General features: G+C 72.0%; 41 protein-coding genes (2 of these 41 cut by a window edge). 17 read left to right on the top strand and 24 right to left on the bottom strand.

Annotated features, from left to right (window positions below):
• Window positions 1-1,165 carry the 3' portion of a S1C family serine protease gene (locus N5079_RS24575; protein ID WP_261586387.1) on the top strand. Its footprint begins 170 nt before the window's first position, so only the last 1,165 of its 1,335 coding nucleotides appear in the window; the start codon falls outside the window, past its left edge; the stop codon is at window positions 1,163-1,165.
• A 165-nt stretch (window positions 1,166-1,330) separates the two neighbouring features.
• On the opposite strand, the gene cydC is transcribed toward N5079_RS24575, so the two are convergent.
• The 3 genes from cydC to N5079_RS24560 all read right to left on the bottom strand — a co-directional run bounded on the left by cydC (window position 1,331) and on the right by N5079_RS24560 (window position 6,081).
• The gene (gene cydC, locus N5079_RS24570; RefSeq protein ID WP_261586385.1) at window positions 1,331-3,022 is read right to left on the bottom strand and encodes a thiol reductant ABC exporter subunit CydC; all 1,692 of its coding nucleotides are present in this window, start codon (window positions 3,020-3,022) and stop codon (window positions 1,331-1,333) included.
• A complete protein-coding gene (gene cydD, locus N5079_RS24565; RefSeq protein ID WP_261586384.1) occupies window positions 3,019-4,734 on the bottom strand; it encodes a thiol reductant ABC exporter subunit CydD in 1,716 nt (571 codons plus the stop codon). The genes cydC and cydD overlap by 4 nt, the downstream gene beginning before the upstream one ends.
• Window positions 4,735-5,058: 324 nt before the next feature.
• Window positions 5,059-6,081, bottom strand: a complete 1,023-nt coding sequence (locus N5079_RS24560) for a helix-turn-helix transcriptional regulator (protein ID WP_261586382.1) — start codon at window positions 6,079-6,081, stop codon at window positions 5,059-5,061.
• Window positions 6,082-6,307: 226 nt separating this feature from the next.
• On the opposite strand from N5079_RS24560, the gene N5079_RS24555 reads away from it, so the two are divergent.
• The 7 genes from N5079_RS24555 (at window position 6,308) to N5079_RS24525 (ending at window position 14,458) form a co-directional block, all read left to right on the top strand.
• Window positions 6,308-6,733 carry a VOC family protein gene (locus tag N5079_RS24555; protein ID WP_261586381.1) on the top strand — a complete coding sequence of 142 codons (426 nt, stop codon included), beginning with the start codon at window positions 6,308-6,310 and terminating at the stop codon, window positions 6,731-6,733.
• A gap of 105 nt (window positions 6,734-6,838) precedes the next feature.
• On the top strand, window positions 6,839-7,237 hold the full coding sequence (locus tag N5079_RS24550; protein ID WP_261586380.1) for an ArsR/SmtB family transcription factor: 399 nt from the start codon (window positions 6,839-6,841) through the stop codon (window positions 7,235-7,237).
• On the top strand, window positions 7,230-7,670 hold the full coding sequence (locus N5079_RS24545) for an SRPBCC domain-containing protein (protein ID WP_261586379.1): 441 nt from the start codon (window positions 7,230-7,232) through the stop codon (window positions 7,668-7,670). The genes N5079_RS24550 and N5079_RS24545 overlap by 8 nt, the downstream gene beginning before the upstream one ends.
• 244 nt (window positions 7,671-7,914) lie before the next feature.
• Entirely contained in the window at window positions 7,915-8,385 is a 471-nt protein-coding gene (locus tag N5079_RS24540; RefSeq protein WP_261586378.1) for a universal stress protein, read from the top strand.
• A gap of 82 nt (window positions 8,386-8,467) precedes the next feature.
• Entirely contained in the window at window positions 8,468-9,295 is an 828-nt protein-coding gene (locus tag N5079_RS24535) for a universal stress protein (RefSeq protein ID WP_261586377.1), read from the top strand.
• A complete protein-coding gene (locus N5079_RS24530; protein ID WP_261586376.1) occupies window positions 9,292-11,877 on the top strand; it encodes a GNAT family N-acetyltransferase in 2,586 nt (861 codons plus the stop codon). The genes N5079_RS24535 and N5079_RS24530 overlap by 4 nt, the downstream gene beginning before the upstream one ends.
• A 79-nt stretch (window positions 11,878-11,956) precedes the next feature.
• Window positions 11,957-14,458, top strand: coding sequence for an ExeM/NucH family extracellular endonuclease (locus N5079_RS24525; protein WP_261586375.1), 2,502 nt, complete (start codon window positions 11,957-11,959; stop codon window positions 14,456-14,458).
• A gap of 26 nt (window positions 14,459-14,484) precedes the next feature.
• Here the strand turns inward: N5079_RS24525 and ctaD are convergent, their stop codons facing one another.
• The gene (ctaD, locus tag N5079_RS24520; RefSeq protein WP_261586374.1) at window positions 14,485-16,167 is read right to left on the bottom strand and encodes a cytochrome c oxidase subunit I; all 1,683 of its coding nucleotides are present in this window, start codon (window positions 16,165-16,167) and stop codon (window positions 14,485-14,487) included.
• A gap of 95 nt (window positions 16,168-16,262) precedes the next feature.
• Here ctaD and N5079_RS24515 point away from each other — a divergent pair, with 95 nt between their 5' ends.
• The gene (locus tag N5079_RS24515) at window positions 16,263-16,628 is read left to right on the top strand and encodes a thioredoxin family protein (protein ID WP_261586373.1); all 366 of its coding nucleotides are present in this window, start codon (window positions 16,263-16,265) and stop codon (window positions 16,626-16,628) included.
• Window positions 16,629-16,635: 7 nt separating this feature from the next.
• Here the strand turns inward: N5079_RS24515 and N5079_RS24510 are convergent, their stop codons facing one another.
• From N5079_RS24510 to N5079_RS24500, 3 genes are read right to left on the bottom strand one after another with little or no spacing between them, the layout of a single operon-like run.
• On the bottom strand, window positions 16,636-17,433 hold the full coding sequence (locus N5079_RS24510; protein ID WP_261586371.1) for an SAM-dependent methyltransferase: 798 nt from the start codon (window positions 17,431-17,433) through the stop codon (window positions 16,636-16,638).
• A 25-nt stretch (window positions 17,434-17,458) separates the two neighbouring features.
• The gene (locus N5079_RS24505) at window positions 17,459-18,793 is read right to left on the bottom strand and encodes a class II 3-deoxy-7-phosphoheptulonate synthase (protein WP_261586369.1); all 1,335 of its coding nucleotides are present in this window, start codon (window positions 18,791-18,793) and stop codon (window positions 17,459-17,461) included.
• A 50-nt stretch (window positions 18,794-18,843) separates the two neighbouring features.
• On the bottom strand, window positions 18,844-20,046 hold the full coding sequence (locus N5079_RS24500; RefSeq protein WP_261586368.1) for an FAD-dependent oxidoreductase: 1,203 nt from the start codon (window positions 20,044-20,046) through the stop codon (window positions 18,844-18,846).
• Between the two features lie 159 nt (window positions 20,047-20,205).
• Between N5079_RS24500 and N5079_RS24495 the strand changes: the two genes are divergently transcribed.
• Window positions 20,206-20,337: a hypothetical protein gene (locus N5079_RS24495; protein ID WP_261586367.1), complete on the top strand. Its 132-nt coding sequence runs from the start codon at window positions 20,206-20,208 to the stop codon at window positions 20,335-20,337.
• Here N5079_RS24495 and N5079_RS24490 read toward each other — a convergent pair.
• The 4 genes from N5079_RS24490 to N5079_RS24475 all read right to left on the bottom strand — a co-directional run bounded on the left by N5079_RS24490 (window position 20,327) and on the right by N5079_RS24475 (window position 24,659).
• A complete protein-coding gene (locus tag N5079_RS24490; RefSeq protein WP_261586366.1) occupies window positions 20,327-21,307 on the bottom strand; it encodes a phosphotransferase family protein in 981 nt (326 codons plus the stop codon). The genes N5079_RS24495 and N5079_RS24490 overlap by 11 nt on opposite strands.
• Entirely contained in the window at window positions 21,300-22,190 is an 891-nt protein-coding gene (locus tag N5079_RS24485; RefSeq protein WP_261586365.1) for an aldose 1-epimerase family protein, read from the bottom strand. Before N5079_RS24485 ends, N5079_RS24490 begins: the two co-directional genes overlap by 8 nt.
• A gap of 117 nt (window positions 22,191-22,307) precedes the next feature.
• Entirely contained in the window at window positions 22,308-23,780 is a 1,473-nt protein-coding gene (locus tag N5079_RS24480) for a sulfatase (protein ID WP_261586364.1), read from the bottom strand.
• Window positions 23,781-23,831: 51 nt separating this feature from the next.
• The gene (locus N5079_RS24475) at window positions 23,832-24,659 is read right to left on the bottom strand and encodes an aldo/keto reductase (protein ID WP_261586363.1); all 828 of its coding nucleotides are present in this window, start codon (window positions 24,657-24,659) and stop codon (window positions 23,832-23,834) included.
• Window positions 24,660-24,757: 98 nt separating this feature from the next.
• Between N5079_RS24475 and N5079_RS24470 the strand changes: the two genes are divergently transcribed.
• Window positions 24,758-25,735: a hypothetical protein gene (locus N5079_RS24470; protein ID WP_261586362.1), complete on the top strand. Its 978-nt coding sequence runs from the start codon at window positions 24,758-24,760 to the stop codon at window positions 25,733-25,735.
• 5 nt (window positions 25,736-25,740) lie between these two features.
• Complete coding sequence (locus N5079_RS24465; protein ID WP_261586421.1) at window positions 25,741-26,955, top strand: DUF6716 putative glycosyltransferase; 1,215 nt, start codon at window positions 25,741-25,743, stop codon at window positions 26,953-26,955.
• A gap of 21 nt (window positions 26,956-26,976) precedes the next feature.
• On the opposite strand, the gene N5079_RS24460 is transcribed toward N5079_RS24465, so the two are convergent.
• From N5079_RS24460 to N5079_RS24445, 4 genes are all read right to left on the bottom strand, one after another.
• Window positions 26,977-27,744, bottom strand: a complete 768-nt coding sequence (locus tag N5079_RS24460) for a pirin family protein (protein ID WP_261586361.1) — start codon at window positions 27,742-27,744, stop codon at window positions 26,977-26,979.
• Window positions 27,745-27,837: 93 nt separating this feature from the next.
• Window positions 27,838-29,154: an alpha-2,8-polysialyltransferase family protein gene (locus tag N5079_RS24455; RefSeq protein WP_261586360.1), complete on the bottom strand. Its 1,317-nt coding sequence runs from the start codon at window positions 29,152-29,154 to the stop codon at window positions 27,838-27,840.
• A complete protein-coding gene (locus N5079_RS24450; RefSeq protein ID WP_261586359.1) occupies window positions 29,147-30,103 on the bottom strand; it encodes a glycosyltransferase family 2 protein in 957 nt (318 codons plus the stop codon). Before N5079_RS24450 ends, N5079_RS24455 begins: the two co-directional genes overlap by 8 nt.
• 15 nt (window positions 30,104-30,118) lie before the next feature.
• Window positions 30,119-32,218, bottom strand: a complete 2,100-nt coding sequence (locus N5079_RS24445; RefSeq protein ID WP_261586358.1) for an N-acetylneuraminate synthase family protein — start codon at window positions 32,216-32,218, stop codon at window positions 30,119-30,121.
• Between the two features lie 174 nt (window positions 32,219-32,392).
• Between N5079_RS24445 and N5079_RS24440 the strand changes: the two genes are divergently transcribed.
• Entirely contained in the window at window positions 32,393-33,355 is a 963-nt protein-coding gene (locus tag N5079_RS24440; protein ID WP_261586357.1) for an alpha/beta hydrolase, read from the top strand.
• Between the two features lies 1 nt (window position 33,356).
• On the opposite strand, the gene N5079_RS24435 is transcribed toward N5079_RS24440, so the two are convergent.
• Genes N5079_RS24435 through N5079_RS24425 form a run of 3 tightly spaced genes read right to left on the bottom strand, consistent with a single transcriptional unit; the run spans window position 33,357 to window position 41,040 of the window.
• Window positions 33,357-34,910 (bottom strand): condensation domain-containing protein, encoded by a 1,554-nt coding sequence (locus N5079_RS24435; RefSeq protein ID WP_261586356.1) that lies wholly within the window; start codon window positions 34,908-34,910, stop codon window positions 33,357-33,359.
• Window positions 34,907-35,074, bottom strand: coding sequence for an MbtH family protein (locus tag N5079_RS24430; RefSeq protein WP_261586355.1), 168 nt, complete (start codon window positions 35,072-35,074; stop codon window positions 34,907-34,909). Before N5079_RS24430 ends, N5079_RS24435 begins: the two co-directional genes overlap by 4 nt.
• Window positions 35,071-41,040, bottom strand: a complete 5,970-nt coding sequence (locus N5079_RS24425; protein ID WP_261586354.1) for a non-ribosomal peptide synthetase — start codon at window positions 41,038-41,040, stop codon at window positions 35,071-35,073. Before N5079_RS24425 ends, N5079_RS24430 begins: the two co-directional genes overlap by 4 nt.
• 208 nt (window positions 41,041-41,248) lie before the next feature.
• Here N5079_RS24425 and N5079_RS24420 point away from each other — a divergent pair, with 208 nt between their 5' ends.
• On the top strand, window positions 41,249-46,474 hold the full coding sequence (locus N5079_RS24420; RefSeq protein WP_261586353.1) for a non-ribosomal peptide synthetase/MFS transporter: 5,226 nt from the start codon (window positions 41,249-41,251) through the stop codon (window positions 46,472-46,474).
• On the opposite strand, the gene N5079_RS24415 is transcribed toward N5079_RS24420, so the two are convergent.
• On the bottom strand, window positions 46,404-47,795 hold the full coding sequence (locus tag N5079_RS24415; RefSeq protein ID WP_261586352.1) for a sensor histidine kinase: 1,392 nt from the start codon (window positions 47,793-47,795) through the stop codon (window positions 46,404-46,406). The two genes, N5079_RS24420 and N5079_RS24415, sit on opposite strands and share 71 nt — an antisense overlap.
• Window positions 47,796-47,986: 191 nt before the next feature.
• On the opposite strand from N5079_RS24415, the gene N5079_RS24410 reads away from it, so the two are divergent.
• A complete protein-coding gene (locus N5079_RS24410) occupies window positions 47,987-48,607 on the top strand; it encodes an amino acid-binding protein (RefSeq protein ID WP_261586350.1) in 621 nt (206 codons plus the stop codon).
• 13 nt (window positions 48,608-48,620) lie between these two features.
• Here N5079_RS24410 and N5079_RS24405 read toward each other — a convergent pair whose 3' ends face one another.
• Entirely contained in the window at window positions 48,621-49,994 is a 1,374-nt protein-coding gene (locus N5079_RS24405) for an ABC transporter ATP-binding protein (protein ID WP_261586349.1), read from the bottom strand.
• A gap of 211 nt (window positions 49,995-50,205) precedes the next feature.
• Between N5079_RS24405 and N5079_RS24400 the strand changes: the two genes are divergently transcribed.
• Window positions 50,206-51,744 (top strand): glycoside hydrolase family 13 protein, encoded by a 1,539-nt coding sequence (locus N5079_RS24400; RefSeq protein WP_261586348.1) that lies wholly within the window; start codon window positions 50,206-50,208, stop codon window positions 51,742-51,744.
• On the opposite strand, the gene eda is transcribed toward N5079_RS24400, so the two are convergent.
• Genes eda through zwf form a run of 4 tightly spaced genes read right to left on the bottom strand, consistent with a single transcriptional unit; the run spans window position 51,745 to window position 56,652 of the window.
• On the bottom strand, window positions 51,745-52,359 hold the full coding sequence (gene eda / locus N5079_RS24395) for a bifunctional 4-hydroxy-2-oxoglutarate aldolase/2-dehydro-3-deoxy-phosphogluconate aldolase (protein WP_261586347.1): 615 nt from the start codon (window positions 52,357-52,359) through the stop codon (window positions 51,745-51,747).
• On the bottom strand, window positions 52,356-53,327 hold the full coding sequence (locus tag N5079_RS24390) for a glucokinase (protein WP_261586346.1): 972 nt from the start codon (window positions 53,325-53,327) through the stop codon (window positions 52,356-52,358). The genes eda and N5079_RS24390 overlap by 4 nt, the downstream gene beginning before the upstream one ends.
• Entirely contained in the window at window positions 53,324-55,168 is a 1,845-nt protein-coding gene (gene edd / locus N5079_RS24385; protein ID WP_261586345.1) for a phosphogluconate dehydratase, read from the bottom strand. The genes N5079_RS24390 and edd overlap by 4 nt, the downstream gene beginning before the upstream one ends.
• Window positions 55,168-56,652 carry a glucose-6-phosphate dehydrogenase gene (zwf, locus tag N5079_RS24380; RefSeq protein WP_261586344.1) on the bottom strand — a complete coding sequence of 495 codons (1,485 nt, stop codon included), beginning with the start codon at window positions 56,650-56,652 and terminating at the stop codon, window positions 55,168-55,170. Before zwf ends, edd begins: the two co-directional genes overlap by 1 nt.
• A 107-nt stretch (window positions 56,653-56,759) precedes the next feature.
• Between zwf and N5079_RS24375 the strand changes: the two genes are divergently transcribed.
• Window positions 56,760-57,671: the 5' portion of an ROK family transcriptional regulator gene (locus N5079_RS24375; protein ID WP_261586343.1), read on the top strand. It continues 243 nt past the right edge of the window; only the first 912 of its 1,155 coding nucleotides appear in the window; the start codon lies at window positions 56,760-56,762; the stop codon falls past the right edge of the window.

Below are 57,671 nucleotides of genomic sequence, written 5' to 3'. Positions count from 1 at the left end.
CGCGGTGTTCGGCAGCCCTCTGCCGCCGCCGCAGCGCCCGGCCGGCACGCTGACCGGCAGGCAGAAGGTGGTGGCGGGTCTCGCCCTCGCCGCCGTGGCGCTAGGTGGCGGGGCGACGGGGGCCCTCGTCGCCAGCGCGGCCAACGGCGGGCAGACGGTGATCTCCAGTCCGCTGGTGAAGCCGGTGTCGAGCTCGTCGGGGAACACCATCGCGGCGGTCGCCAAGGCGATCCAGCCGTCCGTGGTCTCCATCAAGATCACTACGCCCACCGGCGGCGGCGAGGGGTCCGGTGTGATCCTCTCGGCCGACGGCCTGATCCTCACCAACAACCACGTGGTGGCCGAGGCCGGCCAGGGCAGCACCGTCACGGTGAAGTTCAGCGACGGCAAGACGGCGTCGGCCACGGTGAAGGGCACCGATCCCACCACCGACCTCGCCGTGATCCAGGCGCAGGGCGTCTCGGGCCTGACTCCGGCCTCGCTGGGCGACAGCGACAAGCTGGAGGTCGGCGACAGCGTCCTCGCGATCGGCAGCCCGCTGGGGCTCGAGGGCTCGGTCACGTCCGGCATCGTGAGCGCCCTGGACCGCACGCTGACCGAGGGCGGCGAGCAGCAGCAGCCCCCGCCGTTCCCCTGGGGCCAGGAGGAGCAGCAGCAGCAGCCGAGCCAGGCCGGCACCACCATCGGCGGCATGATCCAGACCGACGCCGCGATCAACCCGGGCAACTCGGGCGGCGCCCTGGTGAACTCCTCGGGCCAGGTCATCGGCATCAACACCGCCATCGCCACGTCGGGCTCCAGCTCCGGCAACATCGGCGTGGGCTTCGCGATCCCGATCAACACGGCCAAGCAGGTCGGCGAGCAGCTCATCAAGAACGGTAAGGCGACCCACGCCTACCTGGGCGTGAGCGTGGCCGACGCGACCGGTGACGCGGCCGGGGCCGTGGTCAGCTCGATCACCGCCGGGAGCCCCGCGGACAAGATCGGACTCAAGGACGGCGACCTGATCACCAAGATCAACGACACGGTGGTGGACGACGCGGAGACGCTCGTCGGCGCGATCCGGAGTTCCCGGCCCGGCGACAAGGTGACCATCACCTACACCCGCAACGGCAAGTCCTCGACCGTCACCACCGCCCTCGCCGAGCAGTCCGCCACCAGCTGAGTCCGGCAACCCCGGCGTGATCATGCACAGGTTCCTCCGTACGGTCCGCGACGTGCCCCGACGCCGTGCGTGATCATGCGCGGGTTCATCCGTACGGCCTGCGACGTGCGCCTATCCGGCGCGTGATCATGCACGCGGCTTCCGCGGTGACCGGTCACTGGACGCTCAGTGACCGGTCATCGCCTCGGATTCCCAGAGGTCGCGGTAGTAGCCGGGAACGGCGAGCAACTCGGCGTGCGTTCCCCGCTGCGCTACCCGGCCGTTCTCCAGCACGACGATCTCGTCGACCTGCTCCAGCCCGCGCAGCCGGTGGGTGACCAGCAGGGTCGTCCGGCCCCGCGTGGCGTCGAGCAGGTCGGCCATCAGCAGGTCGGCCGTCTCCTCGTCGAGCGCCTCCGCCGGCTCGTCCAGCAGCAGCACCGACGGGTCGAACAGCAGGGCGCGGGCGAGCGCCAGCCGCTGGAGCTGCCCGCCGGAGACCGTGCGCCCGTCCTCGCCGAGCGTCGTGTCCCAGCCGGTCCGCTCCGCCCAGGCGTCCAGCCTGGCCTGCCGTACGGCATGCGCGAGGTCGTCCTCCGACGCGTCCGGGCCCGCGAGCCGGAGGTTGTCGCGGACGGTGGCCTGGAAGACGTAGGGGTCCTGGGTGAGCCCGGTCATCCTGGCGCGGACGTCGTCGGAGGAGTACGCCCGGACATCCACCCCATTGATGCGGATATTTCCGGACTCAATGCCCACCGTGCGCATCAGGGCCGACAGGAGCGTGCTCTTCCCGGCCCCGCTCGGGCCGACGATGGCGACCCGTTTGCCCGGCGTCAGCGTAAGGCTGACCCCGTCGAGCGCAGGCTCCCGGTCCCTGTGGCGGACCACCAGGTTGTCGACCTCGACCGTCAGCGGCGGCTCCGGCGGGGGAGCGGGTGAGTCCGGCTCGGCGACCGCCGGGGGCGTCGCCCTGATCTCCCTCAGCCTGCGCAGCGCCGCCAGCACCCCGGCGAACCGCTCACCCGCGGCGGCGAGCGGCAGGACCGGCTCGAACGACACGAGAGCGGTCAGGGCCAGTACGGCTGTCGCGACCGTGCCCAGGTGCGCGGCCTGGGCCGTCAGCACCACGGCCACGACGGTCAGGCCCTGGGCGAGCACCCCGAGCCCGAGGCCGGCGGCGTTGATCCGCGCCTGGCCCCGCTCCAGCTTCGCCAGCCGCGCGTCGGCGTCCATCCCGGCGGCCAGCGCCTGGTCCCGCGCGCCGTACGCCGCGAGGTCGGCCGCGCCGTGGACCAGGTCGGCGACCTTGGCGGCGAGCTCGGCCCGCGCGGGGGCGATCCTCGCCGACCATCTCCGCGCGGCGGCCGTCGTACCGGCCGGGAGGAGGGCCCCCGCGACCAGCAGCCCGGCGGCGAGCGCGAGTGCGGCGGCGGGCAGGAGGAAGGCGGCGACGACCACGGCGGCGATCCCGGTGAGGAGCGCGGCGACGGCGGGCAGCACGCACCGGACGAGCAGGTCCTGGACGGCGTCGGTGTCGTCGACCATCCGGCTGAGCAGGTCGGCGCCCCGGTGTGACAGCGGCCCGGTGGGAATGAGCGCCTGGTAGAGGCGCTCACGCGTCCCGGCCTGGGCCCGCAGGGCCACGTCGTGGCCGGCCAGCCGCTCGCCGTACCGGAAGATCCCCCGGGTGGTCGCGAAGGCCCGGACCGCCACGATGGCGACGGACAGCGCCGCCAGCGGCGGCTGCTCGGCGGCCCTCGTGATCAGCCAGGCCGCCGAGGCGATCAGCGCCACCCCGGCGAGGTCGGCGGCCGACCCGGCGAGCGCGGCGAGGGCCAGCCGCCGGGTCATGCCCGGCCCGAGGAGTGTGGCGGTCACGCGCGGCCTCCGATCACGTGGTCGCGGGGGGTGAGCCGGCCGGATTCAAGGTGGATGACCCGGTCCGCGAGGTCGATCATGGCGGGGCGGTGGGCGACGATGATCGCGGTGCGGCCCTCCGCCAGCCGCCGCGTGGCCTCGACGACCGCGGCCTCGCTCCTGCCGTCCAGGCGGGCCGTCGGCTCGTCGAGCAGCAACACCTCCGCCGACGGACGGCAGAACGCCCGCGCGAGCGCGACTCGCTGGCGCTGCCCGGCGGACAGGTTCGCACCGCGTTCACCCAGCGGCGTGTCGTAGCCGTCGGGCAGCGCCTCCACGAACTCGGCCGCCTGGGCTTCGGCGGCGGCCGTACGGACCTCCTCGGGCGTGGCCGAAGAGCCCAGCGCGATGTTGGCCGCGACCGACGTGGCGAACAGGTGCGGCCGCTGGGGCACGAAGGCCAGGCGGCGGCGCCACTCGTCGAGGTCGAGATCGGCCAGGTCGGCGCCGCCGACCAGCACTCGGCCCTCCGACGGGGTGACGAAGCCGAGCAGGAGGTGGAGCAGCGTGCTCTTGCCCGCCCCGCTCGGGCCGACGATGGACACCCGCTCGCCCGGCGAGATGACCAGCGAGACTGCGTCCAGCGCCACGTCGTCGCGTCCGGGGTAGCGGACGGTCACCGCCTCCAGGCGGATCTCGGGCACTGCATGATCACGACCGCGTTCGCGCAGGTCAACGGGCTGGCCGGGAATCCGTGCATGATCACGGTCAGGGTGGCGCCGGTCAGGGCCGTCGCCGGGAACCTGTGCATGATCACGGCCGGTTAGGGCGAAGGCCTCGTCGGCGGCGGCGACGCCCTCCATGGAGGCGTGGAACCTGGTGCCCATGGCCCGGAGCGGGAGGTACGCCTCGGGGGCGAGCAGCAGCACGAGCAGGGCGGTGTGGAGGTCGAGGGAGCCCGACAGCAGCCGGAGGCCGACGGGCACCGCCACCAGGGCCAGCGACAGCGACGCCACCAGCTCCAGCACCAGCGACGACAGGAACGCCACCCGCAGCGTCTTCATGGTCGCCGCGCGGTGCGCCTCGGCCACCTCGCGGATCACCGAGGCCTGGTAGCGCGCGCGGCCGAAGGCCCGCAGTGTCGGCAGGCCGCGGACCACGTCGAGGAAGTGCCCGCCCAGCCGGGCCAGAGCCCGCCACTGCCGCTCGGTCACGGCCTTGGTGGTCCAGCCGACGAGCGCCCCGAAGATCGGGATCAGCGGCAGCGTGAGCAGGACGATCACGGCCGTGCCCAGGTCGGCCACGAAGAGCCGGATGACCACCGCGATCGGCACGACCCCGGCGACGGCCACCGCGGGCAGGTAGCCGGTGAGGTAGGGGTCGAGCGCGTCGAGCCCCCGGCCCGCCAGCGTGACAAGCTCACCGGAGCGGTACGCCGCGGGGCTCAGCTCCTGGAAGCGCGACAGCAGCAGACGGCGCAGCGCCGACTTGAGCGCGGTCGCGGTGCGTCCCGCGGAGACGCCCTGCGCCCAGCCGAGCAGTCCACGCGCCGCCACCACGAGGGCGAGGGGGAACAGGGCCGCTACGGCGAACCTGCCGGACAGCACCCCCGCCAGCAACTCCGCCTGCGCCAGCACGAGCAGCCCGGCCGCCACCGCCGCGGCCAGGCAGGCGGCGAGGTGGAGCCGGACGGTCCGTTCGGCGCGCGCGAGCCGCAGAAGATCCTTGTGCAACGAACACCCAATCAGAAGAACGTCGGCACGGCGCCCCGGCTGAACGCGCGCCATACCCATACTTGCGCGCCCACGAAGGGGCGAACGGCAACACCATGACACTGAGCACACTCAGGGTCACCGGCGGGGTCGCGTGGCCGACGATCGCCGAGGCCAGGAAGCACGCGGCCATGTGAGCGGGTCCAGGCAGACGACCTCACCGGACAGCTGATGCCGTCCGATCGGCGTGCCGATCGACGGGGCGCCCGCGCCGGCGACGAACGGGTACAGCCCGCACACCTGCGTGGTCGTCGCCTGATACTCCACTGTCGTGGTATGCCGCCATCAGCGTTCGATCTTCGCGCCGTCCACTGGCCCCGAATCGTCGGCGGCTTTGGCGTAACGGCGGGCCAGGTGCGCGAAGGCGGCTTTGAGCTCGGCCGGGCCGACGACCTCGATGTCGGCGTCGAACCTGCCGACGGCGGCGGCCAGGCCGGCCCATGACCACGAGCCCAGGACGAGCCGGCAACGGTTCGGGCCGAGTTCCTCGACGGCTCCGTCAGGGGTGTAGCGGGACACGGCGGCGGCGGGCAGGTCGAGGATCACCTCACCGACGCACGGCCAGTCGCCAGAGCCGCCCGCGCCCCGGAATCGGCCGGCCACGAAGGCGGCCACCTCGCCGCCGGGCGGCTCGCGCGGGGTGAAGCGGGGTCCCGTAGGGGTGCGCGGGCTGATCCGGTCCGCGCGGAAGGTACGCCAGTCCTCGCGGTCGAGATCCCAGGCCACGAGGTACCAGCGCCCGCCCCAGGTGACGAGGTGATGGGGCTGCACCCGGCGCGGCGGAGCCTGCGTGCGGTTGTCGTCCGCCCGTGCTGCGGATGCGGGGGTGTAGTCGAAGCGCAGCACCTCGCGGGCGTGGACGGCGGCGCTGAGCGCCGTGAGCACACTGCTGCCGACCTGCGGGGTGGGCCGGATCGCGGGCCGTTGGACGGCGGTGATCTGGAGGGTGTCGATCCGGTGGCGCAGCCGGGCGGGCATGACCTGCCGGACGGTGTTCAGCGCACGCGCCGCGGCTTCCTCGATGCCCGCCCCGGCGGTGGTGGCGAGCTGGAGTGCGACGGCCAGAGCCACGGCCTGCTCGTCGTCGAACAACAACGGGGGCAGCTCCGTGCCGGCGTCCAGCCGGTAGCCGCCGTCGGGGCCCTTGATCGCCACGATGGGATAGCCGAGCTCGCGCAGGCGGTCGACATCACGCCGCACGGTACGCGGGCTGATGCCCAGCCGCTCGGCCAGCAGCGCCCCCGGCCAGTCCCGGCGCACCTGGAGCAACGAGAGCAACGCCAGCAGCCGCGCAGAAGTCTTCGGCATGGCCCCATATTGCCCCAGGTAGCGGTCACACCCTGTCCTCTTCCCCTGTCACTGTAGTCGCCGAGCAGGGGCCGGGCGGGCGATCCCCGTGATCGTCATCGGCGGCGGGAGAGCAAGCTCCCGCAGTCACAGCGAACCGGCCCAGCGGTCGACACGGGCCGCCGGACGACGACGGCGACACGTAAGACCGCCCAGATGACAGGAATCGAAAGGCAAGGACCGCATGATGTCCGTCAATGTTGTGACCCACCTGAACTTCCGGGGTGACGCCCGCGCGGCACTCACGTTCTACCAGTCCGTGTTCGGCGGGGACGTGGCCGTGGTCACGTACAAGGACGCCGGGAACGTCCAGGAGCCGTCCGAGGCCGACCAGGTGATGTGGGGCCAGGTGGCCGCCGACAACGGCTTTCGCGTGATGGCCTATGACGTGCCCTCGCGCCAGCCCTGGAACCAGGGCGAGAACGCGTTCTTCGTCTCACTGAGGGGCGAAGCGGCCGAGGAGATCAGGGCGTACTGGGAGAAGCTCACCGACGGCGCGACCGTCCTGCAGCCGCTGGGGCCCGCGCAGTGGGCGCCCCTCTACGGGATGCTGAAGGACCGGTTCGGCGTCACGTGGGTCGTGGACGTCGTCAGCGAGTACAACGCGTCCTGACCTCCGAAGCCCGGGCGGCGGGCACCCGCCGCCCCACACCCTTCCTTCACGCGCCCAAACCCTGAGGCTTGATTGGTAGGAGATTTCCTACCTATAGTGGGTCCCGTGGAAATTCGCGAGGTCGACACCCTGGTCGACGCGGTCTTCGCGGCGCTGGCGAACCCGGCGCGGCGCGAGCTGCTGCGGCGGCTGCGCGACGGCGGGGCGCAGCCGGTGCGGGAACTGGCCGCCGGCTTCTCGATGAGCCGCCCGAGCGTGTCAGAGCATCTGAAAGCGCTCAAGGACGCCGGGCTGGTCAGCGAGGAGAAGAGCGGCCGGCACCGCTACTACCGGCTGGAGGCGGCTCCCCTCATGGGCATCCGTGACTGGCTGACGCCGTACGAGGACTTCTGGCGAGGGCGGCTCACGAGCCTGCGAAGTGTCCTGGAGGACATGGACACAGAGGACACGGACACAGAGGACACGGACACAGAGGACACGGACATGGAGGAGACGGATGACTGACGAGCGGACGGGTCTGCACCTGGACGAGTTCCTGCCGCATCCGCCGCACAAGGTGTGGCGGGCGCTGACCGAGCCCGAGCTCGTGTCTCGCTGGCTGATGACCGACGACTTCCGGCTGGAGGTGGGGCACCGCTACACCATGACCGCCCAGCCCATGCCGTCCACCGGCTTCAGCGGGGTCGCCACGTGCCGGGTCCTGGAGTTCGAGCCCGAGAAGCTGCTGACCACCTCCTGGAAGGACGAGGCGGGCAACGGCATCGAGTTCACCGTGAGCTGGCGGCTGGAACCGGAGGGTCGCGGCACCCGGCTGTTCCTCGACCACGAGGGCTTCGACCCCGGCGATCCCCTCCACCAGCGAGCCAGGAGCATCATGGAAGGCGGTTGGAGAGCGGGGGTGTTCCCGGCGATCGCGGCCGTCCTCGACGGGATGTGACCGCCGAAGCTCCGGTGTCCGCGCAGCACCACCCCCGGCAGGTGACCCCCCGGACGGGGGATAGCCTGGAGAACCAGAGCAGAGATCCCAGCTTCCGGACATCACCGCCCGCCCCCCACGGTGAGAGGGGCGGGCGGTCGCATGGGAACACCGAGGCGAGAGGGTCCGGTCTTTTTAACGTTTCGCCCCAGCAACACCGTATTAATCCGGGTAGGCGAGACTTGTAGCGGAGAGCGAGGCGGACGTGGACCAGGCGAAGATCGTGGTGGGAATCAACGGCTCGGCGGCTTCGGCCGCCGCACTGCGGTGGGCCGCGGCGGAGGGCGTCCTCCGAGACGCGCGCGTCGAGGCGGTGTACGCCTGGGAGTGGTCGGGCGGTTTACACGCCCCCTACGCGCCGCTGTCGAACCGGACCTCGCGCGAGGACGAGCGCCGCGCCGCCTCCGACATGGCCGAGCAGGCCGTCCGGGAGCTCGGGGAGCCGCATGTCACCCCCGTCGTCGTCGAGGGGACGCCCGTCCAGGTGCTCCTCCGCGCGACCGCCGGCGCGGACCTGCTGGTCCTCGGGGCGCATGAGGCCGTCGCCCAGCCGTATCCCGCGATCAACCCGGTGGTGGCGTCCTGCCTGCTCAGGGCGCACTGCCCGGTCGTCGTCGTGCTGCCCGGCGTGACGCACGGGCGTTCGGCCGGGATGCTCGCCGGCACCCGCGCGTAAACCCTCACGGGGGGCCGGAGGTCATCCCCGTTCGGGACCTTCCTCCCTGCCGCGCCGCCGGACACGGCCGGACCATGAAGGCATGGACCCGATGACCGCGACCGGCGGCGTCGTCGTCGGATACGACGGCTCCGACTTCGCCATGCAGGCTCTGGACTGGGCGATGGACGAGGCCGAGCTCCGCGGAACGCCGCTCACCGTCTGCCACGCCTGGCGTTCGCCGTACGGCGAGGCCGACGAGGAGGCCCGCAAATCGCTGCACCACGCCGCCGAGCACGTGCTGTGGCACGGGGCCGAGTGTGCCCGTCAGTGCACCAGCGGCGTGCGGGTGCGCGAGGACCTGTTCGAGGGCCCCGCCGCCGAACGGCTGGTGGAGCTGTCGCGGGGCGCCGACCTCGTCGTGGTGGGCTCGCGCGGGCTGGGCGGCCTCGCCAGGACCCTGACCGGGTCGGTGGCCGGGCACGTCGCCGGGCACGCCGCCTGCCCCGTCATCGTCGTCAGGGGAGCGGGCTCGCTGCCGCACCCGGAGCATCCCGGCCCGATCGTGGCGGCAGTGAGCGGGGACGACGGCGACGTCCTGGCCTTCGCCTACCGCGAGGCCGAGCTTCGGTGCCTGCCGCTGCTGGCCGTGCACGCCTGGCGCTACCCGGTGGGTGCGTGGAGCAGCGGCATGGCCCCCATGGTCATGTCCGACGTCCCCGGCAAGGAGGCCGTCGAACTGCTGGAGCGCGCCGTCGAGCCGTGGCGCGGCCGGTACCCGGACGTGGAGACCCGGCTCCAGTGCGTCGAGGGGCCGGTCCGCGAGGTCCTCCTCGGCGCCGCCGCGAGCGCCACCCTGCTCGTCCTCGGCGCCGCGAAGTCCTCCACAGTGAACCACGCCCCCTGCCCGGTAGCGGTCGTCCGGTCATGACCGCTCCGGTCTACGCACTGCTGGCCGACGGCGCCACGGTCGAGATCCGGCAGGCGCGGCCCGGCGACGCCCCGGCGATTCGCGCGATGCACGCGCGGATGTCGCCCGGCAACCTCTACCTGCGCTTCTTCAGCGACGATCGCGACCTCGCGGCAGACGTGGCCGACGTGCTGTGCCGTACGGACCCGGGCCACGGCGCGCTGCTGGCGCTCCTCCGGGACGAGGTGGTGGGGATCGCCAGCTACGACGTCATGGGCGACGGCGTCGCGGAGATTTCCTTCGCCGTGCCCGACCACATGCAAGGCCGCGGGATCGGAACCCTCCTGATGGAGCACCTGGGCTCCCTCGCGGTCTCACGGGGCGTCCACACGTTCACCGCCGACACGCTGGCGTGGAACCACGCCGTGTCGAGGGTGCTCAGCGACACCGCGCTTCCGCTGCGGACCCGTTCCGGCGGCGAGGTCGTGGAGATCACGATGCCGCTCGCCATGGACGACCGGTACTTCGAGATCATCGCCGAGCGGGAACGCCGCGCCATCGTCGCCAGCCTGTCGTCCCTGTTCCGGCCGCGCTCCGTGGCGGTCGTCGGGGCGAGCGAGTCACCCGGCTCCATCGGCGACGCGGTGCTCGGCAACGCATCCGGCTTCGGCGGGCGGCTCTACGGCGTCGGCCCGGGCCTCGCCGGCCTCCCGGAGCCGCCGGACCTGGCCGTGATCACGGTCGCGGCCCCGGAGGTCCGCCAGGCGGCCGAGAACTGCGGCAGGTGCGGAGCCCAGTCGCTCGTGGTCACCGCCCGGCTCGACCAGGAGGCGGGGGCCGACCTACTGCGGATCTGCCGCAGGTACGGCATGCGCCTGGTCGGCCCCGGCAGCCTGGGCATCGCCACGGAAGGCCTCAACGCGACCTTCGCCGCCACGCCGCTCCTGCCGGGGGTGGCCGGAGTGGCGGTCCAGTGGGGCGGCGTCGGCATCGCGCTCCTGGAACACCTGGCGCGGACCGGCATCGGGGTCTCCTCGTTCGCCGCACTGGGCGACAAATGTGACGTGAGCGGCAGTGACATGCTCATGTGGTGGCGGTCGGACGAGCGGACCCGGCTGGCGATCCTCCAACTCGAGTCCTACGGGGACCCGCGCCGGTTCGTCCGCACGGCGAGGGCCGCGGCCCGGGCCATGCCGGTCCTCACCATGCTGGCCGTGCCATCGCCGGCTCCCTCCCCGGCCGCCTCCCCGGCCGCACCCGAGGTCAGCCAGACGGCCCTGTTCCACCAGGCGGGGATCGTCGCCACCGATACCATGGGAGAGCTGGTCGAGGCGGCCGCCTTCCTCGCCACCCGGCCGGTGCCGAGAGGGCGGCGGGTCGCCGTGCTGTCCAGCGCCCGCGGTGCCGGGGCGCTGGCCGCCCGCGCCTGCGCGGAGGGCGGCCTCGAGATCCCGCCGCTCAGTGAGGGGCTCCGCCGCGAGCTGAAGCACCTGCTTCCCGTGGACGCGGACTGCGGCAACCCGGTCGACACCACCCCTGCGGTCGGTCCGGCGACGATGCGGGAGTGCGTCGCCCGCGTCGCCCGTTCGGGTGAGGCCGACGCCGTCATCGCCATCGCGGTGCCCACGGCGCTCGGCGACCCGACCGAGGGCCTGTTCGGCCTCCCGGCGTCCCTCCCGCTGGCGGTGGTCCTGCTCGGCCAGGCCGGCAACGTGACCGTACGGCGGGGCGTGCCGATCTTCGGCTACCCCGAGAGCGCCGCCGGCGCCATCGCCCACGCGTCCCGGTACGGCGCGTGGCTGGCCCGGCCCCCCGGAGTCGTCCCCGAGTTCGCGGCGGACCGGGAGGCGGCGACGGACATCGTCAGCCACTTCCTCGAACGCCACCCCGCCGGCGGCCGGCTCGACCCGGCGGAGGCGTTCCACCTGATGGAGGCCTACGACGTCCCCGTCACCCCATGGCGCTGGGCCACGACGGCCGACGAGGCGGCCCGCGCGGCGCGAGAGCTCGGCGGCCACGTCGCCGTCAAGGCCCACATCGCCGCCGAAGCCCACGTCGCCGCCCAAGCCCACGTCGGGAACGGGGACGTCGAGAGCATGCCGGGGGCCGTCGAGCGCGGCCTGTGGGGTGAGGAGGAGGTGCGGGCGGCGTGCGGGCGGCTGGCCGTACGCTTCGGAGGCCGGACGCGCGGCATGCTCGTCCAGGCCATGGCCGAGCCCGGCGTCGAGACCAGGGCGAGCGTCGCCGAGCAGCCGGTCTTCGGGCCGCTGGTCCTCTTCGGCCTCGCCGGGATGGCCGCCGACGTCCTCGGAGACAGGGCCGCCAGGCTCACGCCCGTCACGGACGTGGACGCCGACGAGATGATCCGATCGCTGCGCGGCTCCCGGCTGCTGCTCGGTGGACAGGGACGGCCCGCCGTCGACACGGTCGCGCTGGCCGGGCTGCTGATGCGGCTGTCCCTCCTCGCCGAAGACCTCCCCGAGGTCGCGGAGCTCGATCTCGACCCGGTGGTCGCCCGCCCGGACGGCGTCGAGGCCCTCGACGTTCGCATCCGGCTCGCTCCCGCGCAACGGCAGCACCCATACGTACGCCGCCTCCGCTGATTGTTAGATATATACGATTTCATTCTTTAGTCACGCATAAGACCAGAGATCAGGGTGGCATGCGCCTAAAGTCCGGGTCATGCCTTTTTTACTCCGTGCTTATGAACACGCACATCGGAGGTCGGCCCGCGCGGTGGCGGCGATCGTGACCGTCGGTCTCGTGGCCGCCGGAGTCACGGCCCTCTCGCTGGCCCCTGCGTCGGCCGCACCCGGCACCGTGGTGATCAGCCAGGTGTACGGCGGGGGCGGCAACGCCGGCGCGCCGCTGACCAACGACTACGTCGAACTGTTCAACCGGAGCGCCACCACCGTGTCCCTGGACGGTTGGTCGCTGCAGTACGCCAGCGCCACCGGCACGGGGCCGTTCTCCAGCAACAAGGTCGACCTGGCGGGCTCGCTGGCCCCCGGGCAGTATCACCTCGTCCAACTCGCGGCGGGCACGACCCCCAGCGGCTCCCTGCCGCCGGCCGACACGACCGGCAACCTGAACCTCAGCGGCACCGCCGGCAAGGTCGCCCTGGTCCACTCGGCCACCGGGCTCGCCTGCAACGGCGGCTCCACCCCCTGCACTCCCGAGCAGCAGGCCCAGATCGCCGACCTCGTCGGGTACGGCTCGGCCAACTACTTCGAGGGCGCCGCGGCCCCCGCGCTGAGCAACACCACCGCCGGGTTCCGGGCGAACGGCGGCTGCGCCGACACCGACGACAACGCCGCGGACTTCCAGACCGGCGTCCCCGCGCCGCGCAACACCGCGACGGCCCTCGCCCCCTGCGACGGCCCCAGCCCTTCGCCGTCGGAGTCCCCGAGCCCGTCCGACACGCCGAGCCCGTCGGACTCCCCGAGCCCGTCGGACTCCCCGAGCCCGTCGGACTCCCCGAGCCCGACCGCTCCCGTCTCGCCGAGCCCCAACCCGTCGGACCCCGTTCCGCCCACCCCCACATCAACTCCCACGCCGACCCCGACGGCGGCGTGCGACGTGCCGGCGAACCGGCAAATCGCGGAGGTTCAGGGCAGTGGGGACGCCTCGCCGCTCGCCGGGCAGACGGTCCGGGTCGAGGGCGTGGTGACCGGTGACTTCCAGGAGACCACCCAGCTCAGCGGCTTCTTCTTCCAGGACCCCACGCCGGACGCCGACCCGGCCACCTCGGACGGCCTGTTCGCCTTCGCCAGGTCCTCGTTCAAGGACGTCAAGGTCGGCGACCGGGTGCTCGTCACGGGCAAGGTGACCGAGTTCAACGGACTCACCGAGCTCTCCCCGGTCACCGCCCTCGACGTGTGCGGCACCGGGACGATCGCGCCGCAGAAGTACAGCCTGCCCAGGCCGGAGGGGGCCACCTTCGAGCCGTCGGAGAGCGTGCTCGTCACCTTCCCCGAGCCGCTGACGGTGTCGGAGCACTACAACCTCGGCAGGTTCGGCGAGGTGACGGTCTCCTCCGAAGGACGGCTGTTCCAGCCGACGGACCGGACCGGCGTGGACCCCGCGCTGAACGCCCGCCGGTCGCTGCTCATCGACGACGGGTCGAACACGCAGAACCCGGCCACGGTCCCCTACACATCGCCCCGGGTGGTCCGCGCGGGCGACACCGCGCTGGGGATCACCGGCGTGCTGAGCTACGGGTTCGGGACGTACCGCCTGGAGCCGACCAAGACGATCGACTTCCTCCGGACGAACCCGAGGCTGCCCGCGCCGCTGCCGGTCTTCGGCGACGTGCGGGTGGCGAGCCTCAACACGCTGAACTGGTTCACCACGCTGGGCTCGCGCGGCGCGAACACCGCCGAGGAGCAGCAGCGCCAGCTCGCCAAGCTGGTCGCCACGCTGAAAGGCCTCAACGCCGACGCCGTCGGCCTCATGGAAGTCGAGAACAACGGCCAGACCGCGGTGAACGCGCTGGTGGACGCGCTGAACGCACAGCTGGGCGCGGGCACCTACGCCGCGCTGACGCATCCCTTCCCGGGAACGGACGCCATTCACGTGGCGGCGATCTACAAGCCGGCGACGCTGCGGCCCGTCGGGGCCACGCGATCGTCGACCGACCCGGTGTTCCGGCGGCCTCCGCTGATCCAGAGCTTCCGGCGGGTGCAGGGCGGCCAGACGTTCACGATGATCGTGAACCACTTCAAGTCGAAGGGATGTGACGGCGCCACGGGGCCGGACCTGGACCAGAACGACGGCCAGAGCTGCTTCAACGCCGAGCGGATCCGCCAGGCGCAGGCCGTGCTCGGCCTGATCCACAGCATGAACCTGACCAACCCGCTGGTCCTGGGCGACCTCAACGCGTACGGCGAGGAGGACCCGATCCACACCCTGGAGGGCGGCGGCCTCACCAGCGTCTCGAAGAGGTTCATCCCGGCGTTCACCCGGTACAGCTACCTCTTCGACGGGCTGTCCGGCGAGCTCGACCACATGCTGGCAGGCGGCTCGCTCCTCAAGCGCGTCACCGGGGCGACCATCTGGCACGTGAACGCCGACGAGTCGCGGATCCTCGACTACAACACCGAGTTCAACCCGCCGGGCCTGTACGCGCCCGACGCGTTCCGCTCGTCCGACCACGACCCGCTCCTAATCGGGCTCAACCTGTAACACCCGGTAACTCACCACGTAGGGGGTCAGTCCGCCGTCGGGTCCAGGGCGTCACGCTTCCCGGTGGCGGTCTCACCCGGTTTCCCGCCGAGCCGCGGGTAGCGCAGGTCGAAGGCCGGGCGCTCGGAGCGGATCGGCGGGATGTAGGTGAAGTTGTGGCGCGGGGGCGGGCACGAGGTGGCCCATTCCAGGGAGTTGCCGAAGCCCCACGGGTCGTTCTCGGTGACCCGTTCCCCGCGCCGTGCCGTACGCCAGACGTTGTAGAGGAAGGGGAGGTTGGACAGGCCCAGCAGGAACGCGCCCGCGCTGGAAATCTCGTTCAGGCCCGTGAAGCCGTCGAAGGGGGAGTAGTCCCCGTAGCGGCGTGGCATGCCCTCGACGCCCAGCCAGTGCTGCACCAGGAACGTCATCTGGAAGCCGATGAAGACCATCCAGAAGTGGATCTTGCCGAGCCGGTCGTCGAGCATCTTCCCGGTGAACTTGGGCCACCAGAAGTAGAACCCGCCGAACATCGCGAACACGACGGTGCCGAAGAGCACGTAGTGGAAGTGGGCGACCACGAAGTAGCTGTCGGTCACGTGGAAGTCCAGCGGCGGCGACGCGAGGATCACCCCAGTGAGGCCGCCGAGCAGGAACGTCACGAGGAACCCCACCGAGAACAGCATGGGCGACTCGAACGTGAGATGGCCGCGCCACATCGTGCCGGTCCAGTTGAAGAACTTCACCCCGGTCGGCACCGCGATCAGGAACGTCATGAGCGAGAAGAACGGCAGGAGCACCTGGCCGGTGGCGAACATGTGGTGGGCCCACACGGTCACCGACAGCGCCGTGATCGCGATGGTCGCGCCGACCATGCCCACGTAGCCGAACAGCGGCTTGCGGCTGAAGACCGGGATGATCTCGGTCACGATGCCGAAGAACGGCAGCGCGACGATGTAGACCTCCGGGTGGCCGAAGAACCAGAACAGGTGCTGCCAGATCAGTGGGCCGCCGGACGCGGGGTCGAAGACGTGCGCGCCAAGTTTCCGGTCGGCCTCAAGGACGAGCAGCGCGGCGGCGAGCACCGGGAACGCGAGCAGCACGAGAATCGACGTGAAGAACACGTTCCACGTGAAGATCGGCATCCGGAACATGTGCATGCCGGGGGCGCGCATCGCGATGATCGTGGTGATGAAGTTGACCGCGCCGAGGATCGTGCCCACCCCGGCCAGCGCCAGCCCCATGGCCCACATGTCGGCGCCGAGTTGAGGGGTGTAGGTCGAGTGGTTCAGCGGGGCGTAGGCCGTCCAGCCGAAGGCGGGCGCACCGCCCGCGAAGATCCCGCCGAGCACCATGAACCCGCCGAACAGGAACAGCCAGAAGCTGACCATGTTCAGCCGGGGGAACGCCACGTCTGGGGCGCCGATCTGCAGTGGCATGATCTCGTTGGCGAACCCGGCGAACAGCGGGGTCGCGAACAGCAGCAGCATGATCGTGCCGTGCATCGTGAAAAGCTGGTTGTAGGTCTGGAGGTCCACGAACTGCATGCCCGGGGCGGTCAGCTCGGCGCGGATGACCATCGCGGCCGCGCCGCCGACCAGGAAGAAGAAGAACGAGGCGATCAGGTACATGTGCCCGATCACCTTGTGGTCGGTGCTCGACAGCCAGGACGCGAGCACGCTGCCCTTCCGGTTCCGCACCGGTGTGGGGCGAACGGCCTGTGTGGTCATCCGGTGCTCCCTTCGCCAGGAGGATCACCAGGAATGGAATGCTGGATCTGTGTGGGTGGTTATGCCCGCTGAAGGCCGGACGAAAGGAGTCGCCCGTGGCGACCATCGAGGTAACCGAGAAGAACTTCAACGAGATCGCCGACAAGGGCATCGTACTGCTCGACTTCTGGGCGTCCTGGTGCGGCCCCTGCCGCAGTTTCGCACCCATCTTCGAGAAGGCGTCGGAGCAGAACGGCGACATCACCTTCGGCAAGATCGACACTGAGGCTCAGCCGGCCCTGTCCGAGGGGTTCGAGATCACCGCGATCCCCACGATCATGGCGATCCGGGACGGGATCGTGGTGTTCGCCCAGCCCGGAGCCCTCCCCGCGCCGGCGCTCGACGACCTGATCAGCCAGCTCCGCGCCCTCGACATGGACGCGATCCGCGCCGAGATCGCGGAGGAGGCGAAGCAGAGCTAGGCGAGCCCTAGAGCTTGCGGCCGACGCCGCCGTAGCCGACCGACGCCGTCCGCGAGAACCTCGGCTGGCCGGCGTCGGGCCGCCAGTCCTCCGGATAGACCAGGCCCGGCTCCAGCAACTCGTATCCGTCGAAGAACCGCTCTATCTCGGCGTGCGTGCGCAGCGCGAGAGACGCGGTCGCCCGGTTGTAGACCTCCAGCGCGTCGGGCGTCAGGTCGGGCCTGGCGTCCCGCGCGTGGGAGATCGCCAGGTAGCTCCCCGGCGCGCTCGCGTCCCGCAGCCGCCCCACGATCTCGTACGGCTTGGCCCCGTCCGGGATGAAGTGGAGGATGGCGAACAGCAGGAACGCCACGGGCCGGTCGAGGTCCACCAGCCCGTCCAGCGCCGGAAAGAGCACGTCGGGCTCCCGGAAGTCGGCCTGCAGGACCGACACGTTCTCCCCGCGGCCGAGGATCGCCCGCGCGTGCGTCACCACCACCGGGTCGTAGTCAACGTAGACCACGTGCGTGTCGGGCGCCGCCCGGTGGGCGACCTCATGCACGTTGCCCTGGGTCGGCAGGCCGGAGCCGATGTCCACGATCTGCCGGATCCCCTCCTTCACCAGGAAGTCCACGGCCCTCGCCAGGAACGCCCGGTTCTCCAAGGCGGACAGCCGCGTGTCCGGGAAGACCTTGAGGATCCGCTGGGCGGCTTCCCTGTCCGCGGCGAAGTTGTCCTTGCCGCCCAGGTAGTAGTCGTACATGCGGGCGACGTTCGGCGTGGTGGGGTCCACGCCCTCGGGGGCGGGCCGGGGATCCGTCATCATGCTTCTCTTCTGTTGTGGGAGAGGGTCAGCTCGACCGGTACAGCTCGGCGACCCGGAAGGCCAGGTCGAGGGACTGCCCGCGGTTGAGCCGGGGGTCGCAGGCCGTCTCGTAACGCAGCGCCAGGTCCTCCTCGGCGAGCCCGTGCCCGCCGCCGACGCACTCGGTCACGTCGTCGCCGGTGAACTCGATGTGGACGCCGCCGGGGTGGGTGCCCAGCGCGTGGTGGACCTCGAAGAAGCCCGCGACCTCGTCGAGGACGTCGTCGAGCCGGCGGGTCTTGTGGCCGCTTGGCGCCTCGAACGTGTTGCCGTGCATGGGGTCGCAGATCCACGCCACGTTGGCGCCGCTGGCCCTGACCTTCTCGACCAGCGTGGGGAGCGCGTCGCGGACCTTGCCCGCGCCCATGCGGCTGATGAAGGTGAGCCGCCCCGGCTCGTTGTCGGGGTTGAGCTTGTCGATCAGCGCGACCGCCTCTTCGGGCGTGGTCGTCGGGCCGAGCTTCACGCCGATCGGGTTGCGGATCCGGCTGAAGAACTCCACGTGGGCGCCGTCGAGCTGCCGGGTGCGCTCGCCGATCCACACCATGTGCCCCGACACGTCGTACGGCAGGCCGGTCCGGGAGTCGATCCTGGTGAGCGCCCGGTCGTAGTCGAGGATGAGCGCCTCGTGCGAGGAGTAGAACTCGACGGTGTGGAACTCCTCGGGCTCCGCCCCGCAGGCCCGCATGAACGCGAGGGCCTGGTCGATCTCCCGGGCGAGCTGCTCGTAGCGGCGCCCGGCGGGCGACTCGGCCACGAAGTCCTGGTTCCAGGCGTGCACCTGCCGCAGGTCGGCGTAGCCGCCCTTGGTGAAGGCCCGCGCGAGGTTGAGCGTGACGGCCGACGAGTGGTAGGCCCGCAGCAGCCGGCCCGGATCCGGGCGGCGCGCCTCGGCGGTGAAGTCGAAGCCGTTCACCATGTCGCCGCGGTAGGCCGGCAGCTCGACGCCGTCTCTGACCTCGGTGTTCTTCGACCGCGGCTTGGCGAACTGCCCGGCGAGGCGGCCGATCTTGACGACCGGGACGCGGCCCGCGTAGGTGAGCACGATCGCCATCTGCAGCAGCGTCTTGAGCTTGTTGCGGACGTTGTCGGCCGTGGCGGCGGCGAAGGTCTCCGCGCAGTCACCGCCCTGCAGCACGAACGCCTCACCCCTGGCGACGGACGCGAGCCGGTCCTTCAGCTGGTCGCACTCGCCCGCGAACACCAGCGGAGGAAGGCCCTCCAGCTCGGCGACGACCTTGTCCAGCTCGCCGCGGTCGGGCCACTCGGGCTGCTGGGCCGCGGGCAGGTCACGCCAGGTATCAAGGTTGAAAGTGCTCACGACAGACTAGGTTATTGCACCGTCCCCGCCGTGACCCCCATGACGTCCAACTAGTGAGATCCTTTTTGAGTCAGCCGCACGTGCTCCGGAAGGACCCCGAGCCCGACGAAGCGGCGCGCCAGCGGGCCGATGACCGGGAGGCGGGCCACCGGCGGCACCCTGAGCGGCCTGGCGTCCAGGGCCGGGCGGATCAGGCGGTCCTGCACCATCCTCTGGGCGGCCTGAGTGATCACGGTCGGGACCATCCGTCGGTGCTCCACCTTGGCCAGCAGGGCCTCCGGAGCCTCGCCCCGCAACAGGGCCGGTCCCACGATGTTGGCCGTGGCCACGGCGTCCTGCACGGCGAGGTTGATCCCGACGCCGAAGACGGGCGACATGGCGTGCGCGGCGTCCCCGATCAGCAGCAACCCCGGCAGGTGCCAGCGGCTCAGCCGGTTCAGGGCCACCTGGAGCACGCTCACGTCGCCGAAGTCGCGGATCCGGCCGACCCGGTTCTCGAGGAACGGCAGCAGCCGGGCGACGGTGGAGCGCAGCGTGCCGATCCCCTCGGACCTGAGGTGGTCGAAGCCGCCCTTGGGGATCACGTAGGCGAGCTGCCAGTACGTCTCCCTGTTGATCGCCACCATCAGGTGGCCGGAGGACGCCCGGAGGAACGGCTGCCCGGGGTCCCCCTCCTGGCGCGGCAGGCGGAACCACACCACGTCCATCGGCGCGCCGTACTCCTTGGGCACGAGCCCCGCCGCCCGCCGGACGTCCGAGCCGCGCCCGTCGGCGGCCACGGTGAGCGTGGCGCGGATCTCGTGCTCGCCGCCCGGCTCGTCGCGGTAGCGGACGCCCCGGACGGCCCCGTCCTCCCGGATGAGATCGATGACCTGGGCGTTCATGAGGAGCCGGAAGTTGGAGTGCTCCGCCGCCTTGGCGGTGATCAGGTTGAGGAAGTCCCACTGCGGGACGAAGGCGATGTAGCGGTATTTGGCGTGGAGCCGGGTCAGGTCGGCGATCGGCACCCGCCCGTCATCGGTCTCCATCGCCATGCCGTACGCCTTGTGGTGCGGCAGCCGGTGGAACTCCGCGGCAAGCCCGAGCTCGTCGAGCACCTGGAGCGTCGAGGGATGGATCGTGTCCCCGCGGAAGTCGCGCAGGAAGTCGGCGTGCTTCTCCAGAAGTGTCACATCCACGCCGGCGCGGGCCAGGAGCAGTCCGAGCATCGCTCCCGCGGGCCCGCCGCCCGCGATGACGCATGTGGTCTCCATAACTCACCACCCCAACAGCCGTAATTCAACAGCCACTGAAATCATCTCACGGGGATGGGCCTACCCGGGAGGGCCTCCAGGAGATACGTTGGTGGTCGGTCCGCCGTCTTTCAGGGGGTTCGCGTGAGTTCAGGCATCTCGACCCGTGCTGTGACGCGCATGGGTGCGGCGGTCATGGTCACGACGCTCGTGGCCTCGCTCACGGTCGGCGTCCCGGCGGCCGTCGCCGCGACGGGAGACTCCGAGCCCCACACGGGCAACGGCTGCGGCTCCCTCGTGCTCAACGCCTGAGGACGTCGAGGCTCCGGGCCAGAGACTGGGTGGCCAGGTCGCGGATGCGGGCGTAGGACTCCTCGGGATACTGCCGGGGGCCGTTCTCCACCAGCAGGATCAGGTAGAGGTAGACCTGGTAGAGCGCGATCCGGATTTCCGCGGCCCCGGTGAGCCGGATCGTGCCGCCCGCCGCCCGGTAGCCCACCAGCAGTGGGTCGTCGTCCCGGACCTCCCCGAAGATCGTCGGAGTGATGAACTCGGCCAGCGGGTCGCCCCAGAACGCCCGCTCGTGGTCGATCAGCGCCTGGATGCGGTTGTCCTCCGTCAGGAACACGTTGCCCGGCCACACGTCGAAGTGGATCAGCGACGGCGTGACGACCTCGTCGAGCGCGGCGGCGTTGGCGTGGACGAGACCGGCGATCTCGACGAGCGACACGGGCAGCGGTGTCCCGTAGTGGACGGCGTCTTCCAGCATGGCCCCCGTCATGGCGAGGAACGCCTCCCGCCAGGTCCGGCCGGTCAGGCCGGCGTACGGGTAGCCGAAGACGCCCGTGCCGGGTATCGAGTGCAGCCGGGCCAGGTGACGGCCGACCTCGAACCGCAGCGCGGCCTCCTCGGCGGGGTCCAGCGAGGCCCGGTTCCACGGCACGCCGTCGAGCGCCGACAGGATCAGGTAGTCGCCGCCGAGCCGCGGGTCGTCGAAGGCCGCGTGCAGCAGGGACGGCAGCGGCAGCCCGAGCGGGGCGGCGAGGCTGTAGACCATGGCCTCGGTCCGCAGCAGGTTGCGCTCGTAGGTGAGCAGCCGCAGGTCCGGCGGCGGGCCCACTTTGAGCACGACCCGGCGACCGTCCGCGAGGCCGAGCAGCCACACGGCGTTGGCGAAGCCGTCGGCCAGTTCCTCCGAGGACACGACCCCGGCGCCCAGGGCGTCGAGGGCGAGCGCGTCCAGCTGGGCGGGGGAGAGCCGCCTCTTGGTTCTGCTATCCACGGATGGTCCAGGTCGCTCGGTGGGTGTCGCCCGGCTTGAGGACGACCAGGTCGATGCCCGAGTTGAACGCGTCGGGCGGGCACGTCATCGGCTCCACCGCCAGCCCTCGGTGGGCGAGCCCCGTGCCGGTGCAGATCTGGACCCAGGGCATCGCCGCCGCGTCCCAGAGCACCTCCACCTCGCCGTCCGGGCCGCGGAGCCGTATGCGCCCGGTGGTGAGCCCGGTGAAGGCGTTGTCGATCGCGGTGTCCCCGATCACGCGCGGGCTCCGGAAGTCGTACGGCGTCGCCGCCACGTCCTCGACGGCTCGGGGGGCCAGTGACTCGTCGGTGAGGAGCACGCGCGACGCGGGCAGGTCGAGCTCGTAGTCCCGCACGTCGGCCCCGGCCAGCAGCCACGGGTGGGAGCCGCAGCCGTACGGCGCGGCAGTCTCGCCGATGTTCGTGGCGGTCAGCGTCGTCGTCAGCCCCTCGGCCGACAGCGCGTACCGCACCTCCAGCGCGATCCGGAACGGGTATCCAGGGGCCGGCTCGACCGTGTGGGTCAGCCGTACGAAACCGTGCTCGTCCTCCGCGGAGAGGAACTCCGCGCACGTCCACGGGCGGTCGGCGGCCAGGCCGTGCAGCGCGTGCCCACGCTCGGGCTCGTTGACGGTCAGGCCGTGCCGCGCGCCTCCGAAGGTGTAGGCCCCGCCGGCGACCCGGTTCGGCCAGGGGGCGAGCAGGGTGCCGCTGTAGTAGGGGATGGGCTCGTCCTCGCCCCACGCCGTCACCAGATCCCGGTCGCCGTGGCGCAGGGACCGTAACGCCCCGCCACGCTCGCTGATCACGGCGTGGTATCCGCCACCGAGAAGTGTGTAGCCGGGCAGGGGGGTCATCTCCATACTCACGATCTTGACAGCTCAGGCCGAGGCGCGCGTCACCAGGTGGGTCCCAAGGCGGCCGCCGCCCGGAAGGGACGGCGGCCGCGAGGTCTGACCGCTCACTTCACTGCTCGCTGCTCACTGTTTGGGGGCGCCGCCGGGCGGCCCCCGGGCCATGCGGGCCCTCAGCCACAGCTGGGCGGCGTCGGCGATCCGGCAGCTCCCGCCACTGCACTCGTGCAGTACGGCCAGGCGCGCGGACAGCGTGCCGACGAGGACCGGGTCGGCGGTCGCGGCGATGTTGCGCAGCTCGCCGGGGTCCGCGTACAGGTCGTAGAGCTGCCGCTCACCCGTCTCGTACTCCACGTAGCTGTACCGGTCGGTGCGCAGCGCGTTATAGGTCGGGGGGCAGTCCGGGGAGTAGGCCGCGTGGACGAACTCCACGAGCAGGGCGTCGCGCCACGGCACCTCCCGCCCCTGGAGGAGCGGGACGAGCGAGCGGCCCTCGGTGAAATCCGGCGTGGCGGCCCCGCCCAGCTCGGCGAACGTGGGGGAGAGGTCCACGGTGGAGGCGAGGCGGTCGATCGTGCTGCCTGGGGCGATGCCGGGCCCTCTCACCACCATCGGGACGCGGATGTCCTCCTCGAACGGGGTCGTCTTGCCCGGGAGCAGCCGGTGCTGGCCGAGATGGAAGCCGTTGTCGGAGGTGAAGAAGATGTAGGTGTCGTCGAGCCGCCCCGCGCGGGCGAGCGACGAGACAAGGGCGCCGACCATGTCGTCCACGCCGAGCATGGCGCGCATCCGGTTCTGGTGGACGCGGTCGATCCGCTTCACGTCCCTCGCCGACAGGTGCGGCCTGTCCCGCAGCCAGAGCGGCTCGGCGGACATGTCCTCCTGGTCGAACGAGGGCGTCCGCGGCGCGGGCTCCCCGCTGAACGCCGCGTCGTGGCGCGGAGCGTGGTGGGCCGGCAGGTGGGGCGCCACGGGCGCGAGGTAGAGGAAGAAGGGGTCGTTCTCCGCGACGAACCGGTCAGCCTTGCCGCTGAGGACGTCCTCCAGGTAGTCGCCCGGGGCGTCGCCGTACTGGAAGACCGTCCCGTTCTCGTTGAGCGCGTAGCCGTACTCCTGGTAGAGCCGGGTGACCGGCACCGCCCACTCGTCCCACCCGGGCGGAATGTAGGACCGGGGCGCGCCGGACGGGTACTGGTTCAGGTACTTGCCGAACAGTGCGGTGCGGTAGCCGGCGTCGTGCATCCACGTCCCGACGGTGGATGACTCCATAGAACGAAATTTCGGGAAACCCCCGGTCGGGGACCGGTTGCTCTCCACCTGGTGGCTGTGGACGTACTGCGAGCGGAGGAGCGACGACCGGGACGGGCAGCACCACGGGTTGGTGACGAAGAAGTGCGAGAACGACGCGCCCTGCCGGACCAGCAGGTTGTAGATGTTCGGAAATCTCTGGAGATCGGTGGTGTCGAGGTCGTCCGTCAGGATCAGCACGATGTTCGGACGGTGAGGGGCCGCGGGCTCCCCGCGGGCGGCTCCGGCCAGCGTGGCGACCAGCACCAGCATGACGGCGAGCCAGGAACACCATCCTCTGAACAGGGGCACGGCCTAAAGCATTGCCGTGCCCCTGTCAGCGGAAACGCGTAACCGCCAGGGTTAACCCATCCAGTCGAAGACCGCCGGATCCGGGCCGAGCCGCCGGCCGTTGCCGAGCGCGTCGACGGCCGCCATGTCGGCGGCGCTCAGCTCGAAGTCGAAGACGTCGATGTTCTCGGCGATCCGGGACGGTGTCACCGACTTCGGGATGACGACGTTCCCGATCTGGAGGTGCCAGCGCAGCACCACCTGGGCCGGGCTCTTGCCGTACTTCGCGGCGATGTCGGCGAGCTCGGGCAGATCCAGCAGCCCCCGGCCCTGCCCGAGCGGGCTCCACGCCTCGGTGACGATGCCGTGCTCGGCGTGGAAGGCGCGCAGCTCCCGCTGCGGGAACTGCGGGTGCAGCTCGACCTGGTTGAGCGCGGGCACCACGCCGGTCTCGTCGAACAGCCGCCGCAGCGTCTCGATCGTGAAGTTCGACACGCCGATGGCCCGGACCCGCCCGTCGGCGTAGAGCTTCTCCAGGGCCTTCCACGCCTCGGCGTACCTGCCGCGAGACGGGACCGGCCAGTGGATCAGGTAGAGGTCCAGCACGTCGAGGCCGAGCCGCTCCATGCTCGCGTCGAACGCGCGCAGCGCCTTGTCGTACTCGTGCTCGTCGTTCCACAGCTTCGTGGTGACGAAGAACTCGTCGCGGGGGATCCCGGAGACCCGCAGGGCGCGGCCGACGCCCTCCTCGTTGTAGTAGAGCTTCGCGGTGTCGATGCTCCGGTAGCCGGCCTCCAGCGCCGTGGCGACGGCCTTCTCGGCCTCGTCGTCGGGGATCTGCCAGACGCCGAAGCCGAGCTGCGGCATGACGACGCCGTTGTTCAAAGTGATGGTGTCCATGCCCCCATGCTGCCCCAACGCGGGATGGTGATCCCTTCGGGGTCTGTTCACCGCGTGTTCCCGCTCGTGTCTTCTTCACGGGATATCGTGAGCGCGTCGTGAACGGGTCTTTACGGAACGTAGGACCGGCCGTCGCCTGGGTCGAGTCCCCTCTGCAGCTTCTGTGCGTCGTCGAGGCGCACCACGCCGGGCTCCTCGGGAGCACCACGCGCGTGGTGCCGCGCGCCGGGCTGCCCGCGCTGAGGCTGACGCGCCGCGAGCTCAAGCGGCTGGGTCTTCCCGAGGGCCTGGAGTTCGACGAACCGGCGGGCCGCATGCCGAGGCCGAGCCGCACGTGGGTGGTGGGCGACGCCTTCTCCGGCCGGGTCCAGCTCGCGCTGGTCACCTCGATTCCGGGCCGCACGGTCCTGGTCGACGACGGCCTCGCCACGATCCGCCTGCTCGAACTGGTCACCGCGCGCCGGCCGCTGCTGCGGGCGCGGGGGAAGGCCGGCCTCGGCCGCACGGTGCTCGCGACCGCCGCCGGGATCCGCCTGCGGAGCAGGAACCTGACCGTCTTCACCGCGCTTCCCGTGCCGGAGGAGCTCGGCCAGGCCGTGCGGGACACGGGGGCCGAGCTGGTGGGGCACGACTTCGCCTGGCTGCGGTCGAAGCCGGCCGACCGGCCGCCGGACGAGCGCACGGTCGTCCTCGGCACCTCACTCGTCCGCAACGGGCTGATCCACCGCGATCGCTACCTCCACTGGCTGGAGCGCATCGAGGAGCCGGTGGCCTACTACCCCCACCGCCGTGAGGACCCGCGTGACCTCGACCGGGTGCGGCGGATCTCCGGCCTCACCGTCTACGACGCGGGCATCCCCGCCGAGATGACCCTGCGGGACCTGCGCCCCGGCCAGCGCGTGCTCAGCCTGCCGTCCACCGCCGTGACGTCGCTGCGCGTGCTGCTGTCCGCCCGGGGCGTCTCCGTGGACACCGTGGACGTCCCCGACGACTGGTGGACCGCCTCGGCCGGTCCGTCCCTGCGCTCGCATCTCCAGCTCTTCGCTCATGAAACCCCGCGAAAGGTTGCTCCTTGACCCGCGTGCTCGCCGTCGCCGACTCCGACTCGTATCTGAAGTGGGCCGCGGGCCTTCTGAACGCGCTCCCCGCGTCGTGGATCACGGAGCTGACCGTGGTCCGCACGCCGATCACGCCGTCGGACGGCCAGATCGAGGCGGCCGTGAGCGGGACCCGGAGCGCGCCCGCGCCGGTCCTGTCCGCGCGCCGGCTCCGCAGGTCGGCGGAGCGGTTCCGGCCCGACGTGGTGCTGCTCGCCTGCACCGGCCCGGTCGTCGACGCGCTCGCCGCGGAGATCCTTTCCGACCTGCGGCCCCGCCCGGTGTTCGTGTCGGGGCTGCCCGGCATCTCCGTGCCCGCCACCGAGAAGGCGTGGCTCTACCGCAGCGGCTGCGACCTGTTCGTCGTGCACAGCGGCCGGGAGGTGGCGGAGTTCTCCGCCATCGGCCGCGAGCTGGGGGGTGGCGGCGGGGTCGCGCTGGCCCGCCTGCCGTACCTCGACCTGAGCGCCCCCGCGCCCCAGGGGGGACCCGCTCGGCGCGACCGGGTGGTCTTCGCCACCCAGGCGAAGGTGCCGCGCCGCCGGGAGGAGCGGGAAGAGGTCCTGCTCGCGCTCGCCGCGCTGGCCGTGGCCCGGCCGGACCTCGACGTCGTCGTCAAGCTCAGGGCCCGCGAATCCGAGCGGCAGACGCACAACGAGCGGCACCACTACGAGACGCTCTGGACGGAGATGGCCGAGGAGGGCCGCCTCCCCCAAGACGTCCCCCGGGATGCGGTGAGCTTCGCCGCCGGGGCGATGCACGAGCATCTCACCCACGCCGCCGGGTTCGTCACGGTCAGCTCGACCGCCGCGCTGGAGGCGATCGCGCGGCGGGTGCCGCTGCTCGTGCTGTCCGACTTCGGGGTCAGCGCCGAGATGATCAACCTCGTCTTCGAGGGCAGCGGCTGCCTCGGCACGATGGAGGACCTGGCCAAGGCCGGCTTCCGCATGCCCACTGAGGAGTGGTGCCGGGCCAACTACTTCCACGACGCCTCGGCGAGCGACTGGATCGCCCGGATCTCCGCGCTGGTGGAGGACGCCCGGGCGGGACGGCACGTGCCCGCGAGGTCCGTCCTGGACGGGCCCGAGCACGCCACCGCCCGCCGCCGCGCCCGGCTCCGCCTGGAGGTCCCGCCCAAGGTGCTGAGGTACGGCTATCGCGCCAAGCGCCGCATGCGCCGATACCTCAAGACCTTCTGAGCCATCAAGACATTCTGAGTTTCAAGACATTCTGATCGTGGCGTGCATCTCCCAGACCAGGATCTCGGAGGGCTCGGTCGCGGTCACCCGCTGACCGCCCGTCGCGGTGAAGCGCACGGCGTCGCCCTCGGCGAGCGGCCCCGCTCCTTCCAGCGCGACGCCGCCGCGCGCCACGAACAGGTGCAGATAGGGGGCGTCGGGCAGCTCGGCTGTCTCACCCGGCTGCAGCCGCGCCACATGCAGGGCGGCGAAGCGGTTCTTGATCCGGATCGCCGAGTCGTGACCCGGCATGCCCGAGGCGACCGGAACCAGGCGACCGCCGAGCAACTCGCCGTCGATCTCCAGCTGCTCGTAGCCGGGGTCGATGCCCGCCTCGTCGGGGACCACCCACATCTGCACGAAGCGGACAGGCTGGGTGTGCTCGTCACCGCCGCGCAGGCGCCAGGAGTCGTTCTTCTCGGAGTGCAGGATCCCCGTGCCCGCGCTCATCCGCTGCGCCAGGCCGGGATAGATCACGCCGGAGTGGCCCTCGGAGTCCTGGTGGACCAGCGAGCCCCGCAGGACCCAGGTGACGATCTCCATGTCCGCGTGGGGATGGGTGTCGAAGCCGGTGCCGGGCTTGACGATGTCGTCGTTGTTCACCAGCAGCACGCCGTGGTGGGTGTTGCCGGGGTCATGGTGCCCGCCGAACGAGAAGGAGTGCCGGGAGTCCAGCCAGGAGATCGTGGTGCGGTCCCGCTCGCCGGCGCGCCGGATGTCGACGCCTGGGACGAGGGTCGGTGTGGTCATCTCGCGCCTCCAGTCAGAAGTTAGTTGAAAGCTGAACCATCTGACGGGCGGCTGTGTTCCCCTGACGGTTCTCCTCAGCGCGAAAGGTCCTCCTCAGCGCGAGAGAAGGCGGCGCAGCCGCGAGGCGGGGCGGAGCTGCCGCTGGTCGGAGGCGAGCTCCAGCGCCGCCAGGCGGCGGCCCTTGAAGTAGCGCGCCGCGCCGTTTGCCTCCAGATAGCGCGTCGCCGCCTCCCGCAGGCCCGGGTAGGCCGCGCTCTGCATGCAGTAGCCCACGGCGCTCACCAGGGCGCTCAGGTCAGCGGGGGGCGGCTCGGTGATCGAGCCGTCCGCTTCCAGCCGGGGGAGGCCGGCGTCGGCGATCGTCGCCGGGATCCGGTTGCTGTTCTCGTACGGTGAGAGCCGTTCGAGAACGGTTTCGCCGCCCATCGTCGCGACCGGGATGCCGAAGAAGCGCCGCGCGGTCACCAGCGCCGTGGAGAAGCACCCGACGACCAGCTCGGGGCGGTTCACGGCGAAGCAGACCTCGGCCGGGGTGGTCTCCCTCGCCACCACCAGCTCGACGCCCAGCTCGCCGGCCACGGGCCGCAGCTCCCGGGCGTGCCGCCGCCCCGCCGCGGGGTGCGGCTTGAAAAGCACCGTCCGGTGCCCGCGCGCCGCCAGCGCCCGGAGCATCCGCTCGTGCAGCCCGGCCTCCTCCTGCGGGGTGAGGATGCCGAGCGAGGAGAGGTACTGCCCCAGGATGACGGCCTGCGCCCGCGGCACGCTGTCGCCGACCGAGACCTGGCGCACGACGGTCGTGAAGGACGAGCCGGACAGGGCCTCGGCCGGCACGCCGTACTCGGAGAGAAGCAGAGGGGCGAGGCCCGGCACGAGATCGAGGTGGAGCAGGCGGGTGATCCGCCCGCTGATCTCGTGGGGGAGCGGGTCGCGGGTGGGGCCGTAGCTCATGAGGCCGTCGGAGTAGACGGTGATCGGGGTCTCCTTGAGCAGCCCGGCGATCGTCCGCGTCGGGGGCACCGGGATCGACTCCAGGACCAGCTCGCCGACCTCCCCGAACCGCTCCCCGAGCAGGCGGCCGAGCATCGGCGTCTCGATCGCGCGGGCCTTCCAGTCGGACGGGTGCAGCGGCGCGATCAGCTCGTTCCAGGACATGACCTGGTCGAACCTGCCGCGCAGGGCCGCGAAGCCGGGGGCCTCGTCGAGCGGCGGCGTGATCTCGGGGATGGCGGCGTTGTTGGACACCAGGAGGACGCGGCGGCCCCGCTTCGCCGGTGTGGAGCTCGCCGGTGTGGAGCTCGCCGGTGTGGAGCTCGCCGGTGTGGGGCCGAACCGCCCCTCGTCGATGGCCGCGGCGAGTGTCATGGCGCCGAAGAACGTCGACGCGTAGAACAGCCGTGATCTGTCAGGCACGGATCCCTCCCGGGACGTACGGCTCCAGCAGGGCCCGGCGATCGCCCTCGGGCTCCATGCCGCCGAGCGCGCCGGTCAGGATCTCCGCGGGCAGCCGCCCCAGCGTCGCGGCGGCCCGCTCGTCGAAGCGGGCCCGAAGCGCGGGCGTGAACCTGCCGGCCAGCTCGGCATGGTGGGCGAGGAGTGCGCACAGGTTGCGGGCGGCCTTCGGCAGGAACTCCGGCTCCACCTCGTCCAGGATCAGGTCGTAGGCGTCGAAGAAGTGGAGCTGCCGCTCGTCCCCGATCTGGGTGAGCGAGGCCGGGACGCCGCGCCGGTAGAACAGCCCGGCGAGCGACACCACCGCGAACGACCGGGCCCGCCGGTGGAGCCGCCAGATCCACGGGCGGTCCTCGGCGGTGTGCAGCCCGCTCGGGAACGTGAGGAGGTCGCCCAGCTCCCGGCGGTAGATCCCGGCCCAGGCGTAGGGGTAGTCGACCATCGTCTTGTAGCCGGCCGGCATGATGCCGTCGCGCGGGTCCAGCACGACGCCGCGCCTCGGCTCGGGCGCCCGGTGGGTCTCCCGCTTGCGGCCCTCCACCTGGACGTGGTCCACGCGGACGAAGTCGCAGCCGAGCCCGTCGATCGCCGCGACCAGCCGCGCCAGATAGCCCGGCGCGAACCAGTCGTCTCCGTCGAGGAACGTGACGTACCGGCCCGAGGCCAGCTTGAGGCCCATGTTGCGGGCGTCCGCCAGCCCGACGGGGACCGCGTTGCGGGCGACCGCCAGCTCCGGCAGGTCATGCCGGAAGTCCTCGATCACCGCCGGCGTGGCGTCCACCGACCCGTCGTCCACGACGACGACCTCGAACTCGAAGTCGCGCGGCCTGTTGCGGACCAGCGAGGCCAGTGCGTCGCCCAGGTACGGCTCGCCGTCCCGGACCGGCACGATCACCGAAAGTGTGACCATGATCCCTCCGCGAGGTCAGGCGGTGACCCGGCGCAGGCGGGCCCGGGGGGCCTCCTCGCCGGGGAAGACGCGCTTGACGCCGTCACCGAGGGCGGTCTCGATGATCCGGATGTCCCGGACGAGGTGCTCCAGCCCGCTGGGCTCCAGGGACGCGGCGTGGTCGGAGCCCCACATCGTGCGGTCCAGCGTGATGTGCCGCTCCACGGTCACCGCGCCGAGCGTCACCGCCGCGAGCGAGATCTGCAGGCCGCGCTCGTGCCCGGAGTAGCCGACCGGCACGCCGTACCGCTCCTGGAGGGTGACGATCGTGCGGAGGTTGGCCTCCTCCGGCGGCAGCGGGTAGGTCGAGGTGGCGTGCATCAGCACCAGCTTGGAGGTGCCGAGGATCTCCACCGCCTTGTCGATCTCCTCTAGGGTCGACATGCCGGTGGACAGGATGATCGGCTTGCCGGTTGCCGCGAGGGCCCCCAGCAGCTCGTGGTCGGTCACCGAGGCGGAGGCCACCTTGTGGGTGATCACCTCCATCTCCTCCAGGAACTCGACGGAGGGCACGTCCCACGGGGAGGCGAACCAGTCGATGCCGCGCTCCGCGCAGTACTTGGCGATCGCGGTGTACTCGTCCAGGCCGAACTCAGTCCGGATCTTGTACTCCATGTAGGTCATCTCGCCCCACGGCGTCTGCCGGATCTGGCCGCGCTGCTCCAGCGGCACGCAGATCTCCGGGGTCCGCTTCTGGAACTTGACGGCCTGGCAGCCCGCGTCGGCCGCCACGTCGATCAGCCTGCGGGCGATGTCGATGTCGCCGTTGTGGTTGATGCCGATCTCACCGATCATGTAGACCGGCTGCCCGGCTCCGACCAGCGAGTCGCCGATCCGCACCGGCGCCGGGCTCGCCGCCACCGGCCTGGCGGTGACGGACGCGGCCGTGATCTGAGTGCCGATCGGGGTGCTGATCGGGGTGCTGATCGGAGTGGTGTCGCTCACCGCCGGGCGGGCGGCGAGCACCCGGTCGGACAGCTCCCGTACGGCTCCCGCCCCGCCGGGGGTCGAGAGCACGACGCGGGCGGCGGCCCGGACGCGGGGGTGCGCGTCCGGCACGGCCACCGGCCAGCCCACCAGGGCCATGCAGGCCAGGTCGTTGACGTCGTTGCCGACGTAGGCCACCCGCTCGGGGTCGAGGCCCTCGCCCGCCAGCCAGTCGCGCAGGGCCGTGTGCTTGGCGCCGAGCCCCTGGATCACCGGCACGCCCAGCTTGGCGGCGCGGGCGGCGACCACGGGGTTCCGCTCCGTGGACAGCACGAGCACCTTGACGCCGGACCGCTTGAGGAGGGCGACGCCCATGCCGTCCGACCGGCTGACCGCGACGATCTCCCGGCCGTCGGAGTCGACGAACGCCCGGTCGTCGGTGTGCACGCCGTCGAAGTCGGTGACCACGGCGTCCACGTCGATCGGGAGCGGCTCGTCCACGATCGGGGCGAGGGCGCGGACGATCTCCAGGTCCTCCGGGGTGTCGATCTCGACCGCGTGCCGGGCGGGGACGGGCTGCACGGCGACCTTGCCGAAGAAGCGATGCCCGTGCTCGCGCAGGCCGGCCGTACGCATGACGTAGAACGCGCCGGTCTCGCGGAAGTGGGGCTCGCGGTCCTGGCGGCGGGGCCGGGTCGCGGGGTCGTGGTTGACGCCGTCGCCGTCGCCCGTCCAGACGAACTCGTAGGTCTCCGTGCCGGAGAACACCGAGTCGGCCTCGCCCGCGAGAACCTTCGCGACGGCCGCGTCGAGGTCCTCGGGGTCGATGAAGGCGCTGGTGCACTGCACGAGGACGACGACCTCCGGGTCCTCGTCCAGGCTTCCCAGGGTGTGCAGGACGGCCGACTCGCTGGAGGCGGTGGCGCCGCTCAGGTCCGCCGGGCGGTCCACGACCCGGGCGCCCGCCTCGGCGGCGACCTCGGCGATCCGGGGGTGGTCGGTGCTGACGACGACCTCGTCGACCAGCGCGGCGCGCAGAGACGCCGAGACGGCTCGCGCGACGAGCGGGGTGCCTCCCACCTTCTCCAGGTTCTTCAGGGGGACGCCCACCGAACCTCCGCGGGCGGGGACAACGGCCAGCACTCGCACGAGTGACTCCTTCTACCTGCGACATCAGCGCCCAACGGGCGGGGGTGTCCCGAAACTAGCCAGAGGGATGTCGCCTTGGGGGTGACTCAGTTGAACGCCCATGGGCGCCCCTCTTAACTTTGGGTGTCGCCAGCAGTCGTCAGCACGGTCCTCCCCGCCGTCAGGAGACATGAGATGCGCCGATTCGTCGCCATTACCGCGGTTTTGGGGTCGGTGCTGGTCATCGCGCTGTCAGCGTGTGGCGAGACCCCGGCCGGGCACGTTGTGACGACTCCGAGTGCCACCCCGGACACGAGGACGGGCGCGCGCCTGGCCGATGTGGAGGCGGTGAATGAACGCGTGGACCGGCTCTCGATCCAGTCGCCCGCGCTCGGCCGCGAGGGCTCGGTCTGGGTGCTGAAGCCGCCGGGCTGGAGAGAGGGCTCGACCGGCTGGCCTGTGCTGTATTTGCTGCACGGCTGCTGTGTGAGCAGGGGAGACGCCTGGCTGGTGTACGGCGACGCCGAGCGGATCACGGCCGGGCTCAGGGCCGTCGTGGTCGTCCCCGAAGGCGGCGCGATGAGCTGGTACTCCGACTGGCTGAACGGCCCGGCCTGGGAGACCTTCCACATGACGGAGGTCCGGCGGATCGTGGAGAGCCGATACGGCGTGGGAGGCCGGCGGGCGATCGCGGGTCTGTCCATGGGCGGCCTCGGCGCTCTCGCGTACGCCGCCAGGCACCCCGGCGTCTTCCAGGCGGCCGCGTCGTTCTCGGGCGTGATCGACACGGGCTACGATCCGGGCGGGCTGGAGGGTCTGATGCGCTCCTACGGCGTGGATCCCGGCGACGTGTGGGGGAGGGCCGCGGACCGGCCGGACGTGTGGAGGGCGCACAACCCCGCAGACCTGGTGAAGCGGCTCAAGGGCGTCCGCGTCTACCTGTCATGCGGAAACGGTGAGCCGGGTCCGTTCGACACCCCGGGCGGCCCGGCCGACACAGGTGAGCGCGCGATCCTGGAGCGCAACCGCCGCTTCGCCGCCGCCGCCCGGGCCGCGGGCGTGCCCGTGACCACGGACTTCTACGGCCCCGGCACGCACGACTGGCCCTACTGGAGTCGCGAGCTCGCGAAGGCCCTGCCCACGCTGGTGCCCGCCTGACTCAGCGGATCACATAGTCGTGTGGCGCCATCGCCGCCATCCTGCCCGGCAGCTTGGCGAGACAGGCCGAGTGGGCCTCCTCCGGCGTGACCGGAGCCGTCAGGTGGCAGACGAGCCGGTGGCCGAGCTCTTCGTCGGGAACGGCCACGACCCGCGAGGGGCCGTCCACGGCGTCGGCCACGAGCCGCTCGACCTCGGCCAGGTCGACCCAGCACGAGTCGGCGACGAGCCAGCCGTCGCCCCGGGGGAGGGGCGCGATGCCGGTGAGTGCGGTCAGCTCGGACAGGTCCACGTCGCGGTCGCCCGCCTCGATGAGCAGCCGCATGATCCCCTCGCCGAGGGCCTGGGCGTCGGCGCGGGGCAGGCAGCGGGGGTCGGCCCAGAGCGTGACGTCGGCCTCGCCGTCCAGCCGGTTGACCCAGAGGGAGACCCGGGTCGGCAGCGTCTCCTCCGGGAGCCACACAGACCGGATGTCCGGCGCGCCGGACGGATCACGGCTCACGCGCCCGTTCTGCCCGGGGACGCTCATGTCGTTGAACACGAGGTCCCTGGCGAAGAACACGCCCCTCGACCGCTGGACCTCCTCCATGATCTCCACGAGTGCCGCGGAGTCGAAGCGGCTGTTCTGGTAGGCCGCGAGTGAGGCCGCGCGGGTGCTCTGGAGGAGGGCGTCGAAGGACGGCCCGGCGATGTCGATCGGGATCAGCGCGTCCTGCGCGAGCGGCCCCACGTGGTCGCGCAGCTCCGGCCGGTACCGGTTGGCGGAGATGGAGATCACCGGGCAGGTGGGCTGGCCCGCCCGCAGGCCGGCGAGCGCCCCGAACGCGGCCAGCACGGCGGCCGAGCGGGTCACTCCCGTCCGGGCGCCGATCCGGGCGAGGGCCCGGGCCGCCGCGACCGAGCGGACCCGGAGCCGCGGCAGCTTCCAGTCGGCCTGGCTGTCGTCCACCGTGACCGTGAGCGTCGACTGCGGGATCCGCCTGAGCTGGGCCTCCCAGTAGCGTAGGGCGGCCGCCGCCCTGCGCACGCTCGCCGGCGTCCGCTCCATCTCGGCCACGTCCAGCGGCTGCGGAGCCGTGACGGCCTCCAGGGGCTTGTCCTGGATGATCTCGTCCCAGTCCGCGAGCAGCACGGCGAGGCCGCCCGCGTCGACCGTGCTGTGCGTGGTGACGAACACGATCTGCCGGGGGATGTCGCCGGACGTGATCACCGCCGCGCGGAGCGGCGGCTCGCCCGCGAGGTCGAAGCGCCGCTCCCGCAGGCGCGCCGCGACCGCCTCGTCCTCGGTCACCTCGATCGCCAGCTCGCCTTCGGCGCCGACGCGCTGGACGCCGTCGTGGAAGGTCGTGCGGAGCGACTCGTGCCGCGACACCAGCAGCCCCACGCCCTCCGCCACCCTGGCCGTCGTCACGTCCGGCGGCAACTGCCGTACCACGAGGTAGTTCATGTGCTCGGGCGGGTCCCGGAGCACGCAGCGGACCATGTTGGCCTGCGCCGTCGTGAGCGGGCCGCTGCGGTCCCGGCCACCCGAGAACCGCGCGGTCACGTGCGTCATCGGGCGCTCTTCGGCCGCATGTCGGTCCAGACGCGCTCGATGTGGTCGAGGCACTCCTCCTTGGTGCCGGACGTCCCCTCGGGCCGCCAGCCGTCCGGCGGCGCGGTCTCCGCGGGCCAGATCGAGTACTGCTCCTCGTCGTTCACCACTACCAGATAAGTCATGAGACCTCCATCGCCAGTCGGGCCGCTTCCTCGTCGGACAGCTCGGCCAGTTCCGCGACGAGCAGGTCCTCGACCGTCCGGGCGAGGGCCTCCACCGTGGCGCCCTCGAACATCGCGCGGATCGGCACGTCCACGCCCGTGATGGCGCGGATCCTCGCCGTCACACGGATGGCGAGGAGCGAGTGGCCGCCGATCGCGAAGAAGTCGTCGAGCGCCCCGACCTGCTCGATCCCGAGCACCTCGCCGTACACGTCGGCGACGAGATGCTCGGCGTCGGTGCGCGGCGGCACCGACGCCACCGCCACGGCGGCGGGGGAGGGCGCGGGCAGCGCCCTCCGGTCGACCTTGCCGTGCCGGGTCAGCGGCAGCGCGTCGAGGAACACCCAGCTCGACGGCACCATGTACGGCGGGAGCGCGCCGGCGGCGAACTCGGCGAGCGCGGAGCTCTCCACCGGACCGTCCGCGACCACGTATCCGGCCAATGTGTCGTCGATGGCGGCCACGGCGGCCTGCCGTACGAGGGGGTGGGCGAGCAGGCGGGCCTCGATCTCGCCGGGCTCGACGCGGAAGCCGCGCACCTTGACCTGGTCGTCGATCCGGCCGAGGAACTCGAGCTGCCCGTCGGGCCGCCATCGGGCGCGGTCGCCGGTCCGGTAGAGCCGCGCGCCGGGCGGGCCCCACGGGTCGGGGACGAACCGCTCGGCGGTCAGGCCGGGACGGCGCAGGTAGCCGCGGGCCACCCCGGCGCCACCGAGGCACAACTCGCCCGGCGCGCCCGGCGGCAGCAGGATCCCGTCCTCGGAAAGGATCACGGCGCGGGTGCCCCCGATGGGCCGCCCGATCGGCGGCCTGTCGTCGTCTCCCAGCTCGGCGGCCGTGGCGATGATCGTCGCCTCGGTGGGGCCGTAGGTGTTGACCAGCCGCACGCGGTCGCCGAACCTCTCCCGCCACCGGGCCACGGCTCCCGCCTGGACCTGCTCGCCGCCGAGGATGACCAGCCGCAGCGACGGCGGCCACGCCACGTCGTCGATCTGACCGACGAGGTGGTGCCAGTACGCCGTGGGCAGGTCGAGCACGGTGACCATCCGGCCCTCGGGCGTCTTGAGGAGGTCGGGCAGCGTCACCGCGCCGCCGGGCAGCAGCTCCAGGCATGCCCCGGCGGCGAGGGCGGGGTAGATCTCCTCGGCGTGCGTGTCGAAGCTGAGCGCGGCGAACTGGACGATCCGGTCGCCCGGCCCGAGGCCGTAGGCGTCCTTCATCCAGGCGACCCGGGCGGCCAGGCCGTCGTGGTCCACCACCACGCCCTTCGGCGTGCCGGACGAGCCCGACGTGTAGATCACGTACGCCGCGCCGTCGGCCGCCACCCCTTCGATCTCGGCCGTCATGAACGCCCGCCGGGTCTCGGGAAGCGCCGGATCGACCGGAAGGTAGGCCGCGCCCGCCTTCCACGCCCCGAGCAGCGCCGCGATCCCTTCGGGCGACCGGTCCAGCGGCACCGCCACGATCCCCGCCGAGGAGGGCGTCGCCATCTCGTTCAGCTCGCGGTAGGTGACCGTGCGCCCCGCGCAGCTGATCGCCACCGCGTCCGGACGCGCCTCCACTGCTCTCGCCACCATCTCCGGGACGCTCGCCACGGCGGGCAGCGCGGGCCCTTCGGACACCGACCGGAGGAAGGCTTGGTCGGCCTCGGTGAGCATCGGCAGCGCAGACAGCGGCCGGTCCGGGTCGGCGGCGACCGCCCGGAGCAGCCCCTCCAGCCGGGCCGCCAGCCCGCCGGCGGTCGCGGCGTCGAAGAGGTCGGCGTCGTACTCCAGCTCGACCAGCAGCTCACCGCCGTCGTGCCACGCCTCCAGCATCAGCTCGAACTTGGCCCGGTCGTGCCCGCCGGGGAAGTGACCCACGGTCAGGCCGCGGAACGACTTCGGCACCCGGCCCGAGTCCTGCGTGTGCAGGATGGCCATCGTCTGGAAGACGGGCGTGCGGGTCAGGTCGCGTTCGAGCCGGAGCGAGGCGACCAGCCGTTCGAACGGGATGCCCTGGTGGGCGAAGGCGTCGAGCACCCGCGCCCGCGTCGCGCCGAGCAACTCGGTGAATGTCGGGTCTCCCGCGAGGTCGCCGCGCAGGACGAGCACGTCGGTGAGGTAGCCGATGACCGACTCCAGCTCGACGGTGTCCCGGCCCGCGACCGACGTGCCGACGAGGATGTCCGGCTGCCCGGTGTGCCGCGCGAGCAGCGCCTGGTAGGCCGCGACCAGGGTCATGAACAGCGTCGCGCCGCGCCGCCTGCCCATGGCGGCCAGCGCGTCGGCCTCGGCCGCCGGGAGGCGGAACTCCACGCGCCCGGCCCGTCCGGAGGCGTCCGCCGAGCGGGGCCGGTCGGTGGGGAGCTCCAGCGGAGCCGGATCGGCGAGCCGCTCCTCCCAGTAGCCGAGAAGCGCGTCCGTTTCGGGAGTGAGGTCGCGCTCCCGCTGCCACACCGCGACGTCGCCGAACTGGAGCGGCACCGGCGGCAGCGCCCGGCCGGAGTAGAGGTCGGCCAGCTCGTCGAGGAGGAGGTTGAGCGACCAGCCGTCGCCGATGATGTGGTGCATCACCAGGCAGAGGACGTGGTCGTGCTCCCCCTGGCGGACCAGCGCGACCCGCAGCGGCGGCCGCGCGGCCAGGTCGAAGGGCGCGTTGACGCGTTCGGCGACCAGTGTGGCCGCTTCTGCCTCCATGCCCCCCTCCAGGCGCTCGATCGCCACGGGGCCCGGAGGGTCGATCGCCACGACAGGCTCCCCGTCCACATCGGGGAAGCGGGTCCGCAGGCTCTCGTGCCGGGCGACGACCTCGGCGAACGCCCGCTCCAGCGCCTCGGCGTCCAGCGGCCCGCGCAGGCGGCGCACCAGCCACATGTTGAACGCCGCGCCCGCCTCCGGGGCCATCCGGTTGAGGAACCACAGCCGTTCCTGGCCGAAGGACAACGGTGGCGCCGCATCCCCGCGGGGGACCGGGACGTCGCCGAGCCCGGGGGCGCGGACGTCGAGCAGCGCGGCCAGCCCCGCCACCGTGGGATGGGCGAACACCTCCCGCACGGGGATCCGGCCGGGCAGCCGCGCGGTGACCATCGTGGCCAGCAGCGAGTGGCCGCCGAGGGCGAAGAAGTCGTCGTGCGCCCCCACCTCGCCGAGGCCCAGGACCTCCGCGAACACGGCCGCGACCAGCCGCTCGCCGTCGGTCCGCGGCGGCGTCGCGTCCCGTCCGGCGGGAGCTGTCGCGTCCGGCAGCGCCTTGCGGTCCACCTTGCCGTTCGGCGTCAGCGGCAGCGCCTCCAGCTGGACGAACGACTGGGGCACCATGAAGCCGGGCAGCTCGCGGACGGCGTGCTCGCGCAGGCCCCCGATCTCACCCACGACGAAGGCCACGAGCGTCTCGTCGCGGACCGCCACGACGGCCTGCCGTACGGCGGGGTGGGCCTCCAGCACCGCCTCGACCTCGCCGAGCTCGATCCGGTGGCCCCTGAGCTTGATCTGGTTGTCCGTGCGGCCGAGGAACTCCACCGTGCCGTCGGCGCGGTGGCGGGCCCGGTCGCCCGTCCGGTAGAGCCGCGTGCCGGGCGGGCCGTACGGGTCGGGCACGAAGCGCTCGGCGGTCAGGGCGGGGCGGCCCAGGTAACCGTCGGCGAGGCCCGTGCCGCCGATGACCAGCTCTCCCGGAACGCCGAAGGGCGCGAGCCCTCCGGCCGGGTCGAGGACATGGACGGTCGTGTTGGCCACCGGCCGCCCGATCACGATCTCGTACGGCTCGGCCGGGACCTCCCACACCGTGGAGTAGACCGTCGTCTCGGTCGGGCCGTACACGTTGACGAGGCGGGAGGTCCGCGCCCGCAGCTCACGGGCGAGCTGGAGTGGCAGCGGCTCGCCGCCCACGAGGGCCGTGACCCGGGGAAGGTCGCCGGTCAGCAGGATCCGCCAGCCCGAGGGGGTGGCCTGGACATGGGTGACGCCGCTGCCCCGGATGAGGTCGCCGAGCGCCCGGCCGTCGCGGGCGTCGTCGGCCACCACGACCCGGCCGCCCGTGATCAGCGGCAGGTAGACCTCCACGGTCGAGATGTCGAACGCCAGCGAGGTCAGCGCCAGCCACGCGTTCCCGGGGCCGCCGCCCAGGAGAGACCGCATGGCGAGCAGGAAGTTGGTCAGGGCCCGGTGCGGGACCACCACGCCCTTCGGCCGGCCGGTCGAGCCGGAGGTGTAGAGCACGTAGACCGTGCTCTCCGGCCGGGGGCGGGGGAGGTCCTCCCCGGACGGCTCCAGATCGTCGAGGTCGGCCGAGGTCAGGACCAGCGCGGCCCCCGAGTCCTCGATGACGTAGTCGACCCGCGCCTGCGGATAGCCCGGGTCCACGGGGAGGTAGGCCGCGCCCGACATCGCCACGCCGAGCAGGGCGACCAGCATGGCGGGGCCGCGCTCCAGCCGCACGGCGACCAGCGCGCCCGGCCCGATGCCCTTGTCCCGCAGCCGGACGGCCAGGCCCCGGGCGCGGGCGGCCAGCTCGGCGTAGGTCAGCTCCTGGCCGAGCCCGTCGGTGAGCCCGTCGGTGACGGCGACGGCGTCAGGGCGCGCGGCGACCTGGTCCAGGAAGAGGTCCACGAGCGTCACGGGAGGCAGCGGGACGGCCGTGTCCTGGGTGAGCAGGGCCCGCCGCTCTTCGGCGGGCAGGACGCCGAGCGCGCCGATCGGAGCCGACGGATCCGCGAGGGCCGAGCGGAGCAGCGCCTCGAATCGGGCCGTGATCCGCTCGGCGGTCTCCCGGTCGAACAGGTCGGTGCTGTAGATCAGGACGCCGAGGAGCCCGCCGTCGGCGGAGGGCCAGAAGTCGAGCGACAGGTCGGTGCGCGCGGCGACCCAGCCCGGGGGGAACGGCGTCTCGCTCAGCCCGGGAAGCGGGCCCTCGTTCGGCTCGCCGCCGTGCGTGTGCAGGCCGAAGATCGTCTGGAACAGCGGCGTCCTGCTCAGGTCGCGCTCCACGTCCAGCGCGCCGATCAGGCGCTCCAGCGGGACGTCGGCGTGGCTCATGGCCTCGATGAGGGTGCGGCGCGCGCGCTTCAGCACGTCCGCGAACGTCGGCTCGCCCGAGAGATCCGCCCGCAGGACCAGCATGCTCGACAGGAAACCGATCATCGGCTCCAGCTCGACGCGGTCGCGGCCTCCCACCGGCGAGCCCACGCAGAAGTCGACCTGCCCGCTGTGCCGCGACAGCAGCACCTGGTAGGCCGCGAGCAGCACCATGAAGGGCGTGCACCTGCGCTCCCGGGCGAACTCGGCGACCCGCTGCGTCAGGTCTGCGGGGAGCGTGAACTGGACCTCCGCGCCGTCGCCGGTCCGCCGGGCGGGGCGCGGCCGGTCGCCGGGCAGCTCCAGGACGGGCGCGTCCGCCAGCCGCTCGGTCCAGAAGGCCAGGTCGGCGGAGCTGTCCTTGGAGCGTTCCGCCCGCGCGTGCTCGCCGAACTGCAGGGGCAGCGGCGGCAGCGGCTCGCGGCCCGCGTAGTGGTGGGCGAGCTCGTCGCGGAGCACGGTGACCGACAGGCCGTCGGCGATGATGTGGTGCAGTGCCACCGCCAGCACGTGCTCGGCCGGCCCGAGCCGGACCAGCGTGACGCGCATCGGCGGCCCCGCCGACAGGTCGAAGGGCGCGTTGGCCCGCCGGGCGACCAGGCGCCGCGCGTCCTCCTCTCCCGCGGCCTCGAACCGCTCCACCGTGACCGGCGCCGGCGGCAGGACGATCGCGGCCGGCCGGCCGTCCACCTCGTCGAACCGCGTCCGCAGGGTCTCGTGCCGGGCGGCGACGGCGGTGAAGGCCGCCTCCAGGGCCGTCACGTCGAGCTCACCGTGCAGCCGGTAGGCGTGACAGGTGTTGTAGGAGTGGTCGAGCGGATCGAGCCGGTGGAGGAACCAGAGCCGTTCCTGGCCGAATGACAGCGGCTGCATGGGTGACCCGCCAATTGGAAGTTTTGTTTACAGTGGTGCGGCAGGCGTCAGTGAACCACGCCCATGGGAGCCGCGACAAGCCCCTTCCGCCGTATGTGGGCGGTGTGCCAGACTGGCGAACAGGCTAATTGTAAAGACTCTTTCCAGTAAATATTTTTTACGAACTGTTGTCGAGAACGCTGTTGCCGAGAATCGGGAGGGCGCGGGCGTGACCACGCTGTCGGCCGACAAGAAGGCGCTACTGGCCCAGCGTCTGCGGCGCCGCACCGGCGCGATCACAATCAGTCCACGACCTCCGGGCACGGCCACACCGCTCTCGCACGCCCAGGAGCGGCTGTGGTTCCTGGAACAGTACGCGCCGGGCACGACCGTCTACACGGTCCCGCTCACCGTCCGGGTCGAGGGCGAGCTCGACGAGACCGCGCTGGAGCTCGCCCTGCGGGAGGTGGTGCGCCGCCACGAGGCGCTGCGCATGCGCTTCCACACGAGCGAGGACGGCCTGCCAATCGTGCTGGTCGACGAGGAGCCCCGGGCCGAGTTCCGGCTGGAGACGGCCTCGGGGCCGGAGGAGGCGCGCGAGCTGGTCGAGCGCGAGCTGGCCAGGACCTTCGACCTCGCGGAGGGCCCGCTCGTCCGCGCGCTGCTCGTACGGCTAGCGCCCGCCGACCACGTGCTGCTGCTGGCGGCCCACCACCTCGTGACCGACGGGTGGTCGTTCGACATCATCATGCGCGAGCTGTTCGCCATCATGAGGGGCGAGAGCCCGGCCGCGCCCGCCGTCCAGTACGGCGACTACGCGGTCTGGCAGCGCGACCACGAGTACGGCCGCGAGGTGGCCTACTGGAAGGAGCGCCTCGCCGGGGTGCCCGTCCTCGACCTGCCGACCGACCGGCCCCGGCCTCCCGAGATGGGCCACGCGGGAGCCCTGCACGGCTTCGAGATCGACGTGGACGTCTCGGAGCTGGCCCACGCCCACGCGGCCACGCCGTACATGGTGCTGCTGGCGGCCTTCCAGGTGCTGCTGTCGCGCTACTCGGGCCAGCCCGACTTCGCCGTGGGCTCGCCGATCGCGGGGCGGGGGCTGCCGGAGCTCGACGGCGTGGTCGGGATGTTCGTCAACACGCTGGCCATGCGCGCCGACCTCACCGGCGACCCCGCGTTCACGGATTTCCTGGCCCGCGTCCGCGAGTCCGCGCTGGACGCCTACGCCCACCAGGACCTGCCGTTCGACCGGCTCGTCACCGAGCTGAACGTGGAGCGCGACGTCAGCCGCTCGCCGGTCGTGCAGGCGACGCTGGCTCTCCAGAACTTCGCCGCCGGGACCGCCTCGGGCGACCTCGCCCTGTCGTCCTTCCCCGTCGAGGCGGGGGTCGCCAGGTTCGACCTGTCGCTCTACCTCTTCGAGAAGCCCGGCGGGCTGAGCGGCCACTTCTCCTACAACACCGCGCTGTTCGACACCGGCACGATCGAGCGGATGGCCGGGCACTTCGAGGTCCTGCTACGCGCGATCGTCGCCGATCCGTCACGGCGGCTGTCAGAGCTTCCGCTGATGACCGGCGAGGAGCGCGAGCGGGTGCTGGAGTTCTCCCGGTCGCCCGCCCCCATGCCGATCGGCCGCCGGCTGCTCCACGAGGTGGTCGACGGGCCCCCGGACACCATCGCGGTGACCTGCGGGGACGAGTCGCTCACCTACGCCGAGCTGGCCGCCCGCTCGGACGCGCTGGCCGTCCGGCTGCAGGAGCTCGGGGCGGGCCGCGGCTCCCGGGTCGGGATCAGCCTGGAGCAGTCGGTCGATCTGGCCGTCGCCGTGCTCGCCGTGCTCAAGGCGGGCGGGGCGTACGTGCCTCTGGACCCTGCCCAGCCCGCCGACCGGCTGGCCTACATGACCTCCGACGCCGATGTGCGGGTGACGATCACGCCGGAGCTGCTCACGGACCTCCCCCGGGGCGTCCCGGCCGACCCCGGGCTCGCCGGGACGGACCTGGCGTACGTCATCTACACCTCCGGCACCACCGGGCGGCCCAAGGGCGTCGCCGTACAGCACCGCGAGGTCCTCACCTACCTCGCCGGGGTCCGCGAGCGGCTGGCCGTCGAGCCCGGCGGGTCGTACGCGCTGATGCAGTCCCTGTCGTTCGACTTCGGCATCACGATCTTCTACCTGTCGCTGATGACGGGGGGAACGCTTCACCTGCTCAACCCCCGGCTGCCCGCCGCCGAACTGGCCGAGACGCTGCGCCGCACCGACTACCTCAAGGTCACGCCGTCGCACCTGGCGTCCCTCCTCCCGGAGGCCGACGTGCTGCCGCGCAAGCTGCTCGTGCTCGGCGGCGAGGCGTCGCAGTCCGCCTGGGCCCAGTCATTGGCGGCACGGTCGCCGGCCGGGCCGAGAGTGGTCAACCACTACGGGCCCACCGAGGCCACGGTCGGCATCACGACCCACGAGGTCACCGGCGACGAGCAGACGCAGACCCTCCCGATCGGCAGGCCGCTGCCGGGGGCCAGGGCGTACGTCCTCGACGAGCGCGGCGAGCCCGCCCCGATCGGGGCGATCGGTGAGATCCACCTGGGCGGCGACCGCCTCGCCCGCGGCTACCTCGGCCGGCCCGGCCTCACCGCCGAGCGGTTCGTCCCCGACCCGTACGGCGAGCCGGGGGCACGGATGTACCGGACGGGCGACCTGGGCCGCTGGCTGCCCTCCGGCGATCTCCAGTTCCTCGGCCGCCGCGACCTCCAGGTCAAGGTGCGCGGCTACCGGGTCGAGCTGACCGAGATCGAGGCGGTGCTGACCGAGCGCGACGACGTCGCCCAGGCCGTGGTGGACTTGCGGCGCGACCGCCTCGTGGCCTACCTCACAGGGGAGAAGGCGCCGGTCGCGGAGCTGCGGGCCTACCTGGCCGAGCGGCTCCCCGAGTACATGATCCCCGCGCGGTACGTCTGGCTGGACGAGCTGCCCCTGAAGTCCCACGGCAAGGTCGACCGGGCCGCGCTGCCCGAGCCGGGCGCCGAGCGGGAGGAGGGCGGCGCCGGACAGTACGTCGAGCCCGAGACCCCGCTGGAGCGGGCGATCGCCGAGGTCTGGGCGAAGGTCCTGGAGCTCGACCGGGTGGGGGCCGAGGACGACTTCTTCGAGCTCGGCGGCCACTCGCTGCTCGCGGCCCAGGTCGTCGCCCGGCTGCGAAAGGTGGCCGACCGGCCGGTCACCATCATGGACCTCTTCAAGCACCGCACGGTCCGGGCGCTCGCGGCCAAGGCGTCGGCCGCCGACGACGGCCCCCGGCGCTTCCTGCACCGGCTGACCCCGCCGAGGCCGACGGTCTCCGCGCTGGTCTGCGCGCCGTACGGCGGGGGCAGCGCGGCGATCTACCAGCCGCTCGCGGACGCCCTGCCGTCCGACTGGGCGCTCCACTCGGTGGCCGTGCCGGGCCAGGAGTGGGGGCTCGACGAGGAGACGCGGCCGGTCGGCGAGGTGGCCGACGCCTGCGTCGAGGAAATTCTCGCGGACGTCCAGGGCCCCGTCTCCCTGTACGGCCACTGCGGGCTCGGAGCCATGCTGGTCGTGGAGATCGCCCGGCGGCTGGAGGCGGCGGGCCGGCCGGTCGAGGCGCTCTACCTGGGCGGCGTCTTCCCCTTCGCGCGCCCCAAGACGATCATGACGCCGCTGCGGAACCTGAGCGACCGGATGCGCAGCGACCGCGTCTGGGCCAACGCGCTCATCGCGGCAGGGCTCGACATCGAGGAGCTCGACCCCGACCAGCTCAAGGCGATCATCCACAACCGGCGGCAGGGCACCCGGGACGCGGAGGCGTATTTCACCCGCCTCTTCGAGAGTAGCGCCGAGCCGCTCCAGGCCCCGATCATCTCGGTCGCGGGGGAGCGTGACCCGGTGACCGAGTTCTACGAGGAGCGGTACCGGGAGTGGCACCACATCACCGGCGAGGCCGCCCTGGTGGTGCTCGACGAGGCCGGCCACTTCTTCATCAAGCACCGCGCCGCCGAGCTGGCCGAGATCGTCACCGGGACGAGGAGGGCCATCGAGGCGGGCGACACGGCCGCGATCGAGGACCGCGACCGGTCGTGGTGGCTGCACGGCACGTCAGCGCAGGGCGCGGTGCCCGGTGCCGGCGGCACGCCGCCGTCCGGGCCGCGGCCGAGCATGAAGCGCTTCGCGGCCGTGGCCGCCGGGCAGCTCGTGTCGATCATCGGCTCGTCGCTGACCGAGTTCGCGATCCCGCTCTGGATCTACCTGACGAGCCATTCGCTGGTCAGCTTCGCGCTGTTCTCCGTCATCGCGCTCGTGCCCGGCATGCTCGTGGCGCCGATCGCCGGGGCGATTGTGGACCGCTACGACCGCCGCCGGGTCATGCTCGCCGGTGACGCCGCGGCGGGCGGCACCCAGCTCCTGTTCGGGGTGCTGCTGTGGACCGGCCAGATCCAGGTCTGGCACATCTATCCGCTGCTGGTCTGCCTGTCGGTGGCGCTGACCTTCCAGCGGCTCGCCTACGCCGCGGCCGTCCCGCAGCTCGTGCCCAAGCGCTACCTCGGGCACGCGAACGGCGTGCTCCAGATGGTCACGGGGACCGCCCAGCTGATCGTCCCGCTGGTCGCCGTCGGGCTGATGGCGGCGATCGGCATCAAGGGCATCGTGGTCATCGACATCGCCAGCTACACCTTCGCCGTCTGTTCGGTGCTGCTGATCCGCTTCCCCCGGGCGATGGGCTGGAGGCGGCGCGAGTCGATGGTCGCCGAGATGGCCGAGGGCTTCCGCTACTCCTGGGGGCAGCGCGGGTTCCGCGGCATGCTTCTCTTCTTCGCGGGGCTGAATATCTTCCTCTCCCCACTGTTCCTGCTGCTCAGCCCGCTCGTGCTGGGGTTCTCCACGCTGGCCGACGTGGGCCGCGTCTCCTTCGCCGGGGGCGTCGGCGTGCTGCTCGGGGGCCTGGTGATGACCGTGTGGGGCGGGCCGCGCCGGTTCCGGATGCGCGGCGTGCTGCTTGCCACGCTCCTGCTCGCCGCGTTCTGCCTGCTCACCGGCCTTCGGGAAAGCCTCCCCGTCGTCATCGCCGGCGCGTTCGGCATGTCGCTCGCGCTGACGCTGGTCAACGGGATCTACGCCACGATCATCCAGGTCAAGGTGCCCCAGCGGTTCCACGGCCGGGTGATCGCGCTCAACACGCTCGTCGCGTGGTCCACGCTGCCCATCGGCTTCGGCGTGATCGCGCCGTACGGCACGCAGCTCTTCGGGAAGGTCGGCCACATGTACGTGGTGTTCGCGGTGGCCATCGCCTTGATCGCGCTGGCCGGGCTCAAGATCAGGGGGCTGGCGCGGTTCGACCTGGACGTGCCGGACGCGCCGCCGGACGACCTCATCGGTCTTGAAGCGGTTCTTCGGCGCCGTGTGACGACGGGGGCTGCGACGACAGAGGGAGGCGGATGACGAACCCGACGCCGCTCGAGTCGGCGTCCTCGACCCGGATCGTCCCGTCGTGAGCCTCGACGACCTCGCGGGCGATGGCCAGGCCGAGGCCGGGGCCCCCGTGGCTCCGGCTCCTGGCCGCGTCCCGCCGGTAGAACCGTTCGAATATCCGCTCGCGGTCCCCCTCCGGGATCTGCTCTCCGTCGTTCACCACGGTCAGCAGCGCGTTCCCGTCGTCCCGGCACACGTTCACGCTCACGGTCGTGGCCGCGTGCCGTTCGGCGTTGTCGAGCAGGTTCGTCACGACCCGGCACAGCTGGGTGCGCATCCCGTTGACGATCACGCCCGGCGTGAGCTCCAGCCGGATCGGCAGCCGCCCCGACCGGCGCTTCACCTCCCCGGCCACGCAGCCGCTCAGGTCGACGTCCTCCCTGGCGGTCTCCGGGCTCGTCCCTATCCTGGCGAGCAGCAGCAGGTCGGCCACGATCGCCTCCAGCCTGCCCGTGTCGCGCAGCGCGGCCTCCAGGGCCTCGGCGGTGTCCTCCGGATGCAGCCGCGCCCCCTCCAGTTGGGCCCGGATCCCGGCGATGGGGGTCCGCAGCTCGTGCGAGGCGTCCGCGGCGAACTGGCGCTGCTGCTGGATCGACTTCTCCAGCCGGGCGAGCGCGTCGTTGGCGGTCTTCGCCAGGCGGGCGATCTCGTTGTTCCCGGCCGGTTCCGGCACCCGGGAGCTGGGCTTCCTGGGGGTGATCTCCTCCAGCTCCGAGCTGAGGGCCTCGACGGGACGCAGGACGCGCCCGGCGACGCTCCACGCGATCCCCGCTGCCCCGCCGCCGAGCAGCAGGACCAGCAGGAGCAGGCCCAGCTCGGGGAGCCGGCTGTCGAGGATCTCCGGCTGGGAACGGCCGGCGTACACGATGGGGGAGTCCGCGGCCTGGGAGACGCGGACCGCGGTGACGTAGACGCAGTGCTGGTGGGGGACCGAGCAGGAGGTGGTGTGGGTCACTCCGGTGTCGGAGGCCGGTCGCAAAGGGGAGAGGTGGGGGAGGTCCTTGGCGGTCGAGCTGGTGGCCATGATCCGGCCGTCCGGGCCGACCACCATGATCATGTCGATGCCGTCCGGCGCTATGGGGATGATCTGCGGCACGTGACCGCCGCGGGCCAGGTCGGCGACGCGGCGCGCCACTTGGAGGCTGTCGCCGCGGATGTGATCCTCGACGGCATGCCGTAAGCCGAGGTCGGCGGCGATCGAGAGGGGGATCATGACAAGCGCGGCGGTCGCGGTGGCGATCAGCGTGAGACGCGCTCGGAGGGACCGCGATCGCAGCCAGGGGAGGGGCATGCCATGAGGCTACTCATGGTCATCACCGGTGAACTTCGCGACACCGGAAAGGAGTGCCCAAAGTTAGTCAAAGTCCGTCAAGGATGGCGCTGCTTTCGGAAACATTCCAGCCAACCCACGACCCACCCCCGTAATGTCTGCGAAACGTCTGTCGGACACTGTTGTTGTCGCACGACAAGGAGGTGATGCGGATGTTGCTGCGGCTAAGGGTCTCGCTTCCGGACCGGCCCGGGGTGCTCGGTCAGGTGGCACGCGCGTTCGGGGTGATGGGGGCCGACATCCTGCAGGTGACCGTCCTCGAACGGCAGGCCGGGCGGGCCGTGGACGACTTCACCGTCTCGTGGTCCGGGGTGTTCGAGCCCGAGGAGCTGCGCGAGCGGATCGGCGTGGTGCCCGGCACCCGGGTGGAGGCCGTCTGGCCCACCAGGGAGGCTCCCGGCACGAGCCCGGACTACGACCTGCTCGGTCACGTCGCGGGGGAGCCGGACAGGGCCTTCGTCACGCTGGTCGACGCGGTGCCGGACCTGGTCAGCGCGGAGTGGGCGGTCGCGGTCGACTCGGAGAACGGCGCGATCGTGCACGGAAGCTGGCAGGCGCCGGAGGAGGTGCCGTCGCCCGAGCTGACGCCGATCAGGCCGTCCGCGTTCACCGAGGGCACGCTGCACCTGGTCAGCGTCCCGATGAGCGGCCTGCACCTGGTGGTCGCGCGGTCGCAGGGGCCGGCCTTCCATCGGGCCGAGCTGGACAAGATCTCCCGGCTGGTCGGGATCGTCTCGGTGCTCGCCCGATCCGGAGTCACCCGCACCGCCTGACTCAGGACGCCGGCTACCGTCGCGGGGGGTCGATGCGGGCGCCGGTCTGGGTGAAGAGCATGAGGCGGGAGACGTCGACGGCGACGCGGCCGTGCTCGCCGGCCTTCCACACCGGGCGGTTGCCCAGCCGTACGATCAGGTCGGCGCGGCGGTGCGTGCCGCTTCCCGAAGGCGCGGGAGGCGGCGCCTGCTCTTCCTCCTCCCGGTTCAGCAGGCGGCGCATGACCGAGCGGGCCTTGCCGCTCCCGTTGGCCTGCCCGCCGTTCGCGAGGTTGTGGCGCGGGTCCGGAGGCTCGGGCACGACGACCGCCGGGATACCGGCCTCCAGGTAGGCCATCCACTCGTGGCCGTGGTATTCGAGGGTCCGCACCCGTCCGAAGAAGCTCGGTCCCTCGGCCTTCTCGGGCACCGGCACGAGCGCGTCCGGGCGGATCCCCACGATGATCTGCGCGCCGGTGTGCTGGGACACGGCGTAGGCGCGTGGATCGGTCCAGGGCATGGTGATCTGGTGCGGCCCGAAATCGAGCAGGATGAACTGGTTCTGTGGGGTGCGCACGGTCGCCGCGAGCAGGTTGAGCTGCTGGGAGCTGAGAAACGCGGCGGTGAAGGCCGTCGCCGGGTCGTTGTACACCTGCGCGGGGGTGCCGATGTCCTGCAGCACGCCCCTGTTCATGATCGCGATACGGTCGGCGAGCGTGAGCGCCTCGACCTGGTCGTGCGTCACGTAGATGGTGGTGACGCCGAGGGCCCGCACGAGCGAGGAGATCTCCATGCGGAGCTCGGTGCGCATCCCGGCGTCCAGGTTGGACAGCGGCTCGTCCATCAGGAAGAGCGACGGCTGGCGCACGATCGCGCGGCCCATCGCGACGCGCTGGCGCTGGCCGCCGGAGAGTGTTCCAGGGCGCCGGTCCAGCGTCTCGTCGATGTGCAGGGCGCGGGAGAGCTCCACGACCCGCTCCCGGACCAGGGCGGGGTCGGCCTTGGCGATCTCCAGGGGGAAGGCGAGGTTGCCACGGACGGTGCGGTGGGGGTACAGGGCGCCGTTCTGGAACACCATGGCCACGTCGCGGTCGCGGGGAGGAAGGTGGTTCGCGAGCTTGCCGCCCAGCCAGAGGTCGCCCGCGGTTATCTCCTCCAGGCCGGCGATCATGCGGAGGAGAGTGGACTTCCCGCAGCCGGAGGGGCCCAGAAGGACGAGCAGCTCACCCTCGTCCGCGCGCAGGTTCATGCGATCGACCGCCAGGTAACCCCCTGGGTAAACCTTGGTCACGTTGTCGAGGACGACGGTGCTCATGAAAGCTCGTTCCTCCCGGGCACGCGTGCCCGGACCCCAGCCACCGGTGTGATTGATGAGGTAGTACATCGTGTCGCGGGCGCTCGTGTCCATACATGACATGAGAAATCCGGCATCGACCTGCAACTTGCGGTGACTGCCAAGTTTCCCTTCTGGAAGCACAGTTGTCAGGGACGGTGATGACCTCGAAAGATTCCCGGAACGCCGTCAAGCGCAACAAGTTCACAGAAAGTTGAGGTAAGCGCTTTCATGGGGGCTCACGTCCTGTTATGTTCCCGCAAGGCCAAAGATCGGGGGGAGCCCAATGGGCTGGTGGCGTGACGCGGTGATCTACCAGGTGTACGTCCGCAGCTTCGCGGACGGCAACGGGGACGGCGTCGGCGACCTGCTCGGTGTGCGGGGCCGGTTGCGGTACCTCGCCGAGTTGGGGGTGGACGCGGTCTGGCTGACGCCGTTCTACCCCTCGCCCATGGCCGACTTCGGCTACGACGTGGCCGACTACCGCGACGTCGACCCGATCTTGGGCTCGCTGGGGGACGCCAAGGACCTGATCGAGGACGCCCACGACCTCGGCCTGCGGATCATCGTGGACGTGGTGCCCAACCACACCTCCGACCGGCACCCCTGGTTCGCGGCGGCCGTACAGTCCGGGCCCGGCAGCCCCGAGCGGAAGCGGTACGTCTTCCGGGACGGCAAGGGCGACGACGGCGACCTGCCGCCCAACGACTGGGAGTCCATCTTCGGCGGCCCGGCGTGGACGCGGGTCGAGGACGGCCAGTGGTACCTCCACCTGTTCGCCCCCGAGCAGCCGGACCTCAACTGGGAGCACCCCGAGGTGCACGCCGAGTTCGCCGACGTCCTGCGGTTCTGGCTCGACCTGGGGGTGGACGGCTTCCGGATCGACGTGGCGCACGGCATGGTCAAGGCCCCCGGCCTGCCCGACGTCGGGCACCCCGGCCAGGTGGAGCTGATCGGCGCCGACGTGGTGCCGTTCTTCGACCAGGACGGGGTCCACGACATCCACCGCGCCTGGCGGAAGATCCTCGACTCCTACGCGGGGGAGCGGATCGGCGTCGCCGAGGCGTGGGCGCCCTCCCCGGAGCGGCTGGCCAACTACGTCAGGCCGGACGAGCTGCACCAGGCGTTCAACTTCCACTTCCTCAAGACCCCGTGGGACGCGGACAGGTTCCGCGAGGTCATCGACGAGTCTCTGCGGACCGCGGCGCTCGTGGGCGCCCCCTCGACGTGGGTGCTGTCCAACCACGACGTCAAGCGGCACGTGACCCGGTACGGCGGGGGCGAGCTGGGGCTGCGCCGGGCGCGGGCGGCGGCCCTGCTCATGCTGGCGCTGCCCGGCTCGGCCTACGTCTACCAGGGTGAGGAGCTGGGCCTGCCCGAGGTGCTCGACCTGCCCGAGCACTACCTGCGGGACCCGCAGCGGCTGCGCGACCCGGAGAGCGGGCGGGACGGCTGCCGGGTGCCACTCCCGTGGTCGGCCGACGGCGAGCCGCCGGGAAGCTGGCTGCCCGTGCCCGTCGAGTGGCGGGATCTCAGCGTGGAGGCGCAGTTGCGGGACGGGGCGTCGATGCTCAGCCTCTACCGGGCGGCGCTGAGGCTGCGCCGCGAGCACCCGTCGCTCGGCGACGGCGCCCTCACCTGGCTGCCCGGCCCGGCCGGCACACTGTCCTTCCGCCGGGGCTCCTTCACCTGCCTGGTGAACCTCACGTCCGAGTGGGCCGAGCTCCCCGGGGTGCCGGGCGACCTGCTCCTCGCGAGCGCCGGCTGGGACGTCCAGGGCGAGGTCGTCCGCCTCGCCCCGGACTCGGCCACCTGGTGGACCTAGCTAGGCGCGCAGCGCCGCGGCCTCCGTGGCCAGCTTCTCGATGCGGGCGTAGTCTCCGGACGCCAGGGCGTCCGCCGGGGTGAGCCAGCTCCCGCCGACGCAGCCGACGTTCGGCAGGGCCAGATAGGTGGGGGCGTTCGCCGGCGTGATCCCGCCCGTGGGGCAGAACCGGACGTCCGGCAGCGGGCCGCTGAGCGACTTCAGGAACGCCGCGCCGCCCGCGGCCTCGGCGGGGAAGAACTTGAGCTCCCGCACGCCCCGCTCCGCCAGCGTCATGGCCTCGGACGCGGTGGCGGCGCCGGGCAGGAACGGCACGCCGCCCGCCAGCATCGCCGCGAGCAGAGCGGGCGTCGTTCCCGGCGACACGAGGAAACGGGAGCCGGCCTCGACCGCCGCCTCCACATCGCCGGGAGTCCGGATGGTGCCCGCGCCGACGACGGCCTCGGGCACCTCGGCGGCGATCCGCCTGATGACGTCGAGCGCGGCGGGCGTGCGCAGCGTGACCTCGATCACGGGCAGGCCGCCCGCGACGAGCGCACGGGCGAGGGGAACGGCGGTCGAGGCGTCGTCCACGACGACGACCGGGACCACGGGGGCAAGGTCAAGAAGGCTCATACCAGCTCCACATTAGAGGACCGTTGGGCGAGCCACGCGGCGGCGCCGGTCAGCGCGGGCTGCTCGGCGACGATCAGCGAGGTCGCGATCGCGGTGACGTAGTCGGACAGAGCGGGCGCCGTCTGCTCGAACCGCGCGCGGAAGTCGCTGCGCCGGGCCCGCTCGGCCATCCGGGGCAGCACGCCTCCGCCGAGGTAGACGCCGCCCCGGGCGCCGAGCGTCAGCGCGACGTTGCCGGCGAAGCCGCCGAGCAGGGCCAGGAACACCTCGACGGTCTCCACGCAGAGCGGGTCGGCCGACGCCACGATCTCCGACGACGCCGCCGCCCGTGGCGTGACGCCGCGGACCAGTGAGAGGCCTCTGTGCAGCCGCGGCAGCCCTGTGCCGGACACCAGGTGCTCCGCGTCCACGTACGGCAGGCCGTCCGCGCGCAGCGCCCGCACGATCTCCATCTCCAGGTCGGTCACGGCAGGGACCGAGGCGTGCCCGCCCTCGCCCGGCAGCGGCACCCACCCGGCGCCCACGGGGACGAGCCCGCCCACGCCGAGACCCGTGCCCGGCCCGAGCACGGCCTTCGTCATGCGGGCGCTCGGCGGCGGTCCCCCGAGCGGCACGAGGTCGTCGCCCGCGAGGTGCGGAAGGGAGAACGCGAGCGCCTCGAAGTCGTTGACGAGCTCCACATGCGGGATGCCGAGCTCGCTGACCGAACCCGCCCATCCCGCGTTCGTCAGCCGGTACCGGTCGTCCTGGACCGGACCGGCGATCGCCAGACACGCGGCCCCCGGCCGAACTCCGCCCGCATGGTCTGCGAGATAGGCGGCTACGGCATCGGCAAGGCCGGGATGTTGGGCAACGTTCAGTACGGCTACGGCCTCCGGCTGCGCGCCCGGCCCGGTCACCAGACCGAAGCGCGCGTTGGTGCCGCCGACGTCGGCGACGAGCCAGGGGAACGCCAAGCGGGACGTCATGCGACTCCCTCCGAAAGGCCCACCGAGAAGACGCTCGCGCCGCGTTCGGCCGGTCCGGCCATGCGGCGGAACGAGGCGAACAGCTCCCTGCCGGTGCCCGCCCACTCCGCGTCGCTCAGCGGCGCCCCCTCGGGGGTGCGGCCGGTCAGGTCGGCGAGAACGGTCAGCGTCCCGGCGGCCGAGTCGAGGCGGATCACGTCGCCGTCGCGGACGAGGGCGATCGGCCCGCCGTGGGCGGCCTCCGGGGACAGGTGGATCGCCGCCGGGACCTTCCCGGACGCGCCGGACATCCGGCCGTCGGTGACGATGGCCACCTTCTGGCCCCGGTCCAGCAGCACGGCGAGGGGAGGGGTGAGCTTGTGCAGCTCCGGCATGCCGTTCGCGCTCGGGCCCTGGTAGCGGACGACCGCGACGAAGTCCTGCCCGTCGAGCTCGCCCTCCTCGAACGCCCTGAGCAGGTCGAGCTGGTCGTCGAACACCTTGGCGGGCGCCTCGACCACCAGGTGCTCGGGCTTGACGGCCGACACCTTGCTCACGGCCCGCCCGAGGTTGCCCGACAGCATGTGGATGCCGCCGTCGGCGGAGAATGGCGCGCTCACGGGCCGCAGCACGTCCCGGTCGCCGCTGCCCTCGGTCCGCTCCTCCCAGACGAGCGAGCCCTCCTTCAGGGCGGGAGCCGTACGGTAGAGGTCGAGGCCCCGGCCCGCGACGGTGAGCACGTCGTCGTGGAGGAGGCCGGCGTCGAGCAGGTCACCGATGAACACGGCCATGCCGCCCGCCTCGTGGAAGTGGTTCACGTCCGCCTGGCCGTTCGGGTACATCCGGGTCAGCAGCGGCACCACCTTGGACAGGTCGGCCATGTCGTCCCAGGTCAGCGTGATCCCCGCGGCGGCGGCCATGGCCACGAGGTGCATGGTGTGGTTGGTCGAGCCGCCCGAGGCGAGCAGTGCGACGACCGCGTTGACGATCGCCCTCTCGTCGACGACCTCGCCGAGCGGGGTGTACTCGTCGCCGTGTGGCGTGATCTCGACGGCCCGCCGGGCCGCGGCCTCCGTCAGCGCGTGCCGCAGCTCGGTGTGCGGGTTGACGAAGGTCGCGCCCGGCAGGTGGAGGCCCATCACCTCCATCAGGAGCTGGTTGGAGTTCGCCGTGCCGTAGAACGTGCAGGTGCCGGGGGAGTGGTACGACCGCGCCTCCGCGTCCAGCATCTCCACGCGGGTGATCTTGCCTTCCGCGAAATGCTGCCTGGCCCGCGCCTTGGTCTTGTTCGGCAGGCCCGACGTCATCGGCCCGGCCGGGATGAAGATCGCGGGCAGGTGGCCGAAGTGCAGCGCGCCGATGAACAGGCCGGGGACGATCTTGTCGCAGACGCCGAGCAGCAGCGCCGCGTCGAACATGTCGTGCGACAGCGCGATCGCGGTCGCCATGGCGATCACGTCACGGCTGTAGAGCGACAGCTCCATGCCGGCCCGGCCCTGGGTGATGCCGTCGCACATCGCGGGCACGCCACCCGCGACCTGCGCGACGCCGCCCGCCCGCCGGACGGCCCTCTTCAGCTCCGGCGGGTAGGTCTCGTACGGCTGGTGCGCCGACAGCATGTCGTTGTACGAGGTCACGATGGCCACGCCGGGCTTGGCCGTACCACGCAGGTCGAGCTTCTCATCCGCGGCCGCGGCCGCGAAGCCGTGCGCCAGGTTGGCGCACCCGAGACGGCCCCGGGCGGGTCCCCGCTCCCGCAGTTCGCGCCCCTCCCTGCCGATCCGGTCGAGATAGGCCGTACGGCTGCCGCGGCTGCGTGCGCGGATGCGGTCGGTAACCTGGGCGATCACTCGGTCCGTCACTAGAGGTCCTCCTCGTGCCAGGCGCGGCCGCTGCGGGCCAGCAGTTCGTGTGCCCCCGCGGGCCCCGAGGTCCCGGCGGGGTACGGCTCGGGCAGCATCTCCGAGCCGTCCCAGCTCTCGATGATCGGGTCGATCCAGCGCCAGGCGGCCTCGACCTCGTCACGCCGCATGAACAGGGTGGGGTTCCCGGACAGCACGTCCATGAGGAGCCGCTCGTACGCGTCGGGCACCCGGCTCTGGAAGGTGTCCGCGAAGCTGAGGCTCAGCGGCACCGGCCGGAGCATGACCTCGCCCGCCCCCGGCTCCTTGGCCATGAGGTGCAGATGGATGCCCTCACTGGGCTGGAGCCGGAGCACCAGCCGGTTCGGCGTGGCCCCAGGGAAGATCGCGTGCGGCACGTCCTTGAACTGGATGACGATCTCCGACCGCCGGAAGGGCATCCGCTTGCCGGTCCGCAGGTAGAACGGCACACCCGCCCAGCGCCAGTTCTTCACCTCGGCCCGGACGGCGGCGAACGTCTCCACCCGGTGCGACGCGGCGGTGGGCTTGGTGCTGTCCGGCTCATCCAGATAGCCGGGGACGCGGGCGCCCGCTCCGGCGGTGTACTGGCCGCGGACGGTGAAGCGGTCGACCTCGGACCCGACGATCGGCCGGAGCGACTGCAGCACCTTCACCTTCTCGTCGCGGACGGCCTCGCGGTCGTTTCGGGACGGCGGCTCCATCGCGACCAGGCAGAGCAACTGGAGCAGGTGGTTCTGCACCATGTCGCGCAGCGCGCCCGCGTGGTCGTAGTAACCCCGGCGGCCCGGGGTCCCGACGGTCTCGGCGGCCGTGATCTGCACGTGGTCGATCCACAGCGAGTTCCAGATCGGCTCCAGGAACGCGTTGGCGAACCGCAACACGAGCAGGTTCTGGACCGTCTCCTTGCCCAGGTAGTGGTCGATGCGGAAGATCTGCCGCTCGTCGAAGATGGCGCCGACCTCGTCGTTGATCACCCGGGCGCTGACCAGATCACGGCCGAGCGGCTTCTCCAGGACGACGCGGGACCGGGGCGTCACCAACCCGGCCTCGTGCGCCCCCCGGCAGAACGGGCCGAACGTCATGGGCGGGCTGGCCAGGTAGAAGACCCGGTCGAGGTCCTCATGGCCGGCGAGCATCCGCGCGAGCGTGTCCCATCCGTCCCCGGCCTGACCGCCGACGTCGACCGAGACGTGGTGGAGCCTGCGGACGAACCGGTCCCAGCCGTCGCCCATGCCCCCGTCCGAGCTCACGGCCGGCCGTACTTCCGCGTCCACCTTGCCCCGGAAGTCGGCGTCGTCGAGGCCGCCGCGGGACATGGCGATGATCCGCGTCTCCTCGGCGAGCCGTCCGTCGCGGTCGCAGTGGTACAGCGCCGGGAGGAGCTTCCGCATGGAAAGGTCTCCGGTCCCGCCGAAGATGATCAGGTCGGCCGCCTGTCGCTCGGCGGTCGGGTACTCGGACATGTTCGGGACATTAGCGACAAGTTATGTGCTCTCGCAAGCCAACTTTTGTAACTCCAGATGAATAAGTCATTGAACTTCGGTAAGCCGTTGTGCTTCACTTCTGGTTGATGACACGTCTTGCGACCACCGGCGAAGTCCTCCAGCTCATCCGGAGCGGGGAGGCGCTCACGCGCGCCGACATCGGGCGCGTTACGGGGCTGTCACGCCCCGCCGTCGCCCATCGTGTCTCCGAGCTGCTCCAGCGCGGGCTGATCGTGGAGGACGCCGAAGGGCCCTCGACCGGCGGCCGCCCACCGGTCCGGCTGCGCTTCAACGCCGCCGGGGGCGTCGTCCTCGTCGCCTCGCTCGGCGCGAGCCGTACTCAGATCGCGATCTGCGACCTCGCCGGCGAGGTGCTGCTCCGGACCGATCTCGACATCGATGTCGAGGAGGGCCCCGACGTCGTGCTGCCCCTGGTCATGGACACCTGGGAGAAGCTGCTCGACGGCCAGGGCTCCGTGGTGGGCGTCGGCCTCGGCGTCCCGGCGACGGTCGAGTTCGCCGCGGGCCGCACCGAGAGCGCCCGCGTGATGGCGAGCTGGACCGGCGTGGTCATTCCGCCGATCATCGCGGCGCGCTACCCCGTGCCCGTGCTGGTCGACAACGACGTGAACGTCATCGCGATGGGTGAGCACCGCGTCGCCTACGCCTCCGAGCTCGACGACCTGCTCTTCGTGAAGGTCTCCACCCGGATCGGCGCCGGAGTGATCTCCGGGGGGAGCATCCTGCGCGGCGCTCTCGGCGCGGCCGGCGAGATCGGCCACATCCCGGTCAGGGACGGTGGCGGGGTTCTGTGCCGCTGCGGCAACCTCGACTGCGTCGACTCCGTGGCCAGCGGCACGGCCATCCTGCGCGACCTCCGCGCCAAGGGCCGCGACGTGCTGTCGCTCGCCGACGTGACCGCCCTGGTCCGCGCGGGCGACGCCGAGACCATGGCCGTCGTACGGCAGGCCGGCCGCTGGCTGGGCGAGGTCATCTCC

The organism is Planotetraspora sp. A-T 1434 (assembly GCF_025420585.1).
Taxonomy (GTDB): Bacteria; Actinomycetota; Actinomycetes; order Streptosporangiales; family Streptosporangiaceae; genus JAOEGB01.
Note: the sequence above shows the minus strand (reverse complement) of the source record. Positions and strands in the feature narration are given on the sequence as shown.

What these genes read in the sequence shown, in the direction of transcription:
- N5079_RS24560 (WP_261586382.1), bottom strand. Translation starts at nt 6,081, where the DNA reads ATGCCGAAGACTTCTGCGCGGCTGCTGGCGTTGCTCTCGTTGCTCCAG.
- N5079_RS24555 (WP_261586381.1), top strand. Translation starts at nt 6,308, where the DNA reads ATGTCCGTCAATGTTGTGACCCACCTGAACTTCCGGGGTGACGCCCGC.
- N5079_RS24545 (WP_261586379.1), top strand. Translation starts at nt 7,230, where the DNA reads ATGACTGACGAGCGGACGGGTCTGCACCTGGACGAGTTCCTGCCGCAT.
- N5079_RS24535 (WP_261586377.1), top strand. Translation starts at nt 8,468, where the DNA reads ATGGACCCGATGACCGCGACCGGCGGCGTCGTCGTCGGATACGACGGC.
- N5079_RS24530 (WP_261586376.1), top strand. Translation starts at nt 9,292, where the DNA reads ATGACCGCTCCGGTCTACGCACTGCTGGCCGACGGCGCCACGGTCGAG.
- N5079_RS24525 (WP_261586375.1), top strand. Translation starts at nt 11,957, where the DNA reads ATGCCTTTTTTACTCCGTGCTTATGAACACGCACATCGGAGGTCGGCC.
- ctaD (WP_261586374.1), bottom strand. Translation starts at nt 16,167, where the DNA reads ATGACCACACAGGCCGTTCGCCCCACACCGGTGCGGAACCGGAAGGGC.
- N5079_RS24510 (WP_261586371.1), bottom strand. Translation starts at nt 17,433, where the DNA reads ATGATGACGGATCCCCGGCCCGCCCCCGAGGGCGTGGACCCCACCACG.
- N5079_RS24500 (WP_261586368.1), bottom strand. Translation starts at nt 20,046, where the DNA reads ATGGAGACCACATGCGTCATCGCGGGCGGCGGGCCCGCGGGAGCGATG.
- N5079_RS24495 (WP_261586367.1), top strand. Translation starts at nt 20,206, where the DNA reads ATGGGTGCGGCGGTCATGGTCACGACGCTCGTGGCCTCGCTCACGGTC.
- N5079_RS24485 (WP_261586365.1), bottom strand. Translation starts at nt 22,190, where the DNA reads ATGGAGATGACCCCCCTGCCCGGCTACACACTTCTCGGTGGCGGATAC.
- N5079_RS24475 (WP_261586363.1), bottom strand. Translation starts at nt 24,659, where the DNA reads ATGGACACCATCACTTTGAACAACGGCGTCGTCATGCCGCAGCTCGGC.
- N5079_RS24460 (WP_261586361.1), bottom strand. Translation starts at nt 27,744, where the DNA reads ATGACCACACCGACCCTCGTCCCAGGCGTCGACATCCGGCGCGCCGGC.
- N5079_RS24450 (WP_261586359.1), bottom strand. Translation starts at nt 30,103, where the DNA reads ATGGTCACACTTTCGGTGATCGTGCCGGTCCGGGACGGCGAGCCGTAC.
- N5079_RS24440 (WP_261586357.1), top strand. Translation starts at nt 32,393, where the DNA reads ATGCGCCGATTCGTCGCCATTACCGCGGTTTTGGGGTCGGTGCTGGTC.
- N5079_RS24435 (WP_261586356.1), bottom strand. Translation starts at nt 34,910, where the DNA reads ATGACGCACGTGACCGCGCGGTTCTCGGGTGGCCGGGACCGCAGCGGC.
- N5079_RS24430 (WP_261586355.1), bottom strand. Translation starts at nt 35,074, where the DNA reads ATGACTTATCTGGTAGTGGTGAACGACGAGGAGCAGTACTCGATCTGG.
- N5079_RS24425 (WP_261586354.1), bottom strand. Translation starts at nt 41,040, where the DNA reads ATGCAGCCGCTGTCATTCGGCCAGGAACGGCTCTGGTTCCTCCACCGG.
- N5079_RS24415 (WP_261586352.1), bottom strand. Translation starts at nt 47,795, where the DNA reads ATGCCCCTCCCCTGGCTGCGATCGCGGTCCCTCCGAGCGCGTCTCACG.
- N5079_RS24410 (WP_261586350.1), top strand. Translation starts at nt 47,987, where the DNA reads ATGTTGCTGCGGCTAAGGGTCTCGCTTCCGGACCGGCCCGGGGTGCTC.
- N5079_RS24405 (WP_261586349.1), bottom strand. Translation starts at nt 49,994, where the DNA reads ATGGACACGAGCGCCCGCGACACGATGTACTACCTCATCAATCACACC.
- N5079_RS24400 (WP_261586348.1), top strand. Translation starts at nt 50,206, where the DNA reads ATGGGCTGGTGGCGTGACGCGGTGATCTACCAGGTGTACGTCCGCAGC.
- eda (WP_261586347.1), bottom strand. Translation starts at nt 52,359, where the DNA reads ATGAGCCTTCTTGACCTTGCCCCCGTGGTCCCGGTCGTCGTCGTGGAC.
- N5079_RS24390 (WP_261586346.1), bottom strand. Translation starts at nt 53,327, where the DNA reads ATGACGTCCCGCTTGGCGTTCCCCTGGCTCGTCGCCGACGTCGGCGGC.
- zwf (WP_261586344.1), bottom strand. Translation starts at nt 56,652, where the DNA reads ATGTCCGAGTACCCGACCGCCGAGCGACAGGCGGCCGACCTGATCATC.